52 protein-coding genes and 1 tRNA gene (1 of these 53 running past the window's edge) are annotated in these 56,509 nt (G+C 70.0%); 27 read left to right on the top strand and 26 right to left on the bottom strand.

The genetic code is table 11. The annotated features are described in order from the left end of the window. Positions 1-902, top strand: partial view of a translational GTPase TypA gene (typA, locus tag BGN98_RS07975; protein ID WP_005053703.1) — the final stretch only. The gene continues 1,009 nt to the left of window position 1, outside the view; the window shows 902 of its 1,911 coding nt (coding positions 1,010-1,911); the start codon falls outside the window, past its left edge; its stop codon occupies positions 900-902. Between the two features lie 120 nt (positions 903-1,022). Here the strand turns inward: typA and BGN98_RS07970 are convergent, their stop codons facing one another. Next, positions 1,023-1,571: a helix-turn-helix domain-containing protein gene (locus BGN98_RS07970; RefSeq protein ID WP_005053701.1), complete on the bottom strand. Its 549-nt coding sequence runs from the start codon at positions 1,569-1,571 to the stop codon at positions 1,023-1,025. Between the two features lie 66 nt (positions 1,572-1,637). Between BGN98_RS07970 and BGN98_RS07965 the strand changes: the two genes are divergently transcribed. The 7 genes from BGN98_RS07965 (at position 1,638) to ddaH (ending at position 6,730) form a co-directional block, all read left to right on the top strand. After that, the gene (locus BGN98_RS07965; RefSeq protein ID WP_005053699.1) at positions 1,638-2,336 is read left to right on the top strand and encodes an AzlC family ABC transporter permease; all 699 of its coding nucleotides are present in this window, start codon (positions 1,638-1,640) and stop codon (positions 2,334-2,336) included. Continuing rightward, positions 2,333-2,647 carry an AzlD domain-containing protein gene (locus BGN98_RS07960; protein ID WP_036284922.1) on the top strand — a complete coding sequence of 105 codons (315 nt, stop codon included), beginning with the start codon at positions 2,333-2,335 and terminating at the stop codon, positions 2,645-2,647. Before BGN98_RS07965 ends, BGN98_RS07960 begins: the two co-directional genes overlap by 4 nt. 9 nt (positions 2,648-2,656) lie before the next feature. Further along, on the top strand, positions 2,657-3,073 hold the full coding sequence (locus BGN98_RS07955) for a hypothetical protein (RefSeq protein WP_036284919.1): 417 nt from the start codon (positions 2,657-2,659) through the stop codon (positions 3,071-3,073). Positions 3,074-3,082: 9 nt separating this feature from the next. After that, positions 3,083-3,403, top strand: coding sequence for a ferredoxin (gene fdxA, locus BGN98_RS07950; RefSeq protein ID WP_005053693.1), 321 nt, complete (start codon positions 3,083-3,085; stop codon positions 3,401-3,403). Next, positions 3,403-4,512, top strand: coding sequence for a succinyldiaminopimelate transaminase (gene dapC / locus BGN98_RS07945; protein ID WP_036284917.1), 1,110 nt, complete (start codon positions 3,403-3,405; stop codon positions 4,510-4,512). The genes fdxA and dapC overlap by 1 nt, the downstream gene beginning before the upstream one ends. 98 nt (positions 4,513-4,610) lie before the next feature. Then, positions 4,611-5,906: a citrate synthase gene (locus BGN98_RS07940; RefSeq protein WP_005053689.1), complete on the top strand. Its 1,296-nt coding sequence runs from the start codon at positions 4,611-4,613 to the stop codon at positions 5,904-5,906. A gap of 62 nt (positions 5,907-5,968) precedes the next feature. Further along, positions 5,969-6,730 carry a dimethylargininase gene (gene ddaH, locus BGN98_RS07935; protein WP_036284915.1) on the top strand — a complete coding sequence of 254 codons (762 nt, stop codon included), beginning with the start codon at positions 5,969-5,971 and terminating at the stop codon, positions 6,728-6,730. A gap of 114 nt (positions 6,731-6,844) precedes the next feature. Here the strand turns inward: ddaH and ppk2 are convergent, their stop codons facing one another. Next, positions 6,845-7,630, bottom strand: coding sequence for a polyphosphate kinase 2 (gene ppk2, locus BGN98_RS07930; protein ID WP_005053685.1), 786 nt, complete (start codon positions 7,628-7,630; stop codon positions 6,845-6,847). Positions 7,631-7,676: 46 nt separating this feature from the next. Then, complete coding sequence (dapD, locus tag BGN98_RS07925; RefSeq protein ID WP_036284912.1) at positions 7,677-8,630, bottom strand: 2,3,4,5-tetrahydropyridine-2,6-dicarboxylate N-succinyltransferase; 954 nt, start codon at positions 8,628-8,630, stop codon at positions 7,677-7,679. Positions 8,631-8,674: 44 nt separating this feature from the next. Between dapD and dapE the strand changes: the two genes are divergently transcribed. The 3 genes from dapE (at position 8,675) to BGN98_RS07910 (ending at position 11,239) form a co-directional block, all read left to right on the top strand. Continuing rightward, positions 8,675-9,751, top strand: coding sequence for a succinyl-diaminopimelate desuccinylase (dapE, locus tag BGN98_RS07920; RefSeq protein WP_036284910.1), 1,077 nt, complete (start codon positions 8,675-8,677; stop codon positions 9,749-9,751). Further along, the gene (locus tag BGN98_RS07915) at positions 9,733-10,977 is read left to right on the top strand and encodes a hypothetical protein (protein WP_288120667.1); all 1,245 of its coding nucleotides are present in this window, start codon (positions 9,733-9,735) and stop codon (positions 10,975-10,977) included. Before dapE ends, BGN98_RS07915 begins: the two co-directional genes overlap by 19 nt. A gap of 88 nt (positions 10,978-11,065) precedes the next feature. Further along, positions 11,066-11,239 carry a DUF3117 domain-containing protein gene (locus tag BGN98_RS07910; RefSeq protein ID WP_005053677.1) on the top strand — a complete coding sequence of 58 codons (174 nt, stop codon included), beginning with the start codon at positions 11,066-11,068 and terminating at the stop codon, positions 11,237-11,239. Positions 11,240-11,324: 85 nt separating this feature from the next. Here the strand turns inward: BGN98_RS07910 and BGN98_RS07905 are convergent, their stop codons facing one another. Further along, complete coding sequence (locus tag BGN98_RS07905) at positions 11,325-11,966, bottom strand: O-methyltransferase (RefSeq protein WP_016464725.1); 642 nt, start codon at positions 11,964-11,966, stop codon at positions 11,325-11,327. A 74-nt stretch (positions 11,967-12,040) separates the two neighbouring features. On the opposite strand from BGN98_RS07905, the gene BGN98_RS07900 reads away from it, so the two are divergent. Beyond that, on the top strand, positions 12,041-12,418 hold the full coding sequence (locus BGN98_RS07900) for a twin-arginine translocase TatA/TatE family subunit (protein WP_288120664.1): 378 nt from the start codon (positions 12,041-12,043) through the stop codon (positions 12,416-12,418). Between the two features lie 10 nt (positions 12,419-12,428). On the opposite strand, the gene BGN98_RS07895 is transcribed toward BGN98_RS07900, so the two are convergent. From BGN98_RS07895 to BGN98_RS07885, 3 genes are read right to left on the bottom strand one after another with little or no spacing between them, the layout of a single operon-like run. Further along, complete coding sequence (locus BGN98_RS07895; RefSeq protein WP_005053669.1) at positions 12,429-13,619, bottom strand: P-loop NTPase; 1,191 nt, start codon at positions 13,617-13,619, stop codon at positions 12,429-12,431. Next, the gene (locus BGN98_RS07890; protein ID WP_288120662.1) at positions 13,616-14,155 is read right to left on the bottom strand and encodes a DUF1003 domain-containing protein; all 540 of its coding nucleotides are present in this window, start codon (positions 14,153-14,155) and stop codon (positions 13,616-13,618) included. The genes BGN98_RS07895 and BGN98_RS07890 overlap by 4 nt, the downstream gene beginning before the upstream one ends. Continuing rightward, positions 14,155-15,444, bottom strand: coding sequence for a magnesium transporter MgtE N-terminal domain-containing protein (locus BGN98_RS07885; protein ID WP_036283619.1), 1,290 nt, complete (start codon positions 15,442-15,444; stop codon positions 14,155-14,157). Before BGN98_RS07885 ends, BGN98_RS07890 begins: the two co-directional genes overlap by 1 nt. A gap of 98 nt (positions 15,445-15,542) precedes the next feature. Here BGN98_RS07885 and BGN98_RS07880 point away from each other — a divergent pair, with 98 nt between their 5' ends. After that, positions 15,543-16,214 carry a YflT domain-containing protein gene (locus BGN98_RS07880; RefSeq protein ID WP_036288554.1) on the top strand — a complete coding sequence of 224 codons (672 nt, stop codon included), beginning with the start codon at positions 15,543-15,545 and terminating at the stop codon, positions 16,212-16,214. Next, a complete protein-coding gene (locus BGN98_RS07875) occupies positions 16,214-16,867 on the top strand; it encodes an alpha/beta hydrolase family protein (protein ID WP_036288522.1) in 654 nt (217 codons plus the stop codon). Before BGN98_RS07880 ends, BGN98_RS07875 begins: the two co-directional genes overlap by 1 nt. A gap of 6 nt (positions 16,868-16,873) precedes the next feature. Here BGN98_RS07875 and BGN98_RS07870 read toward each other — a convergent pair whose 3' ends face one another. Beyond that, complete coding sequence (locus BGN98_RS07870) at positions 16,874-18,304, bottom strand: aminopeptidase P family protein (protein WP_036288520.1); 1,431 nt, start codon at positions 18,302-18,304, stop codon at positions 16,874-16,876. A 55-nt stretch (positions 18,305-18,359) separates the two neighbouring features. Then, on the bottom strand, positions 18,360-19,391 hold the full coding sequence (locus BGN98_RS07865) for an endonuclease/exonuclease/phosphatase family protein (RefSeq protein WP_288120658.1): 1,032 nt from the start codon (positions 19,389-19,391) through the stop codon (positions 18,360-18,362). Between the two features lie 91 nt (positions 19,392-19,482). On the opposite strand from BGN98_RS07865, the gene BGN98_RS07860 reads away from it, so the two are divergent. Next, positions 19,483-20,364, top strand: a complete 882-nt coding sequence (locus BGN98_RS07860; protein ID WP_288120656.1) for a PHP domain-containing protein — start codon at positions 19,483-19,485, stop codon at positions 20,362-20,364. 185 nt (positions 20,365-20,549) lie between these two features. On the opposite strand, the gene BGN98_RS07855 is transcribed toward BGN98_RS07860, so the two are convergent. Continuing rightward, positions 20,550-22,073, bottom strand: a complete 1,524-nt coding sequence (locus BGN98_RS07855; RefSeq protein WP_288120654.1) for a DEAD/DEAH box helicase — start codon at positions 22,071-22,073, stop codon at positions 20,550-20,552. Between the two features lie 161 nt (positions 22,074-22,234). Here BGN98_RS07855 and BGN98_RS07850 point away from each other — a divergent pair, with 161 nt between their 5' ends. Continuing rightward, a complete protein-coding gene (locus tag BGN98_RS07850) occupies positions 22,235-22,951 on the top strand; it encodes a ferritin-like fold-containing protein (protein ID WP_005053650.1) in 717 nt (238 codons plus the stop codon). A gap of 30 nt (positions 22,952-22,981) precedes the next feature. Here the strand turns inward: BGN98_RS07850 and BGN98_RS07845 are convergent, their stop codons facing one another. Both BGN98_RS07845 and BGN98_RS07840 read right to left on the bottom strand, forming a co-directional pair. Next, positions 22,982-23,272: a GlsB/YeaQ/YmgE family stress response membrane protein gene (locus BGN98_RS07845; protein ID WP_005053648.1), complete on the bottom strand. Its 291-nt coding sequence runs from the start codon at positions 23,270-23,272 to the stop codon at positions 22,982-22,984. 16 nt (positions 23,273-23,288) lie between these two features. Then, on the bottom strand, positions 23,289-23,513 hold the full coding sequence (locus tag BGN98_RS07840) for a DUF3107 domain-containing protein (protein ID WP_036283262.1): 225 nt from the start codon (positions 23,511-23,513) through the stop codon (positions 23,289-23,291). Between the two features lie 176 nt (positions 23,514-23,689). Between BGN98_RS07840 and BGN98_RS07835 the strand changes: the two genes are divergently transcribed. Then, a complete protein-coding gene (locus BGN98_RS07835) occupies positions 23,690-26,875 on the top strand; it encodes an ATP-dependent DNA helicase (RefSeq protein ID WP_288120650.1) in 3,186 nt (1,061 codons plus the stop codon). After that, positions 26,872-30,159 (top strand): ATP-dependent DNA helicase, encoded by a 3,288-nt coding sequence (locus BGN98_RS07830; protein ID WP_288120648.1) that lies wholly within the window; start codon positions 26,872-26,874, stop codon positions 30,157-30,159. Before BGN98_RS07835 ends, BGN98_RS07830 begins: the two co-directional genes overlap by 4 nt. A gap of 24 nt (positions 30,160-30,183) precedes the next feature. On the opposite strand, the gene BGN98_RS07825 is transcribed toward BGN98_RS07830, so the two are convergent. After that, positions 30,184-31,509: a protein kinase family protein gene (locus BGN98_RS07825; RefSeq protein WP_288120646.1), complete on the bottom strand. Its 1,326-nt coding sequence runs from the start codon at positions 31,507-31,509 to the stop codon at positions 30,184-30,186. A 65-nt stretch (positions 31,510-31,574) separates the two neighbouring features. On the opposite strand from BGN98_RS07825, the gene nudC reads away from it, so the two are divergent. Beyond that, a complete protein-coding gene (gene nudC / locus BGN98_RS07820) occupies positions 31,575-32,507 on the top strand; it encodes an NAD(+) diphosphatase (RefSeq protein ID WP_288120644.1) in 933 nt (310 codons plus the stop codon). Continuing rightward, complete coding sequence (locus tag BGN98_RS07815) at positions 32,504-34,219, top strand: ATP-dependent helicase (RefSeq protein WP_288120642.1); 1,716 nt, start codon at positions 32,504-32,506, stop codon at positions 34,217-34,219. The genes nudC and BGN98_RS07815 overlap by 4 nt, the downstream gene beginning before the upstream one ends. A gap of 830 nt (positions 34,220-35,049) precedes the next feature. Here BGN98_RS07815 and BGN98_RS07810 read toward each other — a convergent pair. Then, positions 35,050-36,459 carry a zinc-dependent metalloprotease gene (locus BGN98_RS07810; protein ID WP_288120640.1) on the bottom strand — a complete coding sequence of 470 codons (1,410 nt, stop codon included), beginning with the start codon at positions 36,457-36,459 and terminating at the stop codon, positions 35,050-35,052. A gap of 135 nt (positions 36,460-36,594) precedes the next feature. On the opposite strand from BGN98_RS07810, the gene BGN98_RS07805 reads away from it, so the two are divergent. Together BGN98_RS07805 and BGN98_RS07800 are read left to right on the top strand one after the other, a co-directional pair. After that, positions 36,595-37,713, top strand: a complete 1,119-nt coding sequence (locus tag BGN98_RS07805) for a YlbL family protein (RefSeq protein ID WP_005053626.1) — start codon at positions 36,595-36,597, stop codon at positions 37,711-37,713. A 63-nt stretch (positions 37,714-37,776) separates the two neighbouring features. After that, on the top strand, positions 37,777-40,689 hold the full coding sequence (locus tag BGN98_RS07800) for a UPF0182 family membrane protein (protein ID WP_288120638.1): 2,913 nt from the start codon (positions 37,777-37,779) through the stop codon (positions 40,687-40,689). Positions 40,690-40,773: 84 nt separating this feature from the next. On the opposite strand, the gene BGN98_RS07795 is transcribed toward BGN98_RS07800, so the two are convergent. Genes BGN98_RS07795 through idi form a run of 7 tightly spaced genes read right to left on the bottom strand, consistent with a single transcriptional unit; the run spans position 40,774 to position 46,400 of the window. Then, complete coding sequence (locus tag BGN98_RS07795) at positions 40,774-41,646, bottom strand: prenyltransferase (protein ID WP_288120636.1); 873 nt, start codon at positions 41,644-41,646, stop codon at positions 40,774-40,776. Beyond that, on the bottom strand, positions 41,643-41,987 hold the full coding sequence (locus tag BGN98_RS07790) for a lycopene cyclase domain-containing protein (protein ID WP_061683055.1): 345 nt from the start codon (positions 41,985-41,987) through the stop codon (positions 41,643-41,645). The genes BGN98_RS07795 and BGN98_RS07790 overlap by 4 nt, the downstream gene beginning before the upstream one ends. Then, positions 41,984-42,343, bottom strand: coding sequence for a lycopene cyclase domain-containing protein (locus BGN98_RS07785; protein WP_036288549.1), 360 nt, complete (start codon positions 42,341-42,343; stop codon positions 41,984-41,986). Before BGN98_RS07785 ends, BGN98_RS07790 begins: the two co-directional genes overlap by 4 nt. Position 42,344: 1 nt before the next feature. Further along, complete coding sequence (crtI, locus tag BGN98_RS07780; protein WP_061683054.1) at positions 42,345-43,940, bottom strand: phytoene desaturase family protein; 1,596 nt, start codon at positions 43,938-43,940, stop codon at positions 42,345-42,347. Beyond that, positions 43,937-44,791: a phytoene/squalene synthase family protein gene (locus tag BGN98_RS07775; RefSeq protein WP_005053613.1), complete on the bottom strand. Its 855-nt coding sequence runs from the start codon at positions 44,789-44,791 to the stop codon at positions 43,937-43,939. The genes crtI and BGN98_RS07775 overlap by 4 nt, the downstream gene beginning before the upstream one ends. Continuing rightward, entirely contained in the window at positions 44,788-45,855 is a 1,068-nt protein-coding gene (locus BGN98_RS07770; protein ID WP_005053610.1) for a polyprenyl synthetase family protein, read from the bottom strand. The genes BGN98_RS07775 and BGN98_RS07770 overlap by 4 nt, the downstream gene beginning before the upstream one ends. Then, positions 45,852-46,400, bottom strand: a complete 549-nt coding sequence (idi, locus tag BGN98_RS07765) for an isopentenyl-diphosphate Delta-isomerase (RefSeq protein WP_061683052.1) — start codon at positions 46,398-46,400, stop codon at positions 45,852-45,854. The genes BGN98_RS07770 and idi overlap by 4 nt, the downstream gene beginning before the upstream one ends. A gap of 73 nt (positions 46,401-46,473) precedes the next feature. On the opposite strand from idi, the gene BGN98_RS07760 reads away from it, so the two are divergent. After that, entirely contained in the window at positions 46,474-46,941 is a 468-nt protein-coding gene (locus BGN98_RS07760) for a MarR family winged helix-turn-helix transcriptional regulator (RefSeq protein WP_005053606.1), read from the top strand. Between the two features lie 81 nt (positions 46,942-47,022). On the opposite strand, the gene BGN98_RS07755 is transcribed toward BGN98_RS07760, so the two are convergent. After that, a tRNA-Met gene (locus tag BGN98_RS07755) sits at positions 47,023-47,099 on the bottom strand. A 131-nt stretch (positions 47,100-47,230) separates the two neighbouring features. Between BGN98_RS07755 and BGN98_RS07750 the strand changes: the two genes are divergently transcribed. Beyond that, complete coding sequence (locus BGN98_RS07750; RefSeq protein WP_005053604.1) at positions 47,231-48,034, top strand: carbon-nitrogen hydrolase family protein; 804 nt, start codon at positions 47,231-47,233, stop codon at positions 48,032-48,034. On the opposite strand, the gene BGN98_RS07745 is transcribed toward BGN98_RS07750, so the two are convergent. After that, on the bottom strand, positions 48,015-49,232 hold the full coding sequence (locus BGN98_RS07745; RefSeq protein ID WP_005053603.1) for an aminotransferase class I/II-fold pyridoxal phosphate-dependent enzyme: 1,218 nt from the start codon (positions 49,230-49,232) through the stop codon (positions 48,015-48,017). The genes BGN98_RS07750 and BGN98_RS07745 overlap by 20 nt on opposite strands. Before the next feature lie 100 nt (positions 49,233-49,332). On the opposite strand from BGN98_RS07745, the gene BGN98_RS07740 reads away from it, so the two are divergent. Then, positions 49,333-50,919 carry a trypsin-like peptidase domain-containing protein gene (locus BGN98_RS07740; protein ID WP_288120630.1) on the top strand — a complete coding sequence of 529 codons (1,587 nt, stop codon included), beginning with the start codon at positions 49,333-49,335 and terminating at the stop codon, positions 50,917-50,919. 96 nt (positions 50,920-51,015) lie between these two features. Here BGN98_RS07740 and BGN98_RS07735 read toward each other — a convergent pair whose 3' ends face one another. The 3 genes from BGN98_RS07735 to BGN98_RS07725 are packed head-to-tail and all read right to left on the bottom strand — an operon-like array spanning position 51,016 to position 53,549. After that, positions 51,016-52,305 carry a maltokinase N-terminal cap-like domain-containing protein gene (locus BGN98_RS07735; RefSeq protein WP_061681166.1) on the bottom strand — a complete coding sequence of 430 codons (1,290 nt, stop codon included), beginning with the start codon at positions 52,303-52,305 and terminating at the stop codon, positions 51,016-51,018. A 21-nt stretch (positions 52,306-52,326) separates the two neighbouring features. Then, on the bottom strand, positions 52,327-52,566 hold the full coding sequence (locus BGN98_RS07730; RefSeq protein WP_231860768.1) for a hypothetical protein: 240 nt from the start codon (positions 52,564-52,566) through the stop codon (positions 52,327-52,329). Positions 52,567-52,616: 50 nt separating this feature from the next. Beyond that, positions 52,617-53,549 carry a hypothetical protein gene (locus BGN98_RS07725; RefSeq protein WP_061681170.1) on the bottom strand — a complete coding sequence of 311 codons (933 nt, stop codon included), beginning with the start codon at positions 53,547-53,549 and terminating at the stop codon, positions 52,617-52,619. Positions 53,550-53,651: 102 nt separating this feature from the next. Between BGN98_RS07725 and BGN98_RS07720 the strand changes: the two genes are divergently transcribed. Continuing rightward, positions 53,652-55,097, top strand: coding sequence for an ABC transporter ATP-binding protein (locus BGN98_RS07720; protein ID WP_061681172.1), 1,446 nt, complete (start codon positions 53,652-53,654; stop codon positions 55,095-55,097). 47 nt (positions 55,098-55,144) lie between these two features. Further along, positions 55,145-56,509, top strand: a 1,365-nt coding sequence (locus BGN98_RS07715; RefSeq protein ID WP_288120626.1) for a hypothetical protein, incomplete at its 3' end; no start/stop codon positions are given.

The following is a 56,509-nucleotide window of genomic DNA, read 5'->3' as shown; positions in this document are numbered from 1 at the left end:
GCACCAACACCTCGCCCCTCATGGGCAAGGTGAAGGGTCACAAGCTGACCGCGCGCATGGTCAAGGATCGCCTCGACCGCGAGCTCATCGGCAATGTCTCGCTCAAGGTCGTCGACATCGGTCGCCCCGATGCGTGGGAGGTGCAGGGTCGCGGTGAGCTGGCTCTCGCGATCCTCGTCGAGAACATGCGCCGTGAGGGCTTCGAGCTGACCGTCGGCAAGCCCCAGGTCGTCACCAAGCGCGGTGAGGACGGCAAGCTGAAGGAGCCCTTCGAGCACCTCACGATCGACGCCCCGGAGGAGCACCTCGGCGCGATCACGCAGCTCATGGCGGCGCGCAAGGGCCGCATGGACAACATGACGAACCACGGCACCGGTTGGGTGCGCATGGAGTTCGTGGTGCCCTCGCGCGGCCTGATCGGCTTCCGCAGCGAGTTCCTCACGATCACCCGCGGCACCGGCATCGCCAACGCGATCTCGCACGGCTACGACGACTGGGCGGGCCAGATCACGACGCGCCAGAACGGCTCGATCGTCGCCGACCGGATGGGTGTCGTGACCCCGTTCGCGATGATCGCGCTCCAGGAGCGCATGAGCTTCTTCGTGCAGCCGACCGAAGAGGTCTACGAGGGCATGGTCATCGGCGAGAACTCGCGCGCCGATGACATGGACGTGAACATCACGAAGGAGAAGAAGCTCACGAACATGCGTTCGTCGACCTCCGACTCCTTCGAATCGATGACGCCGCCGCGCGTGCTCACGCTCGAGGAGTCGCTGGAGTTCGCCCGCGACGACGAATGCGTCGAGGTCACGCCCGAGAAGGTGCGCATCCGCAAGGTGGTGCTCGACGCGACCGAGCGCGGCCGTGCGGCGTCCCGGGCAAAGCGCCAGGACGGCAACTGACCGACACCCTCCCACGGTTCGTCGAGCCGCCACGCTTAGCCCAAGCCGCATCCGCGCGCAGGGCGGGGCCGTGGCGGTTCGTCGTCTGCGGGCTCGGGTTCGAGATAGTGGTGGGCGCGATCAGCGCACCTCGGAGACGAGGACGGCGCGAGTGCCGGCGCTGAGCGCGGCGAAGACGTGCGGCGCGTCCCCGCGGTAGCGCAGGTAGTCGCCCGGCGCCAGCTCGATCGGCGCATCGGCGGGCCCCACCAGCGCCGACCCACTGATCAGTACGACGTGCTCGACCGTGCCCACCGTGTGCGGCAGCGAGGATCGGGGCTCATCCGGCTCGACGCGCAGGAGGTAGAGGTCGCTGCGTGCGTGCGGAGCTCCGGCGGCGAGGAGCACCGCCTCGTAGGTCGCATCGGCCGCACGGATGCCGTCGGCAGCTCCGCTGCGGATCAGCGTTGGCGTGTCGTCGGGCTCGTCGACGAAGACGGAGAACGGCACGCCGAGCGCCGTCGCAACGGCCCACAGCGTTTCGACGCTGGGATTGGCCGTGCCCGACTCGAGCTGTGACACCGTCGCCTTGCTCACGCCCGCCCGCCGCGCGAGCTCAGCGGCGGTGAGTCCGGCGCGTTCACGCTCACGGCGCAGCACGCGGGAAATGCGTCGTCCCAGTTCTTCCATGGCGTTCAGTATGACAAACGTTCGTTCGGTTTGACGAACAGGTGGACGGTCGGGAGGATGGTGAGCATGGATGCCGCCGCTGAGCCCGCTGACGCGGTGCGTCGCGCGCGGCGCGAGGCTGTGGGCGTCGCCGTCGCGACGAGCGCCTACGGTGTCTCGTTCGGCGCTCTGGCCGTCGCCTCCGGTCTTGACGTGTGGCAGACGTGCGTGCTGAGCCTGCTGATGTTCACCGGGGGATCGCAGTTCGCGTTCGCGGGCGTTCTCGGCGCGGGAGGGCTCGCCGCCGCGCCCGCGGCGATCGCTTCGGCCGCGCTGCTCGGCGTGCGCAACGTCGCCTATGGACTGCGCATGGCCCCGGTGGTCGGGCACGGCTGGCGCCGCCTCGTGGCGCCCCAGGTCACGATCGACGAGTCCACGGCGGTCGCTCTGGCTCACGGAGACCCCGCGGCGCGCCGAACGGGCTTCTGGATCACGGGCGTCGGCATCTACGTCGGGTGGAACATCTCGACACTCGGCGGTGCGCTGCTCGGCGACGTCCTCGGTGATCCTCGCACCTACGGGCTGGACGCGGCTGCGGCTGCGGCCTTCCTGGCGCTGCTGTGGCCACGTCTGCGTCGCCGCCAAGCGGTCGCGGTCGGCGTCGCCGCAGCGGTTGTGGCCACCGCGCTCACACCCGTGCTCATGCCCGGCCTTCCCGTGCTGGTCGCCGCCGTGGTCGCCATCGCCGTCGGCTGGACCAATGCGTTCGCGGGTCGCGCATCATGACGACGTGGACGGCAGTGCTCGCGGCATCCTTCGCCTGCCTGGCGCTGAAGGTGTTGGGGTACGCGATTCCTGCGCGATGGTTCGGCTCGGCCCGCGCCGAGCGTTCGATCGACCTGCTGACGGTGGCGCTGCTGGCTGCGCTCGTCGCCGTGCAGACCCTGGGGGCCGGCCCGCAGATCGTCGCCGATGCGCGGGTGCCGGCGATCGTCGCCGCCGCCGGGCTGCTCATGCTGCGCGCCCCCTTCCTGATCGTCGTCATCGCGGCGGCGCTCGTGGCTGCGGTGCTCCGGGCGCTGGGGTGGGCCACGTAGAATCGCGGCGTGAGAATCGCACGGATCGGGAGCTGGGCCGTCGCCGCGGTGATCGGCCTCTTCTACGGGGCCGCCGGGACCATCGGTCAGTCCGCGCTGTGGGGCCCGGTGCCTCTGGGGCTCATCGTCGCCGTGATCGGCACCGGCGCACTGCTGCTGGCGGTGCGGGTGCTGACCGGTGACCGCTGGGCGGCATTGGCAACAGGTCTGGGCGTCATGCTGACGACGCTCGTGCTGTCCGGACGCGGCCCGGGCGGATCGGTCGTGGTTCCGGCGCCCGCCGACGGCCAACTCTCCACGGGAGTGATCTGGACGGTGGCCGTGCCCGTGATGGTGGCCGTCGTCGTGGCCTGGCCGCGCCTGTCCCCCCGCGCAACGACCCCGTCGGGGTCGGCTTTTCACGACCACGGTGCGAGCACGAACTAGACTCGACACGTGACATATGTGATCGCGTTGCCCTGCGTGGATGTGAAGGATCGTGCCTGCATCGACGAATGCCCCGTCGACTGCATCTACGAGGGCGAGCGCTCGCTCTACATCCACCCGGACGAGTGCGTGGACTGCGGCGCGTGTGAGCCGGTGTGCCCCGTCGAGGCGATCTACTACGAAGACGACCTGCCGGCCGAGTGGCAGGACTACTACACGGCCAACGTCGAGTTCTTCGACGACATCGGCTCGCCCGGCGGTGCCGCCAAGGTCGGTGTGATCGCCAAGGATCACCCGGTCATCTCGGCCCTCCCGCCACAGACGCACTGATGGCCGTCCGCGACCTCGACGATTACCCCTGGGATGCCGTCGCTCCCTTCGCCGCGCGGGCGCGCGTGCACCCGGGCGGCATCGTGGATCTTTCCATCGGTTCTCCCGTCGACCCCACGCCGGAGGTCGTCGCGGCGGCGTTGCGTGACGCCACGGATGCGCACGCCTATCCGCAGACCGTCGGCACCGCGGCCCTGCGCTCCGCCATCACGGCCTGGTATGGCCGGCGGCGCGCCGTGCCTGGCCTCAGCGTCGACGAGGTCCTCCCGACGGTCGGCTCGAAGGAACTCGTCGCGCTTCTGCCGTTGCTGATGGACCTCGGCGCCGGCGACATCGTCGTCCACCCCCGCGCCGCGTACCCCACCTACGAGGTCGGGGCGAAGCTGGTGGGGGCGACGCCCCTCGCCGCGGACGATCCCGCACAGTGGCCCGTGGGCACGCGCCTGGTGTGGCTCAACACCCCCGGCAATCCGGACGGACGTGTGCTCGGCGTCGACGAGTTGCGTGCCGCCGTCACGCGTGCGCGGGATCTGGGCGCCGTCATCGTCAGTGACGAGTGCTACGCGGAGCTCGGGTGGGACGGGCCCTGGGCAGACGCTCCGATCCCCAGCATCCTCGATCCGCGCGTCGTCGGACAAGACCGACGCGACGTGCTGTCGGTGTACTCGCTCAGCAAGCAGTCCAATCTCGCCGGATACCGTGCCGCCTTCCTCGCCGGCGACGCCGACCTCGTGTCGCGGCTGCTGACAGCACGCAAACACCTCGGTCTCATGCTCCCCGGGCCCGTTCAGAGCGCGATGACGGCTGCGCTGGCCGACGACACCCACGTGGCCGCGCAGCGCGAGCGCTATCGCGCGCGTCGGGAAGTGCTCCGCCCGGCTCTCGTGGCGGCGGGATTCCGCATCGATCATTCCGAGGGCGGCCTGTATCTCTGGGCCACCGAGGGCGTCGACGCATGGAAGACCATGGACCGCCTCGCCGATCTCGGCATCCTGGCCGGGCCGGGCCACTTCTACGGCGCACATTTCCCCGAGCACGTCCGCTTCTCGCTGACGGCGACCGACGAGCGGATCCGGGCAGCGGCGCAACGGCTGGCGCCGACGTCGTAGGTTTCCTCCTACGAACTGGCTGTTCCTTTGCGTGCGATCTGCGTTGGAGCGCGCGCCCAGTAGGCTGTAAAAGACCCCACCCACCGCAAGGAGGCTTCGTGAGCGACGCGGGACACCCCCAGAAGGCCACCGTCACCGTCGGTGACCGCACCGCCGAACTGCCGATTCTCTCCGGCACCGCCGGCGCACCCAGTGTCGACTTCTCGACCTTCACGAAGCAGACCGGCTACACGAGCTTGGACTATGGCTTCGTGAACACGGCGGCCACCAAGTCGGCGATCACGTTCATCGACGGCGACCAGGGCATCCTGCGATATCGCGGCTACCCGATCGAGCAGCTCGCGAAGAACAGCACGTACCTCGAGGTCGCCTGGCTGCTGCTGTACGGCGAGCTTCCGACGGCGGATGAGCTGGGGGAGTGGGACGACAAGATCCGTCACCACACGCTGCTGCACGAGGACCTCAAGCGCTTCTTCTCCTCCCTCCCGCACACCGCCCACCCGATGTCGGTGCTATCGGCGGCGACGGCGGCGCTGTCCACCTACTACGAGGGCCAGTCCGACCCCAACAATCCCGAGCACGTCGAGCTCAACACCATCCGCTTGCTGGCGAAGCTGCCGGTCATCGCGGCGTACGCCCACAAGAAGAGCATCGGTCAGGCGTTCCTCTACCCGGACAACTCACTGAGCTTCGTCGACAACTTCCTGCGGCTGAACTTCGGCAACCTCGCGGAGACGTACCAGGTGAACCCGGTGACCTCCCGGGCGCTCGAGCGTCTGCTGATCCTGCACGAGGACCACGAGCAGAACGCGTCGACCTCGACGGTGCGTTTGGTCGGATCGACCGGCGCCAACCAGTTCTCCTCGATCTCCGCGGGCATCAACGCTCTCTACGGCCCGTTGCACGGTGGCGCGAACGAAGCCGTGCTCGACATGCTCGCGCGCATTCAGGACTCCGGCGAAAGCGTCCAGCGCTTCGTCGAGCGCGTGAAGAACAAGGAGGACGGGGTCAAGCTGATGGGCTTCGGTCACCGCGTCTACAAGAACTACGACCCGCGCGCGAAGCTCGTCAAGGAGTCCGCCGACGAGATCCTCGCCGAGCTGGGCGTTCACGATCCGCTGCTGGATCTCGCCCAGGAGCTGGAGCAGGTCGCCCTCGAGGACGACTACTTCAAGGAGCGTCGCCTCTACCCCAATGTCGACTTCTACACGGGGGTCATCTACAAGGCGATGGGCTTTCCCACGCGCATGTTCACGCCGCTGTTCGCGATCGGGCGCCTGCCCGGCTGGCTGGCCCACTGGCGTGAGATGCAGTACGACCCGCAGACGAAGATCGGGCGTCCCCAGCAGCTCTACGTGGGCGCGGGCGAACGCAACTATCCCGGGGCTGTCTGACCGACGCGGCATCCGCGCGCCACGTGCGAAGCGTGCACCGGGCGATCCGCTAGGGTCGAGCCATGTCGCGTCTGCTCGTTCGTCGTCCGTCTCCGCGCCTCGCCGACGGCGAGGTGACGCATATCGGGCGGACCTCGGTCGACCCCGCGTTGGCGCAGCGCCAATGGGAGGCGTACGTCGACGTCTTCCGCTCGCGCGGATGGGAAGTCATCGAGATCGACCCGGCCGATGAGCAGCCCGACGGGGTGTTCGTCGAGGATGCCGTCGTCGTCTTCGGTGATCTCATCGTCCTCTGCCGCGCCGGCGCCGAGTCACGGCGCAGCGAAGCCCCCACGGTGCGCGATGCCGTGGCCGCCACCGGACTGGAGACGGCGGAGATCGTCGCGCCCGGCACCCTCGACGGCGGTGACGTCCTGAAGATCGGCTCGACCGTGTACGTCGGTGCATCTTCGCGCACCAACGCCGACGGCATCGCGCAGCTGACGGCGCTGCTGGCGCCGCGGGGATGGCAGATCGTCGCCGTTCCCGTCGAACGGGTCCTCCACCTCAAGAGCGGCGTGACCGCGCTGCCCGACGGGACCGTGGTCGGCTTCGAGCCCCTGGTCGACGACCCGGCCGCCTTCGCGACGTTCGAAGCCGTGCCCGAGGAGCACGGTACGGCTGTCGTCGTCCTCGGCCCCGACGAGGTGCTGATGTCCTCCGATGCTCCCGAGACCGCGGCCCGCTACGAGGCGCGTGGACTGCGGGTCGTTGCGACGCCCATCACCGAGTTCGAGAAGCTCGAGGGCTGCGTCACGTGCCTGTCGGTGCGTATCCGCGACTGAGCGGCGCGTCCGGCTCTCGGGCCGTCGCAGTGGCTTCGGATCTGCGCAACAGAATCGGATCGCGCGGGGCGCGGCATCCGATTCTGTCGCCGATCTCCGATTCTGTGCGCGTGATCAGCCGATGAGCGTCGCGGCGTAGTCGGGGACGTAGTTCTGCAGCTCGCGCGGAGGGCGTTCGTATCCGCCGGATGCCGGGCGAGCCGGGATCGCGATCGGCGCGCGCTCGACCTCCTCGTAGGGGATCTGCGAGAGCAGGTGATGGATCATGTTGATGCGGCCGCGACGCTTGTCCTCGTTGTCGACCTCGAACCACGGCGACTCCGGGATGTCGGTGTGCACGAACATGGTGTCCTTCGCGCGCGAATAGTCCTCCCACTTGGTGATCGACAGGACATCGTTGGGGGAGAGCTTCCAGCGTCTCATCGGGTCGTCGTTGCGGGAGCGGAATCGCTTCTCCTGTTCGACGTCCGAGACGCTGAACCAGTACTTCTTCAGCAGGATGCCGTCTTCCACCAGCATCCGCTCGAAGATCGGCACCTGGTGCAGAAACCGGTGGTACTCCGCGTTCGTGCAGTACCCCATCACGTGCTCGACACCGGCGCGGTTGTACCAGGACCGGTCCATCAGCACGATCTCGCCGGCCGCGGGGAGGTGGGCAATGTAGCGCTGAAAGTACCACTCGCTCTTCTCACGCTCGGTCGGCGTCGGAAGCGCCACGACGCGCGTGACCCGAGGATTGAGGTACTGCGAGACCCGGCTGATCGTCGATCCTTTGCCGGCGGCGTCGCGTCCTTCGAAGATCACCACGATGCGTGCTCCGGTGCTCTGCACCCACGCCTGCATGTCGACCAGCTGCGCCTGCAGTCGTTTCAGTTCGCGTTCATACGTCGCCTTCGGCATCCGGTCGCTCATGACCAGATGCTATCCGTCCCCGCCGCCGGCGTCCTCAGGCGTGCAGAGCCTCGTTCAGCGTCACCCCGACGCCCTCGCGGCGGACGGCCTCGACCGCACCCGTGAGCGAGTTGCGGCGGAAGAGCAGGCTGTTCTGGCCCGACAGCTGAGCGCCCTTGACGATCGGGCGCGATCCATCGTGCAGCGGGGGTTCGTTGGGGAGCACGATCTTGGATCCGGCGGTGACATAGAGTCCGGCCTCGACGATGCAGTCGTCGCCGAGCGAGATGCCGATGCCCGCGTTCGCGCCGAGGAGCGTGCGGGCGCCGATCGATACGCGGTGCGTGCCGCCACCCGACAGCGTGCCCATGATCGACGCGCCGCCGCCGATGTCCGAGCCGTCGCCGACGACGACGCCCTGGGAGATGCGCCCTTCGACCATCGAGGAGCCCAGCGTGCCGGCGTTGAAGTTCACGAAGCCCTCGTGCATGACTGTCGTGCCGGGGGAGAGGTAGGCGCCCAGCCGCACCCGCGAGGCGTCGGCGATGCGCACGCCCGGAGGGGTCACGAAGTCGAGCAGGCGGGGAAACTTGTCGAGGCTGTGCACCTGGATGCCGGCGCGCTGCAGTGCCGGGCGGAGGCGTTCGGCGTCGTCGGGGTGCATCGCGCCCGCCGTGGTCCACGCGACGATGGGAAGGTGCGCGAAGATGCCGTCGAGGTTCACGTCGTTGGGGCGGACGACCCGGTGAGACAGCGCGTGCAGACGGAGATAGGCGTCGGGAGTGGACGCCGGTGCGGCGTCGAGGTCGATCGAGACCGTGACGATCTCGACACGCACCGCGCGACGCGCGTCGGGTCCCGCATACTCGGCCCATGCCGCCGTGGCGGACGCCGTGTCGGCGTCGTCGCCGGTGCCGGCGTGGACCTCCGGGAACCAGGTGTCCAGGATCGTGCCGTTCTCGCTCGTCGTCGCGAGGCCGATGCCCCATACCGTCCGCTGTTCGCTCATGCCCTCCAGGCTATCGAAGCCGGACCCCTCGATAGACTCGCCCCATGCCCGTGCTCGACCTCACCGCCTCCTCCGTCGACCTGACCCGAGCGATCTGCGACATTCCCAGCGTGTCGGGCGACGAGGCGACCCTCGCCGACGCGATCTTCGCTGCGATCTCGCCGCTGGATCACCTCGACGTCTATCGCGACGGCGACACGATCGTCGCGCGCACCCACCTCGGGCGCGCGCAGCGCGTGGCGATCGCGGGGCACATCGACACCGTGCCGATCAACGCGAACCTGCCCACGCGCGACATCGAGATCGACGGCGAGCACTACCTCTGGGGTCGCGGGACCGTGGACATGAAGGGGGGCACGGCGGTGCAGCTGAAGCTCGCCGCCGAACTCGTCGATCCCCGCGTCGACATCACCTGGCTCTGGTACGACAACGAGGAGGTCGCGTCGGACCTCAACGGTCTCACGCGTCTGGCGCGCACGCGCCCCGACCTGTTCGCCGCCGACTTCGCGATTCTGGGGGAGCCCTCCAACGGGCAGGTGGAGGGCGGATGCAACGGCACCCTGCGCGCCGTCGCCCGCACCCGTGGGGTCCGCGCCCACAGCGCCCGCTCGTGGATGGGGGAGAACGCCATCCACGGTGCGGCGCCGATCCTGGCACGCCTGGCCGAGTATCGCCCGCGCGAGATCGACGTCGACGGGCTCGTCTACCGCGAAGGACTGAACGCCGTGCGCATCTCGGGCGGCGTCGCGGGCAACGTCATCCCCGACCTGTGCGAGGTGGAGGTCAACTTCCGTTTCGCGCCCAGCCGCAGCGTCGCCGACGCCGAGGCTCACGTGCGCCGCGTTCTGGACGGGTTCGACGTCGAGATCGTGGATGCCGCGGCGGGCGCACGTCCGGGACTGGACGCACCGCTCGCACAGGAGTTCCTCGCCGCCGTGGGTGCTGAGGCGCGCCCGAAATACGGCTGGACGGACGTCGCGCGGTTCTCCGCTCTGGGGGTACCCGCGGTCAACTACGGACCCGGCGACCCGATCTTGGCCCACCACGACGAAGAGCGGGTGCCGTTCGGCCAGATCGAGGACGTCGAGCGGAGCCTGCGGGCATGGCTGAACGGGCGCTGACCGCCGAGGCGGCGCCGCGGGGAGGGACCGGGCCGCTCGGACGGCTCCTCGTCCTGCGCCCCGCCGTTGCGGTCGCCGTCGTCTACCTCGCGGCCCGCCTGATCACCACGGCGTTCCTGCTCATCGCGGCCGAACTGTCCGGCCCGACGTCGCGTTTCGGCGCAGACGCCACGATCGGAACCCTCTCGATGGGCTGGGACGCGCAGTGGTACTGGGTCGTCGGCAGCGCGGGCTACCCCGCACACCTTCCCGTCGATGCGACCGGAGCGGTCACGCAGAACGCGTGGGCCTTCATGCCCGTCTATCCGGCGCTCACGCGGGCTCTGTCGGTCGTGTTCGCGGGAAACTACCCCCTCGCCGCCGTTGTCCTCGCCCTCGTCGCCGGGTACGGGGCCTGCCTCGTCTTCTTTCACCTCCTCCGTGAGAAGCTCACGGCGGACACGGCGCTGTGGGCGGTCGCGCTGCTGGCGGCATCCCCTCTCGCAGCGCTGTTCCAGATGGGCTACGCGGAGTCGCTCTTCCTGCTGTGGCTGTTCCTGGCCCTGTGGCTTCTCGTGCGGCGCCGGTTCGTGTGGCTGTACCCGTTGATCGTCGTCATGGGGTACACGAGACCCGGCGTGCTCGCATTTGCGCTCCTGCTCGGCGCCTACGGTGTCGTGCGGTGGCTGCGCCGACGCCGCGACCCGCTGCCGACCGTGCAGGTGGTGCACATCGTCGCGCTCGGCGTTCTCGCGGTGGCGGTGGGCTTCTCGTGGCAGGTGATCGCCGGCGCCGTGACGGGCGATCCGGCGGCGTACATGGAGACCGAGCTGTCGTGGCGGCGCGGGTGGATCGGCGAGGGCGCTTTCGTGCCCTTCGACGGGTTCGTGCAGGGAGCTGCGCTCTGGTTCCGCCTCTGGGGGCTCCTCGAGATCGTCGCATACCTCGCACTCGCGGCGGCCGTCGTGGCGATCGCCGCGGTGATCGCATTCGAGCCGCACGTGCGCCGGCTCGGGTCCGAGATGCGGCTCTGGTCGGCGAGCTACGTGCTGTACCTGCTGGTGGTGTTCTTTCCGCAGTCGAGCATCTTCCGCCTGCTCCTGCCTCTCGCGCCTCTCTACGGAGCCATCGCCGCCCCGCGGCATCCCCTCTGGCGGTGGGGGGCGCTCCTGGTCGGACTCATCGGCCAATGGTGGTGGATCTACCAGATGCTGGCGATCGGGAACTCGTACACCCAGATCCCCTGATCGCGACCCTCCGGCACGCCGCGTGCGGCCGGTGTCTCGGCATACCGATAAACTTGACAGGTAGTCCGACGACGAAAAGGAGCCCGCGATGGCAGCCATGAAGCCGCGAACCGGTGACGGACCGATGGAGGCCGTGAAGGAGGGGCGCCTCATCATCGTCCGTGTCCCCCTCGAGGGCGGCGGACGACTCGTCGTCTCGGTCAATGACGAAGAGGCCAAGGAACTTCACGGCGTGCTCGGCGACGTGGTCGGCGCAGCCTGACGATCTCCCACGGTGAAAAGGGTCGGTCTTCGGACCGACCCTTTTCCGTGTCCGGGGTGCGCCGATGGGCCCTCCCCGCGGAGGATCAGCGCAGTTCGGAGGCGACGGTCGTCAGCTGCAGGAGACCCTCGCCCACGATGGAGAGCGCACCGAGCACCGCCGGCGAGGCCTGGGTCTCCTTGATCAGCGTGCGAAAAGCCGTCGTCACGGGATCGCGCCGCACCGGGTCGGCGATCGCGCCGCCGGCGAGCACCCGAGGAATGAGCACGGTTCCGCCGGCGCGCACGAGGCGCAGGCCGTGTTCGACGTGGTCGATGACGCTCTCCGGATCGGCATCCACGAGGACGATGTCGTAAGACGCCTCGTTCATCCGGGGCAGCACGTCGCTGGCGAGGCCCGTGATGAAACGGGCGCGAGCGGGCAGTACTTTCGCGTCGGCGAATGCCGTGCGCGCCGCAGCCAGGTGCTCGGGCTCCTTGTCGATGGTGGTGAGAGTCGCGCGGGGTGCGCCGTGCAGCAGCCAGAGGCCGGACACCCCCGCACCCGTGCCGATCTCCACGACGTTCAAGGCCGCCGTCGCTGCGGCGATCACCGCGATCTGGGCTCCCACCGCCGGGCTGATCGGGGCCGCGCCGAGTTCGAGCGCATGCGCGCGGGCACGCTCGATCGCCTCGGGTTCGACGGTGACGTCGTCGACATACCTGCGGATCGCGTCCTGATCGGCCATGTGTTGTTCCTCCACTGCCCAGCGTACGGGGCGGTCGGCGTCGTATCCGACAGGCGCACGGGTAACCTGGAGGCATGTTCTTCGGCCTCGACCCGGACAAGCTCGTCCTGCTCCTGATCGTGGCCGCCCTCCTGGTCGGACCCGAGCGCCTCCCGCAGTACGCGGAGACCCTGGCGAAGTTCACGGTGCGCGCACGCGAGTGGCTGAGTGGTGCGAAGACGCGCGTGAAGGAGGAGCTCGGCGACGATTTCGACGACGTGGAGTGGCGTCGCCTCGACCCGCGTCAGTACGACCCGCGTCGCATCATCCGCGACGCCCTCCTCGATGACGCGCCGGTTCCCACGGTTCGTGCCGCAGCGGTCGGAACAGCGATCGCCGCCACAGCCACGGCGTCGCCGCTGTCGACGTTCGATCCGGACGGTGTGGTCCCGTTCGACGACGAGGCCACCTAAGCGCGGAGCGTCAGCGCGGCGTGACCGGCAGCGACCTGCCGGCAAGGCCGCGGGGTGTCGCCGCGATCCGCTCGGCCAGCGCGGCGATCGCCCGTGCGGCGGCATCCTCGGGTCGTGAAACGACCACCGGAGCTCCCTCGTCGCCGCCGCGCCGCAGATCGACGCTGAGCGGAACGGAGGCGAGCAGCGGAACGACATGATCTGCCGAGGACAGGGACGCCGCCACCGCGTCACCACCACCGGCCCCGAATAGATCCAGGGTGCTGCCGTCGGGAAGCGTCATCGCCCCCATGTTCTCGACGACGCCGATCACCCGCTGACCGGTCTGCGCCGCCACGAGCCCGCTGCGCACGGCGACGTCGGATGCCGCGGTCTGCGGTGTCGTGACGACGAGCACGTCGGCGTGCGGCAGGAGCTGCCCAACGGAGATCGCCACGTCGCCCGTTCCGGGGGGCATGTCGATGAGGAGCACGTCGAGGTCGCCGAAGAATACATCGGTCAGAAACTGCTGCACCGTGCGGTGCAGCATCGGGCCGCGCCAAGCCACGGCCGCGGAGACGGGCTGGTCTCGCGGGAGGAACATCCCGATCGAGATCGCCTTCACCCCGAACGCGACGGGCGGCAGCATGAGGTCGTCGATGCGGGTGGGTGCGGGTGGGCGGCCCTCGGCATCCACGAGACCGAGCAGTCCAGGGATCGAGAAGCCGTGCACGTCGGCGTCGATCAGCCCGACGGCGAGCCCACGCTGGGCCAGGGCGACGGCGAGGTTCGCGGTGATGCTGGACTTGCCGACACCGCCCTTGCCGCTCGTGACCGCGATGACGCGCGTCAGGGCATCGGGACCGAACGGCATGGTCCGCGCGGCACGGCCTCCGCGCAGCCGAGCGGTCAGCGCCTGGCGCTCTGGCGGCGACATCACCCCGACGACGACTTCGACATCGGAGATGCCCGGCGCGGTGGATGCCGCCGCGCGCACGTCCCGCTCAATGCGGTCGGCGGCGGGACATCCCACGATCGTCAGGGCGATCTCCACACGGGCGCGCGCGCCGCTCACACCGACGCTGCGGATCATGTCGAGTTCGGCGAGCGGACGGCGAAGCTCCGGGTCGATGACCGCGCCGACGGCCCGCCGGACGGCATCCGTCCGCGCATCACCCTCGGCACCGGTGGCGTCGCCGGCGCCTGCGAGAGCAGACGTCACGGCTGGTCGGCCTTTTCGCCGCGGTGGTCACGGTCCCGGGAGTCCTCCAATGACTCGAGCAGAGCCTTCAACTCCTGGCGCAGCACGTCGCGGGTGACGACGTGTTCGGAGACGTCCGTCATCGCCATGCGCAGCGCGACGACCTCGCGGGCGAGGTATTCGGTGTCGGCGAGGTTGCGCTCTGCGCGCTGACGATCCTGCTCGATCTGCACGCGGTCGCGGTCGTCCTGCCGGTTCTGGGCGAGAAGGATCAGCGGCGCGGCGTACGAAGCCTGCAGCGAGAGGATCAGGGTCAGCAGCGTGAAGTTGTTCTCCGCCGCGTCGAACTGCATCTCGCGCGGCATTGCGGTGTTCCACCAGAGCCACACCGCAACGAATACGGTCATGCCGATGAGGAAGCCGGAGGTCCCCATCGCGCGGGCGAAGGCTTCGGAGAAGCGGCCGAACCGGTCGCGAGATGGCTGCGGGCTGCGGCTGAGCATGCCCGCGCGCCCGCGCGGCGCGTCCAGCGAGAAGGTGCGGCGGTCCTTCGCCATCAGAGCCTCCTCGGGAGCGTCGCGGTGGTCGCGGGGGTGGTCAGCGCATCATCGTCGCCGTCGTGAGAGCGCCAGTCCTCGGGCAGCAGGTAGTCCAGCACGTCGTCGACGCTGACCGCTCCGACGAGGCGGTGCGCCGCGTCGACGACGGGGAGGGAGACGAGGTTGTAGCTCGCGAGCAGGCGTGCCACTTCGGCGGCGGATGCCGTGACGGGCACCGGGTCGAGCGTGTCATCGATGATCGCGCCGAGTCGCTCGTGCGGTGGATATCGCAGCATCCTTTGGAAGTGCACGGTGCCCAGCAGTCGCCCCGTCGGAGTCTCATACGGGGGGAGCGTCACGAAGACCGCCGCGGCCAGGGCGGGGTGCAGCTCGTGGCGGCGGATCAGCGCGAGCGCTTCGGCGACGGTCGCGTCGGCCGACAGGACGATCGGCTCGCTCGTCATCAGACCGCCCGCGGTGTCGGGGCCGTACTTGAGGAGAGCACGGACGTCTTCCGCCTCCTCGGGCTCCATCAGCTCGAGGAGCTCTTCACGCTGCTCCTCCGGCAACTGCGCCAGAACGTCGGCGGCGTCGTCGGGCTCCATCTGATCGAGGATGTCGGCGGCGCGCTCATCGCCGAGGGCTTCGAGGATATGCACCTGGTCGTCTTCGGGCATCTCCTCCAGTGCGTCGGCGAGACGGTCGTCGGAGAGCTCCTCCGCGACTTCGAGGAGGCGTTCGTCGGGCAGGTCGAGCAGGGTGTTGGCGAGGTCGGCCGGCTTGAGCTCGGAGAAGGTCGCCACCAGCTGCTCGGCCGACTGCGCCTGCCCGGGTACAGCCTGTTCGCGCACATCGCCCCAGCTCGCGAACGTCGTCGGTCCCTTCGCGAACGGGGAGGCGCTCGTCTTGGGCTTGCGGAGGAAGAGCTGACCGATGTCCCACTCGCCGAGACGGTTGCGCTCGATCGCGACGTCCTCGATCACGGCGTGTCCCGACGCGTCGGTGAAGTACACGCGACGACCGAGAAGCTCGCTCATGACGCGCACCTCGCCGCCGCGCTGCTGGAAGCGTCGAACGTTGATGAGTCCGGTCGTGATGACCTGGCCGGACTGGATCGAGGTGACGCGCCCGATCGACAGGAAGACGTGGCGACGCCCCGGGATCTCGACGACCAGGCCCACCACACGCGGCGGGTCGTCTTTTCGGTAGATGACGACCACGTCACGGACTTTGCCGAGCCGGTCGCCCGCGGGGTCGAAGACGGTGCAGCCCACCAGGCGCGCCACGAAAACCCTCTGCGTACTCACCTGACCAGCGTAGTCCGCGCCCATGGGGAACCGGGGCCACACGCACGATGCGCCGCGGCGGATGCACAGGGTGCGCATGCCAAGATGGTCGGGTGAGCATGTTGGGCGGAATACCCCAGGAACACGGCGAGAAGATCGCCGACTTCGCGACGTACCCGGCGGCGCAGAAGGCGGTGTCTCAGCTCGTGGAGGCGGATATCCCCGCCCGCGACATCGCGATCGTCGGCCATGGCCTGCGCTCCGTGGAGACCGTCACGGGGCGACTCGGGTACGCGGCGGCCGCGCGCTCGGGAGCAGTGAACGGCATCCTTCTGGGTCTGCTCTTCTCTGCCATCTTCGTGCTGGGTACGCCGAACGCGGCGATCCAGCTCTTCATCGGCGTCATGCTGGTGGGTATCGCACTGGGCATGCTGATGAGCATCATCACCTACTCGATCGTCCGCCGCCGGCGCGACTACACGTCGATCACGCAGGTGCTGGCCGACCGCTACGAGGTGACGGTTCTCCCGCGCAGCATCCACCGCGCCCGCGAAGTCGTCGGCAAGACGGTGACGCCTGCCGCCGCGCACCGCCCACCCGCGGCGCCGGTCCCCGCACCCACGCCCGACACGAGCACGCCTCCGCAGTACGGTGAGCGCGTCGATCCGCCGCAGTACGGCGAACGCCTGGCACCGCCCGCGACCACTCCGGCCGAACCGGCGACCCCTCCGACGGACGATGCCGCTGTCGGAGACGGCGGCGAACAGGGACCGACGCCGCCGGAGCGGTGATGGAGGTCGCGCTGCCGACAGGCGCCGTCGAGGTCTCGACGTCGCTGGACAAGGCGCTCGACCCGTGGGCCGTGATGGCGCTCGCTCACGGTGCGGGGGCCGGCATGGACCACCCGTTCTTGCTCGGCTTGGCCGCAGCCTGCGCACGCCAGGGCGTGAGCGTGATGCGCTTCGCGTTCCCGTACGCGCAAGCGGGCCGGAAGATGCCGGGCCCCGCCTCGCACGCGATCGCGACCTGGGCCGCCGTCGAGGCGGCAGCGCGCCAGGCGGTTGCCGGTGTGCCGTTCGTCGCGGCGGGCAAGTCCTACGGCGGACGCATGGCGTCGATGGCTGCCGCCGACGGAGCGATCGCGCCCGCGGCGCTGGTGTACCTCGGGTATCCGCTGCATCCGCCCGGCGCACCGGAGAAGCTCCGCGCCGACCACCTTCCGCAGATCACCGTCGCCCAGCTGTTCGTCGAAGGCACGAACGACCCGTTCATCCAGCCTCGGGCGCAGTACGATCAGGCCCTCAGCGGATGCCGAGACGCCAGCACCGTGTGGATCGACGGCGGCACCCACTCCTTCGAGGTCAAGGGCCGCCGCCGACCCGCCGACCAGATCGGTGCCGAGCTCGCGGACCTGATCGTCCCGTGGCTCCGTCAGCGCTTCTGAACGCCCTCAGCTGGTGACGGTACGCCCCGCGACCCAGGCCTCGACCTCGTCGGCGGTGCGCGGAATGCCCGCAGACAGGTTCACCGGGCCGTCGGCAGTCATGAGGATGTCGTCCTCGATGCGCACGCCGATACCGCGGAACTCTTCCGGAACGGTCAGATCGTCGATCTGGAAGTAGAGCCCCGGCTCGATCGTGAAGACCATTCCCGGCTCCAGAATCCCGTCGTAGTACATCTCGCGGCGCGCCTGGGCGCAATCGTGCACGTCGAGCCCCAGGTGATGACTCGTGCCGTGGACCATGTAGCGGCGGTGCTGACCGCCGTTGTCGGCATCGAGCGCTTCCTCTGCGGTGACGGGCAGCAGGCCCCACGCGGCCACGCGCTCCGCGATGACGCGCATGGCCGCTTCGTGAACCGAACGGAACGTCACCCCGGGCCGTGCCGCCGCGAAAGCGGCGTCGGCCGCCTCCCGAACGGTCTCGTAGATCATGCGCTGGACGGGGGAGAAGGTGCCGCTGACCGGAATCGTGCGGGTGATATCGGCGGTGTAGAGGCTGTCGACCTCGGCGCCGGCGTCGATGAGAATGAGGTCGCCAGGAAGGACGGCGCCGTCGTTGCGCGTCCAGTGCAGGTAGCAGGCGTGCGGACCGGATGCCGCGATCGTGTCGTACCCCTCGCCGTTGCCCTCGATACGGGCGCGATGGTGGAAGATGCCCTCCACCGCACGCTCGCCGCGCGGGGTCTGGATGATCCGCGGGAGATCGGCGACGATGTCGTCGAAGCCGCGAGCGGTGACCTCGACGGCGAGGCGCAGCTGGGCGATCTCGTAGTCGTCCTTGACGAGCCGCAGCTCGGAGACGACGCGCGTCAGTTCCGGGTCCTCGTCCAGAACGAGGTCACTCTCTGTCGCCGCGAAGTCTTCGAGCGGGGCGGTGGTCAGTCCCAGCTCGCCGGCGACGCCCGCCAGGGCGGGGCGCGGCCCGATCCAGAACTCGCCGATGGTCGCGTCGCTGTAGAACTCGGCCGTGGTCCGGTCGGCGCGCTCGCGCAGGTAGAGCGTCACGTCGTGGCCGTCGCCGCTCTCACGCGGATCGAAGACGAGGACCGAGTCGGGCACGCTGTCGCTCGCCCAGCCGGTGAGGTGGGCGAACGCCGAGTGCGCGCGGAACGGGTAGTCGGTGTCGTTGGATCGCTGCTTGTATGTTCCTGCCGGCAGCACGAGGCGCTGCCCGGGGAAGGCTGCCGAGACGGCCGCACGCCGCGCCGCCGTGTACGGGACCTGCGGTCGCGGCGAGGGTGTGAGTTCGGGCCGTTCGGCCCAGCCGGTCGAGATGGCGTCGAGGAAGCCGCGCGGGAACGGCTGCTTGCGGTTGGCGTTCTCAACGGGTGCGCCGGCGGTGTCGGTCGTGGCGATCGTGTCGCTCTCGCTCGTGCTCATGGGACAAGTCTCGCACCTCCTCCCTTCGTCGGAGGGCGGCCGGCGGCCCCGGGGTCTACCCTTCGGCCTCGTACTGCACGACGAGCGGACGGTGGTCGCTGCCACTCCCATCCAGCGAGCCGAGCACGACCGATCCGGTCGGCTTCCAGTTCGCCGTCGCCATGATGTGATCGATCGGGGTGCCGATCAGTGGGGGCAGCGACGTGGACCACGTTCCCACCGCGCCGGAACCGGTGCGTGCCGCGGCATCCGTGCATCGGCCCAGGTCGCCGCCGTCGACGCCGAAACGGGCCATGTTGTCGACCGTGGCGTTGAAGTCTCCTGCCATGATCACGTCATCGCTCGCGCACTGATTGGCGATCCAGGTCAGGTCGCTGCGCCAGTCCGACATGCGGTCCTGACGCGGCGCGACCGCGTGGACGGCGACGATCGTGGGTCCGCTGCCGTCGATGGGCATCGCGACGACGCTGGGGACGGCCGAGGTGTTGGTCGCGCCGTCGGAGGTGGACGCCACGACGGCGTAGTCGCCGAGGGTGGGGGAGATGAGCAGGGTCGTCGAGTTCGCGGCCCAGTCCGGATATCCAGGACGCTCACCGTAGTTCTCGTGATGCGCCCACATCGGTGCGCCCATCTCGCGCATCGCGATCGCCACGGCTTCACCAGTCTCGATGGTCGTCTCCGGTAGGGCGACGACGTCGGCCTTCATCGCCACAGCGGTTCGGGCGATGAGGTCGGCATCGGTGGCGGCGCCGGCGGTGTTCCAGGTCATCACACGGATGCTGGAATCCGTCGCCGGCGGCAGGCTTCCGGTCCCCACCCCGCGCACGAGGAGGACGCCGCCGTTCGCGAGGGCACCGAGCAGGGCGATGACCGCGATCGCGCCCGCGAACGCCCGGAGCGGGCGCACGAAGGCGAGCAGCAGACCGAGCACGAACACGACAGCGAGAACCACGACGACGACGGGGCGCAGGGAGACGATCTGTGCGAACGGGAAGGTCTGCTCGAGGCGGAAGAACTGGGGCCACGTGACGACCGCGGTGGCGATCGCGGCGGCCACCGTCACGAGGATTCCGAGCAGGCGCAGCACGTGGGGGACTCTACGCCAACGCTCCTGGGAGTTCCCGGACCGCGAATGCCGCAGGCGGGAGCCCCGCACGAGCCGGCGGTACGCTCGGGGGATGGTTGTGTCGTCGGTTCAGGAGCGGATGCCGCGGTTTCGCGGGCCCAGCGACCTGCACCTGCACTCCGACCATTCGGACGGTACTGAGCCTCCGGCGCGGGTGATGGCCGCCGCGCATGCGGTGGGTCTGCACACCGCCGCCCTGACCGACCACGACACCACGTCGGGCTGGTCGGAGGCCGCGGAGGCGGCCGCCTCGCTGGGCATGACGTTGATTCCGGGCATGGAGCTGTCGGCTCGTCACGAGTGGCGCAGCATCCACGTGCTCGCCTACCTGTTCGAACCGGAGCATGCGGGGTTGCGTGCGCTGACCGACCGGATCCGCCACTCGCGTCTGACGCGCGCCCAGACGATGGCCGAGCGGATCGGTCGTGACTACGACCTCACCTGGGACGACATCCTCGCGCAGACGACGGTCGGGGCGACCGTGGGGCGGCCGCACCTGGCCGACGCGCTCATCGCGCGCGGCTACGTCCGCGATCGGGGGGAGGCCTTCGCCGGCATCCTGCACCCCGGCAGCGACTACTACGTCGACCTGTATGCGCCGGATCCGGTGACCGCGGTGTCCGCTGTCGTGGATGCCGGAGGTGTGCCGATCATCGCTCATCCGGCCGGCCGCGGCGGGCTGCTCCCCGCCCAGCTGCTGGGTCGCATGCTCGACGCCGGGCTCGCGGGATTCGAACTCGGTCATCGGGAAAATCGCGAGCCGGCTCTCGGGGCGCTGCGCACGCTCGCGGCGGAGCGGGATCTCATCGTGACCGGCTCCAGCGACTATCACGGGTTGGGAAAGCCGAACCAGCCGGGCGAGTTCACGACCGCCGACGAGATGGTGCAGCGCATCATCGAGAGGGCGACGGGCAGCGCGCCCGTCTTCGCCTGACGACGCGATGCAGCACTCCACTCCGCTCGAGCGGCTGTGGTGGCGGCGCCGGGCCGGGACGCGCGAACTCCGCAGATGGTGACGAACTCCGCATCGGGTCGCCGATGTGGATGCGGAGGACGTGCGATTCTGCGGAGTTCGTGCGGCGTGAGCGTCCGGCGCGGTGGCCACCGCGGGCCGTGGGGTCAGGCGCCGGCGACGGGGGGAGCGGCCGGCGCGCCGCCAGCCGCGCCGCGGCGGCGCCGACGGCGACGCGCGGGGGCGGGCTTGCCGTCGTGGTGCTCGCTGCCGGTGCCGTCGTGCGTACCGGCGCCGTCGGCGGAGCGGGAAGCGTCATCGGACGTGGATGCGGCGGCATCCGCGCCCGCCGATGCACCCTCGGCGAACGGCGATCCGACCGCTGACGATCCGGAGCGACGGCGACGGCGACGACGCGTGCCGGCCTCACCGGTCCCGTCGGCCGCGGCATCCACCGCCCGCTCGGGTGCCGGGCGCTGCGTGCGCACCGACTCCGTCTTGGGTGCCTTGGCGATACGGCCCTTGGTGCCCGCCGGGATGTCCAGGTCGGTGAACAGGTGCGGGCTGGAGGAGTACGTCTCGACGGGTTCGGGCTGCCCGAACTCGAGGGCGCGGTTGATGAGCGCCCACTTGTGCAGGTCGTCCCAGTCGACGAACGTGACGGCGATACCCGTCTTGCCGGCACGGCCGGTGCGCCCGGCGCGGTGCAGGTAGGTCTTCTCGTCGTCCGGGATCGTGTGGTTGATGACGTGGGTCACATCGTCGACGTCGATTCCGCGCGCCGCGACGTCCGTCGCGATGAGCACGTCCTTCTTGCCGGCCTTGAACGCGGCCATCGACCGCTCGCGCGCCTCCTGGCTCATGTCGCCGTGCACCGCGCCCGCGTTGAACCCGCGGTCGTTCAGCTCGTCCACCAGCTTCTGAGCGGCGCGCTTGGTGCGGGTGAAGACGACCGTCTTGCCGCGACCCTCTGCCTGCAGGATGCGGGCGATCACCTCATCCTTGTCGAGCGAATGCGCCCGGTAGACGAGGTGCTTGATGTTGGCCTGCGTCAGACCCTCGTCGGGATCGGTCGCCCGGATGTGGATCGGGTTGCTCATGAACCGGCGCGCGAGAGCGACGATCGGGCCGGGCATCGTCGCGGAGAACAGCTGGGTGTGACGCACCGGCGCGACCTTCTGGAAGATCTTCTCGATGTCGGCGAGGAAGCCGAGATCGAGCATCTTGTCGGCCTCATCGAGCACGACCTCCACCGCGCCGCTCAGATCGAGCAGGCGCTGGTTGTTGAGGTCGATGAGGCGACCGGGGGTGCCGACGACGATCTGCGCGCCGGCCTTCAGCTGGTCGATCTGACCTTCGTACGCCTTGCCGCCGTAGATGGCGACCACGCTCGTCGAGCGGTTCTGGGTGAGCATGTCCATGTCTTCGTAGACCTGGACGGCCAGCTCACGGGTGGGCACGACGATGAGCGCCTTCACCCCGGGTGCTGGGTCGAGGCCGAGACGCTGGACCACGGGAATGCCGAAACCGAAGGTCTTGCCCGTGCCCGTCTTGGCCTGACCGATGATGTCCTGGCCGGGCAGCCCCAGAGGAATCGTCTGCTCCTGAATGGGGAAGGCGTCCACGATGCCCTTGGAGGCGAGGGCCTCCACGATGTCGGGATCGATTCCGAGTTCAGCGAATGTCGTCACAGTACGTGCCTGTCTGGCGGTGAGAAGCCGCCGGTGAGGAAGTCCACGCCTTCTACTCATCCGCAGGCGCGGGGGTCTCGATCCATCGCCGAGACCTGACCAGCCTACCGGAGGGTGTCGTGACTACCTCGGAAGCGGCGGGTCGCATCTAGGCTGGGGGCGTGGTGACCTGGCCCTGGCAGCGCGATCGCACCGTCGCACGTACGCTGCGCGTGCGCTCTCGCGGCGACTTCGGCGACGTTCGGCGCGTCGACTTCGAAGAGCTGGCTCCCGACATCGACACCTTCCTCGGGCAAGCTGCGTACCTGCAGCTCGGCTACTTCGAGACGCTCAGCGAGCTGATCGCACCGACCCCCGAGCTGACGCAGAAGGAGTCGATCTCGGTGGCGGCCGGGGCGGCGCTGCACAAGCACCGCGCGATCCTCGCGCTGATCCGCGAACGCGGCGACGATCCCCTCGACCTCATGCTGCCCTTCCGTGAGCCCCTCGACGCGTTTCGTCGGTCGACGCACGGTGCACGCTCGCTCGAGACGATGCTCTCGGTGCACATCACGGCGGGCATGCTCGACGACTTCTACCTCGCGCTGTCTTCCAGCTACGGCGTGACCGGGCGCCGGGTCGCGGACATCCTGCGCGGCGACGACGACCGGCAAGCCCTCGTCGACATCATCACCGACGCGATCGCCGCCGACGAGCAGTGGAAGTCGCTGCTCGCGCTGTGGGGTCGTCGCCTCGTGGGCGACACGCTCCTCATCGCGCGCGCCGCCCTTCGTCCTCAGACCCTGGATGCCGCGGAGGAGCGCAAGGTCGAGCCGGTGTTCACCGACCTGCTCGGCGCCCATTCACGCCGCATGTCGGCGATGGGCCTGGACGCCTGACGGTCAGCCGCGCGCGGCGCAGCAGCGAGCTCAGGAGATCTTCAGTCGTAGCCGCTCTCGCGCATCGTGGTTCGCACGCGCGCGCGTGAGGACGGCCAGAACCGCGGGTACGGCGATCGCGGGGACGGCGATCGAGAGGATCCACAGCCACGGGTCGAGTGTCGTCTGACCGGCCCAGGTGAGGGTCATCCAGACCAGGCCACCCAGGACAGCACCGAGCACCGGTGCCACGGCGCTACCGCGCGCGGTGCGTCCGGGCATCAGATAGTGCATCACTGCGCCGTAGGCGCCGCCGAAGATGAAGGCGAGGAGGATGTCCACGGTCGTCCTCCGGCGCTCAGGCGACGAAGCCGACGCGGCGGGACTCCTCCGTGCCGACCTCGATGAACGTGATGCCGGTCGTCGGGACGATGTAGGTGTTGCCCTTGACGTCGGTGAAGGTGACGAAGGACTCCGAGGCCTCGAGAGCCTTCTGGATCGTGCTCGTCACGGCATCCGCCGACTGGGCCGACTCGAAGCTGAGCTCTCGAGCGGTGTTCGCGATGCCGATGCGGATCTCCACGGTGACTGCCTCACTTCTGTTCATGACCCCGCCGCCGTCGGCGTGCGGAGCGGACCGGTAAGCCGGCCGCACCTCGACTCTACGACACCGGATCGGGAGCGGGATCGCGCCGGAGGCGCTGCGCCGCTCGCTGTGCGCGAACGCTCGTGTCGGCGCCTCCGGCTAGCGTGAGAGGCATGGATCGTGTGACGTGGGATGCCGCTCAGCGTGCCGTCATCGACCTTCCCGCCGACGCGTCGGGCGTCGTGGTCGGCGCGCCAGGATCGGGCAAGACCACGACCGCGATCGCACGGGTCGGCGCGCTCGTTCGGCCGTCGGCGGACGAAGCGCACGGCATCCTGCAGCCGGACGAGGTGCTCGTGCTGACGCCATCGCGCGCCTCCGCGACTGCGCTGCGAGACCGCCTCGCCCTCGCCGTCGGCGTCGCCACACCCGGCGCGTTGGCGCGCTCGATCGTGGCGTTCGGCTACCAGATCGTCCGCGCCGAGGCCGTCCATCGTGGCGAGCCGGTGCCCCAGTTGCTGACCGGTCCGGACGAGGACCAGGTGATCGCCGATCTGCTGGCCGGAGACGCCGAGGATGAGATCGACGGGATCGTGCGGTGGCCGCTCTCGCTGCCGGCGGCCGTGCGCTCCACGCGCACGTTCCGCGGCGAGTTGCGCGCTCTGCTCGCCGAGTGCGCGCAGCTCGGAGTCTCCGCCGATCACCTGGCGGATCTTGCGGCGCGGCACGGCGTCGCGGAGTGGGCGGCGGCGGCATCCTTCTCGCGGGAGTACCTGTATGCGCGCGACCGCATGCGCGGAGCCCATCGCGACGCCGCGGGCCTCGTCCGTGAGGCGCTGGGCCTCGTCCGCACGCTTCCGGCCGGCGCGCCGGGGCTCGCCGCGTTGGAGCGACTGCGGGCGATCGTCGTGGACGACGCCCAGGAGCTGACTCTCGGCGGTGTGGAACTGCTGGAGGCCTGCCGCGCGCGGGGCGTGGCGGTGCTCGCCTTCGGTGATCCGGATGTCGGTTCGGGAAGCTTCCGCGGCGCCAGCCCGGAGAACTTCTCGCGCCTGGCAGCCGCCGGGCCCGTGTACGTCCTCGACCACATGCACCGCGGCTCCGAGGCCCAGCGACGTCTGATCGCCGCGGTCACGGCCCGGATCGGTGCCGCCGGGGTCGTCGCGCACCGCCTGCGCCCTCTCGCCTCCGGTGATGCTCCGGAGGACGGTGGAGACGGCAGCGTCCGCGCCGTCACGGCTCGCTCCGCGTCGGAAGAGCACGACGTCATCGCGCGCCTGCTCCGAGAGCGCCACGTCCACGACGCGGTGCCCTGGTCGGCGTGCGCCGTCATCGCCCACGACAGTCGACAGGTTGCGGCACTCGAAGCCGAGCTCGCCGCCCGCGAGGTGCCCACGCGCACCCGCGGGCAGCGACCTCTGGCTCAGGCCCGGGCAGTGGCGGATCTGCTGCGCGTCGCGCTGCTGGCCGAGCTCGAGCCCACCGCCTGGACTCTCGAGGACGCCGTCGACGCCCTCCGCGCCGGAGGGATGGATCCGGTCGAGATCCGGCGACTGCGCGCCGCCCTGCGGCTGTCGGCGCTGGCCGGTGACCCGTCGGTGGGCGAGCGGGCCCCCGACGAGCCGGTCACCTCCAGCGCCGATCTGCTCGTGTCCGCACTGGGGCATCCCGTCGCGTTCGCGCTGCTCGACACGCGAGAGGGACGCCGCGCCGAACGGATCGCGCGCACCCTCGCCGACGTTCACGCCCAATGGGACCTCGTTCATGCCGGTGGCGCCGAGGCGCCCACCGCGCACGAGATTCTGTGGAGCGCGTGGCAAGGTCTGGGCGTTGAGCGGGCATGGGTCGCCGCCGCGGAGGGCTCCGGTCCGCTCGCCGCGCAATCCGGCCGCGAGCTGGATGCGCTTGTGGCCCTCTTCCAGGCCGCCAAACGTCACGGTGAGAGAGCGGACGGCACCTCACCCGGGGCGTTTCTGCGCGGCATCCTCGATTCCGACGTCGCCGAGGACCGGCTGGCCGACGATTCGACCGCGGATGCCGTCGACATTCTCACCCCGGCCGGCGCCGTCGGCGCCGAGTACGACACCGTCGTGGTCGCCGGCGTCCAGGAGGGCGTCTGGCCGAACCTCCGCGCGCGGGGGAGCCTGTTGCAGACCTGGCGGCTGGCAGCACTCGCCGCCGGCGCAGCGCCCGATGCCACCGAGACACTCGATCGGCGACGCGGCGTGCTGCACGACGAGTTGCGGCTGTTCGCCCGCGCCTGCTCCCGTGCGCGCCGACGACTCGTCGTGACCGCGGTCGACGATGACGATACGGGGCCGAGTCCGCTCTTCGAGCTTCTTCCGCCGGCTCAGCCGGCGGCGCGCTCCGCCGCGCATCCCCTGACCCTGCGAGGACTCGTGGCGCAGCACCGGCGCACGCTTTCGGAGCGTCGAGCCGACCCGTCCGCGCAGCGCGCCGCCGCCGAGCAGTTGCGGCTGCTCGCTGCGGCCGGCGTCCCGGGCGCCGCCCCCGAAGAGTGGTACGGCATCGCGCCCGTGACATCCACGGCACCGCTGCGCGATCTCACGCGGGAGGACGTGCGCGTCTCGCCGTCGCGGCTCCAGAGCGTGGAGGAGTGCCAGCTCAACTGGCTGCTCGCCGACCTGGGGGCCGATGACGGGGGAGCTGTGGCGGGCCTCGGCACGCTGGTGCATGCGGCGATGGAACGTGCGGAGAGTTCCGACGAAGATGCGCTGTGGGCGATCGTGGACGCGCGCTGGAGCGAACTGGAGTTCGAGTCCGCCTGGCGGGAGCGTGCGGAGCGCGCACGGGCACGCGAACTCGTCCGACGACTGTCGGTGTATCTGCGGCGGTTCGAGTCCGCGGGCGGAAGCGTCATCGGTTCGGAGCCGCATTTCGAGGTTCCGGTCGCCCTCGATCCGGTCGGCAGCCACGGCGCCATCGTCAGCGGGTACATCGATCGCGTGGAGCGCACCGCCTCGGGGGAGGTGGTGATCGTCGACTTGAAGACGGGTAAGCGCGAACCGCAGACCGACGCGAAGGTGGTCGACAATCCGCAGCTCGCCGCGTATCAGCTCGCGCTCGATGAGGGCGCCATCCCCGAGGCTGCCGGTCTCACCCCCGGCGGCGCGAAGCTGCTCGTCTTGCGCCCGTCGGCGGCCACGAAGGACTACGTGGAACCCCGCCAGCCGCCGCTGGATGATGCCGCCCGCGACGCGTTCCTCGCGCGGGTGCGTGAGGCGGCGACCGTCATGAGCGGCGCGGAGTTCTCGGCGCCGTATGAGGAGCACTGTCGTGACGATCACTCCTACGGCCTCTGTCGGATCCACACGATCAACGCGGTGAGCGCCTCATGAGCATCGTCTCGCCCGCCGCACTCGCGGCCGCACTCGGCCAGTTCCCGCCCACCGATGAACAGGCGCGCGTGATCGCCGCGCCCCTCTCGCCCGCGCTCGTCGTCGCCGGCGCCGGCAGCGGCAAGACCGAGACCATGGCGGGGCGGGTCGTCTGGCTCGTGGCGAACGGCCTCGTTCCGCGTGATGCGGTGCTCGGTCTGACGTTCACCCGCAAGGCCGCGGGCGAGCTGGCCGAGCGCGTGCATCGACGACTGCAGCGGCTCGCGGAGTTCGAACGCCGTGGGCTTGTTCCCCACCTCGAGACGCTCCATGCGCGGGGGCATCTCGACGTCCTCGGCGAGATCGAGCGCAGCGGTGCGCCGTCACCGTCCCGGTTCGCCGTCCTCGATCAGCTCGTCGCCGTCACTGGCGCCGCCGCGGTCGCGGACGACCTGTCGGCGGACGCACTGCTGGAGCGGCCGACCGTCTCCACGTACAACAGCTTCGCCGACAGCATCGTGCGTGAGCACGCCGTGAGACTCGGCCGTGACGCTGAGGCCGCGGTTCTCAGCGAGTCCGCAGCCTGGCTGCTGATGCGGCGCGTCGTGCTCGAGTCCGACGATCCGCGGCTGGAGGTGCGCGAGGAGGCGCTGCGCTCGATCATCGACGCCGCACTGCGGATCGCCCGCGACGCCGCCGACAACCGGGTCGACCTCGACGAGCTGGCGCGCTTCCCGGCGCGCTTCTCAGACGTCCTGGAACGCCCCTCGACGTCGGCCCGCGTCACCGTGTACGCCGATATCGCGAAAGCGCACGTCGCCGTGGGCGCACTCGACCTCCTCGCCGACCTGGCGCGGGAGTACGCCCGGCGAAAGCTCCGCCACGGCGTGATCGACTTCTCCGACCAGGTGGCCGGAGCCTGCGACATCATCGATGCGCACCCGGCGGTCGGCGAGGAGCTGAGGGACCGTTATCGCGTCGTGCTGCTGGACGAATACCAGGACACGTCCGTCGTGCAGACCCAGCTGCTCGCCTCCGCCTTCCGCGACGCGGCGGTGATGGCGGTCGGCGACCCCCATCAGTCCATCTACGGCTGGCGAGGGGCCAGCGCCGGCAACCTCGGCGACTTCGCGACGGCATTCAGCACCACCGGTGCGGCCGAGACCTTCGCTTTGATGACGAGCTGGCGCAACAGTGTCGACGTGTTGCGTGCGGCCGACGCCGTGCTGGCGCCCCTCGCCGAGAGCGTTCCGGTCGCCGTCGAAGGCCTGCGGCCGCGTCCGGGTGCGGGCTCGGGCGAGGTGGAGATCCACATCGACACCGACATCGACGCGGAGGCCGATGCGGTGGCGGACTGGTTCGCGCGCGTACGGCATGAGCGCGCGCGAGCGGGCGCCGCGACGACGGGGGCCGTGCTCTTTCGCAGCAAGAAGCACATGGTGCATTTCGCCGATGCCCTGGGCCGGCGCGGCATCCCGCATCGTATCCTCGGCCTCGGCGGGCTGTTGTCCACGCCGGAGGTGGTCGATGTCGTCGCGACGCTCCGGGTCATCAGCGACCCGCGTGCGGGGTCGTCGCTGATCAGGTTGCTCGCCGGTCCGCGCTGGGGGATCGGCGTGGCAGATCTGCGGGCGTTGAGTGAGCTGTCCCGGCGGATCAGCCGTCACGACGGCGCCCTCCAGCCGCTGCATCCCGACATCGTCGCGCGGATGCGGACGTCGGCGGGGGATGATCAGGGCTCGCTCGTCGACGCTCTCGACTTCTTCCTCCGTCACGGCGCCGACCACGGCTGGCTGAGCGACTTCACCGCGGCGGCACGAGAACGCCTCCGCGAGGCGGCGGCCGTCTTCGCCAGTCTGCGTCGGCACGCGACACTGCCGATTCCCGAGCTCGTGCGGATGATCGAGCTCGAACTCCGGCTGGATATCGAGCTGGCCGCGAACGAGGCACGCGGTCCGGCGCGGGTGGCCGGTGACCAGTTGCGCGCCTTCGTCGACGAGTTGCACGGCTTTCTGGCGACCGACGAGCGCGGGTCGCTGCCCAGCCTTCTCGCCTGGCTCGACCATGCCGAGCGTCTCGATGAGTTCGCGCCGCGCACCGAGCCGCCGGAGGACGATGTCGTGCAGTTGCTCACGATCCATGGATCGAAGGGCCTCGAATGGGATGCCGTGGCCGTCGTCCGACTGGTCGAGGATGAGCTGCCGACCCGGCCCAAAGACACACGCGGATGGCTCGGGTTCGGCGTTCTTCCGTACGAGTTCCGCGGCGATGCCGACTGGCTCCCCGCCTTTCGCTGGGGTGCTGACCAGTCCCCGACGCAGCAGGACCTCTCCCGTGCGCTGGACGACTTCGTCGCGGCCGGGCGCGCGCGCCAGCGGGAGGAGGAGCGTCGGCTCGCGTACGTCGCCGTGACCCGTGCGCGGGATCACCTGTTTCTGAGCGCTTCGCACTGGTCGGGGACGAAGTCGCCGCGTCGCCCGAGCGCCTTCCTGGAGGAGATGGCCGCTGCTCTGGGCCGGACGATCGTGCCCGACGTCGACCCGGGCGACAACCCCTTCGAGGGTCGCCGCCGCCTCCTGCAGTGGCCGCTCGATCCCCTCGGGGCCCGGCGCGGCACCGTCGCCGCCGCAGCCGAGGAGGTACGACAAGCTGCGCAGGCCGAGCCCACGGCTGAACTCGCCCTCCTGCTCGCCGAGCGTGCCGAGCGGGAACGCAAGGCGCGACCGGCGGCGCCGGTGCGCATCCCGGCATCCCGCTTCAAGGACTTCCTCGGCGACGCGCCGGCCCTGCGCCGTCCGCTGCCCGAGCGTCCCTATCGCCAGTCGCGGCTCGGGACTGCTTTCCACTCGTGGGTCGAGCAGCGCTCGGGTGTCGTGGGCGCCGGCACCTCGCTCGATGACGCGCTGTGGGATGAGGACGCATCCGATACCGCGGCCGTCTCCGACGGCGGTCCGGCATCGACAGAGCTCGCCGAGCTGCAGGAGCGTTTTCTGGCCTCCGAGTGGGCATCGTTGCGGCCGTTGGAAGTGGAGACGGAGATCGACGTCACGATCGAGGACGCTCTCGGAGACGGTCGACCGCACGTCGTGATCTGCAAGCTCGACGCCGTCTACCGGCGCGGCGAGCGCATCGAGATCGTCGACTGGAAGACGGGCCGTGCGCCGCGCACCGCCGCCGAGCGGGATGAGCGGATGATCCAGCTGCGCCTGTATCGCGAGGCGTACCACGCGAAGCACGGCATTGCGCGCGAGCAGATCGATGTGGTGCTCTTCTACGTCGCGGAAGGCCTCATCCTGCGCGATTGAGGTCGCGGCGGCGCGCGCCGGGTGTCAGGCCGTGCCGGTCCAGCGGCGCAGAGCGTTGCGCGCGGCAGTGTCGCGGTCGATGTCGTCGGCCGAGGGCTCGCCGGGGGCGTCCTGCGTGGCTGCCTCGCCCTGACCGGCCGCGGGCGCGGAGCCATCGTGAACAGGGATGTCGGAGGTGTGCACCGGAACCCGCGTCGTCGACGGATGCGCCGGCTGCGCCCACTCCGACATCTCGATCGCGACGGTGTCCAGGCGGCTCGTCTCGACCATCCCCGTCGCGTTCTCATCGGCGAGGAAGGTGGCGAGGGTCTCCGGGTCGAAGCTGTCGGTCTGCATCGAGGTGTCGGCGGCCTCGCCCGCACCGGCAGGGACACGCTGGGTCGCCGCAAGCGCCTGATCGAGCGTGACATCGTCGCGCGCCCGTACCGGTTCGTCGCGAACGTTGGCGTCGAGCGACTCCAACAGTGCCACGGCGTCGCGCACGACGTCCTGCTGCCCGGCTTCGTGACCGTGCACCAGCCACTTCGCGAACTCCAGCTCGGCATGCAGCCGGGCGCGCTCGGCGAGGAGGGCGTCGGGAGCACGGTGCGAACGGTGCGCGTACTCGTCGAGCACGTCGGCTTGAGCAGCCGGGGCCGACGCCGTCCAGCGCACGTCGATCGCCGGATCGCCGACGCCGAGTGCGCCCCAGCTCAGAAGACCGGTGACGGCGGGTGTGCCCTCGGCGTCGTCCTCGAAGACGAAGGATGCCGGGGCGACCCCGCCGAGAACGACGGTCGTCTCGAAGCGCCACAGCGGATCGGATCCGATAGCGGTGCTCCAGCGTCGCAGCAGCCCGAAGGGCAGGAGCCCGGTCGCTTCCGCCCGATCCAGGAGGCGCTCGGCGTCGTCGCGCACCTGCGCGGAGGTCCGCATGGGCAGTCCCGCGTCACGGATCACGGTCACCGGGAGATCGTGGACCGCCGCGATCGCGGCGGCCAGAGCGGTGGCGACGCCCCGCCCCGCGGGCACGTGGGCCGCATCGACCCGATAGCCCGGCAGCAGCGTCTGGACGAGGGCGCTGCGACCGTCGACCGTCGTCTGGCCCAGAACATCGGGGGCGCCGAACGGCAGCACACCCCGCACGCCGGCGGTCAGCGACGTCAGGGCACGCGCCTCGGACAGCAGATCCTGCTCCGCCTGGTCGTTGACGGGCACACGCACCACGACCCGCCGGCCGTCGTCGAGCGTGGCGATGGCGCTGTCGTAGCGGCCGGAGACGCCCTCGGTCAGCGGCGCCACACCGACCACCGCGACGCGGGGAAGGGCCGACGTGACCGACGCGGCTAGAGTGAGAGGTGAGCGTGCCATGCCCCCAGGGTAGGTGTGCCGCGCCCCGTCCCCGTGTGCGCCACGCCCGTCGAGGAAGGTCCCGGATGTCGCCATCGGCTGAGCCGCCTGTTCCCGTGCGTCCTCCCGCGCTTGCGCGCGGCGGTATCGACCGCTGCGCCGACGAACGCAGCGCACCGGATCTGCTCGCGCGTCTGCGGGGCGAGGCGCCGACGCGGGTTGTCGCGGTGCACGGCGATCGCGCGCCGCTCGACGGCGACGGCGCTCTGCTGACGGTACCCGTCGGACACATCCGCGAGGGGGTGTCGTGGGCGTTCCTCGGGCGGGATGCCGAGGGAGCGGCAGTGCTGCTCGCGGCATCCGGCGCCGACGAGGACATCCCCGTGGCCGCGCATCCCGCCGACGCGTGGGGGTCGTTGCGCGCGATCGGCGGCGAGATGTCGGCCACGGACGCCGGGCTGCTCGTCGAGGCGGTCGCCCTCGGGCGTTGGCTGGTCGAGGCGCCCTTCTGCTCCCGCTGCGGTGCGCGCACCGAGGAGCGCACGGGTGGGTGGGCGCGTCACTGTCCGGTGTGCGGGCGCGAGCACTTTCCGCGCACCGACCCCGCCGTCATCGTCGCCGTGATCTCTCCGGACGGCTCGTCGCTGCTGCTGGGCAAGAACGCGCTGTGGGCGGATCGCAATCTCTACTCGACGTTCGCGGGCTTCGTCGAGGCGGGGGAGTCGCTGGAATCGGCGATCGTCCGCGAGGTGCAGGAGGAAGCCGGCGTGCTCGTCGAGGCGCTGCAGTACCGGGGGTCTCAGTCCTGGCCCTACCCTCGGTCACTCATGCTCGGCTTCCATGCGACGGCGGCGGACATGTCCGCGGCTCGCGCCGACGGCGAGGAGATCGTCGACGTGCGGTGGATCTCGCGCGAGGAGATCCGTGCGGCGCTGCGCGGCGACGGCGATATCCTGCTTCCCGGCACGACGTCCATCGCGCACCGCCTGATCGCCGACTGGGCGGGGGACCCGGCGTGAGCGGACGTGCGCTTGAGGGCCTCGACGACGAGCAGCGGGTCGCGGCGGCGATGCTGCGTGGACCGGTCTGCGTGCTCGCGGGAGCCGGCACCGGCAAGACACGCGTGATCACCCACCGCATCGCCCACGGGGTCGACACCGGCGCCTACTCACCGTCGCGGGTGATGGCGGTGACCTTCACGGCGAAGGCGGCGGGGGAGATGCGCGGGCGTCTTCGGGCGCTCGGCGTCGAAGGGGTCGCGGCGCGCACGTTTCACGCGACCGCGCTGGCGCAACTGAACTTCTTCTGGCCGCAGCTCGCCCGCGATACGGCACCGTCGATCATCGACAACAAGGTGCGTGTGCTCGGGCAGGCCGCCGACAGCCTCGGCCTCCGTCTGGACGGCACCACCCTGCGCGACGTCGCCAGCCGCATCGAGTGGCGGAAGGTCGCGATGCGAACGATCGATCAGGATGCCGCTGCACACCCCGAGGGCCTCGGCAACACGCTGGATGCGCAGGTGCTGGCGGATCTGCAGCGGCGCTACGAGAAGGTCAAGGACGAGCGGCGTCAACTGGACTTCGAAGACGTGCTGCTGGCGTGCGCCGGGATGCTGGAATCGGAGCCGCGGGTCGCAGCCGCGGTGCATGAGCAGTATCGCCATCTGACGGTCGATGAGTTCCAAGACGTCTCGCCCGTGCAGCACCGCCTGCTGGAGCTCTGGCTCGGGGATCGGCGCGATATCTGCGTCGTCGGCGACGCGAGCCAGACCATCTACTCGTTCGCCGGGGCCGACCCGCGCTACCTGCTCGGATTCCCGGACCGCTACGAGGAGGCCACCGTGGTGCGCCTCGAACGCAACTATCGCTCCGACCCCGCGATTCTCGGGGTCGCGAACGCGCTCATGCGCGGCCGACCGGGCGCCCTCGCGCTGCGGTCGGATCGTTCTGCGGGCCCGGTCCCCTCGGTCACGACCTATGACGACGATCAGGCGGAGGCCGAAGGCGTGGCGACGGCGGTGGCCGCCCAGCTCGCGTCGGGCATCGAGCCGAACGAGATCGCCGTGCTGTATCGAGCCAACGCGCAATCGGCGCCCGTGCTCTCGGCCCTGGCCGCGCGCGGAATCGCCGCGACCGTTCTCGGCGGCAAGCGGTTCTTCGATCTGCCCGAAGTGCGTCAGGCGGTCTCGCTGCTGCGGGGCGCCTCCGTCGCGCCCACCCCGAACGGTCTGGTCGCGGCGGTGCGCGACGTGCTGCGCTCGGTCGGCCTGACCGATGATCCGCCTCCGGCCGGCGGAGCGCTGCGTGACGCCTGGGAGGCACGCGCAGCCGTCCTGCGTCTGGCCGAGCAGGCGCCGGAGGGCACCACTTTGCGGGCATTCACCGACGAGCTGATGGTGCGCGGACGTGGTCAGCATGAGCCCACTCTGCGCACCGTGACACTCGCCACGCTGCATGCGGCCAAAGGCCTGGAATGGGATCACGTCCATCTCCTCGGCCTCGCGGAAGGACTCCTGCCGATCTCCTACGCCACCGGTTTCGACGAGATCGACGAGGAACGACGACTCGCGTACGTCGGCGTCACGCGGGCTGCGCGTACCCTCTCGATGAGCTGGTCGCAACGGTCGGGATCGCGCTCACGTCAGCGCTCCCGCTTCCTTCAGGAGATCGGCACAGGCACTGTGCGTGCGGCCGGTGCGCATGCCACGTCCGCCGGACGTGGGCGAGGCTGAGCCCGACCGACATGCTCGTGTGTGCCTGCCCGGAGCGCTCCGTGGGCGCGTCCAGGGCGTCGCGCAGGAGCCGGCCGGTGAGGACTCCGGCTTCGATCAGCAGACCGGGATCCGTGCGCACCGGATCACGACCGAGTAACTGGGCGGCGATGAGCGGCCACTGCGGGTCCTCGGCGGTGCGGCGTGCGTGCTCGCACGCGGTGCACGCCGTCGCACCGGGGATGACCACGGGTCCGACGCGCACGCGGTCACCGGCGAGCTCGATGGGGATGTGGGTGACGTCGGCGCGCATGAGCCGCGCGGCGCGGCGCGGGCACATGAGCCGGTCGGCGACGACGATCACCGGCACCCCGCGCTGCGGCGCGTCGACGGCCCAGGTGCTGATCGAGACGCGCGCCAGGCCTGCGGCGTCCCACCCTGCCAGCAGCGCTTCACGCTCGGCGCTCGTCAGCGACTCGGGCACCTCCACCCGCACGGCACGCGGGGTCGGTGGTTCTCGGATGAGGGCCTGCTCGATTCGTCCCGTGAACTCCGCGGCCTCCGCGGCCGTGGCCCCGAAGCTGCGTGCCAGAGGTCCCAGTCCCGCATCGGCCACGCCGTCGGCAAGGGCGTCGAGGAGGCGCTCCTGCCAAGGGAGCACGCCGTCGACGCGGATCGCCGGATCCGTGCCGAGCTGGAGACTCGAGGGCGTGCGCCACAGCGGCGGGGACGAAGCGGCCAAGCGGAGCATGTCCCGATTCTGAGGCGAGACGGGCCCCCGTGCCGCGACTTTCCACAGCCGCGACACGTGCGGGTGTCCAGACCCGTGAGGGGGAGGAGGCCTCGTCGGATCACACCGGGCGCGGATCCTCCGGACCGTCGTCGTCGGAGGCTTGCGCGCCGGGTTCGCCGGTGGCGTGCTCCGCCTCCTCGGCCGCTTCGGCCAGCAGTGCGTCCAGCGCCTCGTCGAGGGCGTCCCGTTCGGGGTCCTCGCCGCGCTCGTGGGCCACCAGACGCGCCACGAGCGCCTGCGGGTCGTCGATGTCACTCGCCCCCGGCATGAGGTCGGGGTAGTCCCAGAGTCGGTCGCGGGCCTCGATGCCCACGGCATCCGTCACGGCGCGCCACATCGCCGCCGCTTCGCGCAGTCGTCGCGGGCGCAGCTCCAACCCGACGAGGGAGGCCATCGCCTGCTCGGCGGGACCGCCTACGGCTCGCCGGCGACGCACGGCCTCGGCGATCTTCGCCGCGGCGGGAAGGCGCGAGGTCGCGTCGGCGGTCACGACATCCACCCAGCCTTCGATGGTCGCCAGGAGGTTCTCGAGCCGAACAAGCGCGGCATCCTGCGCGGGCGTGCGTTGAGGAAGCAGCGCCCCGGACTCGAGGGCGGAGCGCAGCTCCTCCGGTGAGGACGGGTCGAAGCGCGACGCGAGGTCTTCGAGGGCGGTGGTGTCGACGTGGATGCCGCGGGCGAACTCGGTCACCTGGGTGATCACGTGCAGCCGCAGCCATCGGGCGTGGCGGAAGAGGCGAGCGTGCGCGAGCTCACGGGTTCCGAGATACAGCGCGAGCTGGTCGTCGGTCACGTCCAGGTCACGGCCGAAGTCGGCGAAGTTCTGCGGCAGGATCGCCGCGACGCCGTCGGGCATGACGGGAATGCCGACATCGCCGCCGGACACCACCTCCTGCGACAGGCGTCCGATGACGCCGCCGAGCTGAGCGGCGAACAGCGAACCGCCCACGCGTCGCATGAACGTGCCCGCTCCGGCGACGAGCTGTCGCATCTCCTCCGGGGTCTGCTCGTCGATCGCGGCCGTCAGGGCCCCCGCGATCGAGTCGGCGACGGGCTCGGCGAGCTCCTGCCAGACCGGAAGCGTCGTCTCGACCCACTGTCCGCGGGTCATCGCCTGCGCCGGGGCCGCAAGGTCCGAGATCGTCGTGGCCTCGCTCAGCCAGAGGGTTGCGAGGGCGAAGGCCTGATCGAAGTCGTGGCGAGCGCCCGTCGTGATACCGAGCCCGTCCTTGTTCGCCAGGTGCAGAGCCTGCGTCTTCGCCGCGCTCCAGTCGATGCCGTCATCGCTGCCGGTGGCGAAGGCGTGCTGCATCTGCGCCATCATCTGCTGCAGCATGGCGGGATCCACGCCCATGCGCGAGAGGCTCTCGAGCTGTTCGGGGTCAAGGCCTGCGCCTCCACCACCGAGCAGGTTCCGCAGCAGTTCTTGGAAGTCGTCTTCGGGGCGGTCGGGAGTCTCATCAGCCATATCAGGCGCCTTTCAGCAGGCGGATACCGTCGCGTTCTACGCTAATGGCTGGACTTCCCCGCACGGCCGCCTCGGCCCGCCACGGAGGATGTCCCGTGTACGCCGATCGCGAACGATCGGCCGGGAGGATCTGCTGTGGCACTGTTCGACGAGGGCACGACCGTCGTGCCCGCTCGCCGCCGTCCGGTGTCCCGCCCCCTGCGCGTCGGAGTCTGGGCTCTCGCTGTCGCCCTCGTGGCGTTGCTGACGCTCACACTGCTGCCGAGCACCTACGTCATTCAGCGTCCGGGCCCCGTCTTCAACACGCTGGGGTCGGCCCCGGACTCCTCGGGCGCCGATGTGCCGCTGATCACCGTGAAAGGCGCGCCGACCTTCCCCACCTCCGGTGCACTGGACCTGCTGACGGTGCAGGTCGTCGGCAATCGCGAACGCACCCCGTCGTGGTTCGAGCTCGCCCTCGCCTGGTTCGACCCCGCGAAGGCGGTGCTGCCGCTGGACGACGTCTTCCCGCAGGGGCAGACGACGCAGCAGCGCAACCAGGAGAGCGCGGTGATGATGGTCGACTCGCAGAAGGAGGCGACGGCTGCCGCTCTCACGCAGCTCGGCTACGACGTCAAGCCGATGGTGGAGGTTTACGCACTCACCGACGACTCCGCAGCGCAAGGCATCCTGCAGAAGGGTGACGTCATCCGCAGCGCGAACGGTCAGGCGATCACCGAGACCGATCAACTGCGCACCATCATCAACGCCGGTGCGGGCGCTCCCGTGCGACTCGCGATCGAGCGCTCCGGCGCGAGCGAGAACGTCGAGGTGACCCCCAAGCAGGCGACCGTCGACGGCAAGAGCACGTGGCTCGTCGGCATCTCGACGATGCACGACTACGACTTCCCGATCGACGTCACCCTCCAGCTCAACAACGTCGGCGGGCCCAGCGCCGGCATGATGTTCGCCCTGGGGATCATCGACACGCTCAGCGATGGGAACCTCAACGGCGGCGCGCAGGTCGCCGGCACCGGGACGATCGACGCCGCCGGCACCGTCGGGCCGATCGGTGGCATCCGCCAGAAGATGTACGGCGCGGTCGGCGCCGGAGCGACGTACTTCCTCGCCCCCAGAGATAACTGCGACGAAGTGGTCGGTCACGTTCCGTCCGGTCTTCGCGTCTTCTCGGTCGCCACGCTCAAGGACTCGCTGCAGGTGTTGTCGACGATCCGCGACAAGGGCGACCTCGACGCGCTGCCGACCTGCCGCTGAGCTCACGGCATCCTGGAAGGTTGGTCGGCGTCCCGCCAGAATCACCCCACCTAGGATGGTGGTGTGACCACGACCTCAGCGCCGAATCAGGCCACGCCGAACCCCGTCCGTCGCGCGATTGCCATCACGCTCGCGGTCATCGCGGTCGTCGTGGTGGGCTTCTTCGTCTTCGCGAGCCTCTACGCCGATTGGCTCTGGTACGACCAGCTCGGGTTCTCGAGCGTCCTGTGGACGCAGTGGACGGCGCGCGTGATCATGTTCGTCGTCGGCTTCCTGGCGATGGCCGTGCCCGTCTTCATCGCGATCCAGCTCGCCTACCGTCTGCGCCCGGTCTACGCGCGTCTGACCTCTCAGCTCGATCACTACCAGGAGGTCGTGGAGCCGCTGCGTCGCCTGGCGATGTGGGGCATCCCGGTCTTCTTCGGCTTCTTTGCGGGCTTCGCCGCCTCGGCGCAGTGGGAGACGGCCTGGCTGTGGTTCAACCGCGTCGACACCGGCGATCTCGATCCGCAGTTCCAGATGGACACGGGCTTCTACCTGTTCTCGCTGCCGTTCTTCAGTTCCGTGCTCGGGTTCGCGTCGGCCGTGCTGCTCGTCTCGCTGCTGCTCTCGGCACTCGTCGCCTATCTGTACGGATCGGTGCGCGTCGGGCAGCGTGAGCTGCGCATCTCCAAGGCCGCGCGCATCCAGCTTGCGGTGCTCGCGGGCCTCTACCTGCTGGTGCAGGGTGTGAGCATTTGGCTCGACCGCTACAAGACACTGACTCAGCAGAGCGATCGCATCACCGGCGCGAGCTACGTCGATGACCATGCGGTGATCCCCGGCCTGACGATCATCGCCATCGCGGCCGCGATCGTCGCCGTCCTCTTCTTCGTGACCGCGATCATCGGGCGGTGGCGGTTCCCGCTGATCGGTGTGGGCCTGCTCGTCGTCTCTGCCCTGGTCGTCGGCGTGGCGTACCCGTGGGTCGTGACCAACCTGCAGGTGCGTCCGAACCAGGAGACGCTGGAGAGCCCGTACTACCAGCGCAACATCGACGCCACGAAGAAGGCCTACGGCATCGACGGCCTCACCAAGAACGACTTCCAGGCGGTCACGAACGTCGCACCCGGCCAGCTCCGCTCCGATGCCCAGACGACGGCGTCGATCCGCATCATGGACCCCGCCATCATCTCGCCCACGGTGCGTCAGATCGAGCAGTACCGCGCGTACTACCAGTTCACCAACCCGCTCGATGTCGACCGCTATCAGATCGACGGCAAGTCCCAGGACACCGTCGTGTCGGTGCGTGAGCTGAACATGGCCCAGCTCGGTCAGGCCGCGTCGTGGTACAACTCGACCCTGGTCTACACGCACGGCTACGGGATGGTGGCGGCCAAGGGCAATGAGCGCACGGCCGACGGCAATCCCGTCTTCATCGAGCGCGGCATCCCGACCACCGGCGCACTCACCACGAGCGAGAAGTACGAGCCGCGCATCTACTTCGGCGAGAACTCGCCGCCGTACTCGATCGTGGGCGCTCCGGAGGGCACCCCCGACATCGAGCTGGACTACCCTCGCGGCACGGGCGATGCGGCGCAGACGAAGACGACCTTCGAAGGAAACGGAGGGCCGAACGTCGGCAACCCCTTCAACCGTCTGATCTACTCGCTGAAGTTCCAGTCGACCGACATCCTGCTTTCCGACGGCATCAACGCGGACTCGCAGATCCTCTACGACCGCGATCCGATCGACCGCGTCAACAAGGTCGCGCCGTATCTCGAGCTCGACAACGACCCGTACCCGTCGGTCGTCGACGGACGCATCGTCTGGATCGTGGACGGTTACACGCTGAGCGCGAACTACCCCTACTCGTCGATCGTGAGCCTGCGCGACGCGATCAGCGACACGACGAACACGACGCCGCGCGTGGCCCTCGACGACGTCAACTACATTCGCAACTCCGTCAAGGCCACCGTCGACGCGTATGACGGCAAGGTGACCCTGTACGCGTGGGATGACACCGATCCGCTGCTGAAGGCGTGGCAGAAGATCTACCCGTCGACGGTCAAGCCGCTGTCGGACATGAGCGCCGACCTCATGAGCCACGTGCGCTACCCGACCGACCTGTTCAAGGTGCAGCGCGCCATGCTCGGCACCTACCACGTGGACGATGCAGGGTCGTTCTACCAGCGTGACAACGCTTGGAAGACCCCCAACGATCCGACGCAGAAGAACCCGGTGCTGCAGCCGCCGTACTACCTGACGATGAAGATGCCGGGACAGGATGCCGCGAGCTACTCCATGTTCACGACGTTCATCCCGGGCGGTGACGACACCCGCAACGTGCTCATGGGGTACCTGTCGGTGGACTCGGATGCCGGGGCCACGGCGGGCGTGAAGAGTCCGAACTACGGCAAGCTGCGCATGCTGGAGATCAACGCCGAGACGCCGGTGCCCGGACCCGGACAGGTGCAGAACACGTTCGACGCCGATCCGAGCGTGTCTGCGTTCATCAACATTCTGAAACAGGGACAGTCGGATGTCATCAACGGCAACCTCTTGACGTTGCCGGTCGGCGGGGGACTGCTCTACGTCCAGCCGGTGTTCGTGCAGTCGTCCGGCTCGACGAAGCTTCCGACGCTGCAGAAGGTGCTCGTGGCCTTCGGTAACCAGGTCGCCTTCGAGAGCACGCTCCAAGATGCGCTCGACAAACTGTTCGGTGGCGACTCGGGCGCGAGCGCCGGGGACGGCGACGTCACCCCGTCGGCGACGCCGAGCCCCTCTGCGACCGCCGGCTCGGGGTCCGGCTCGGGTGCGACCGGCGGCGGCACCGGGACCAGCGTCGAGTTCCAGGCGGCGCTCAAGGACGCGCAGCAGGCGATGCTGGATCGGCAGAGCGCCCTGACGCAGGGCGACTGGACGAAGTACGGCGAAGCGGACGCACGGCTGACGGCGGCGCTGCAGAAGCTGATCCAGCTGGAGGGTCAGGGCTGAGTTCGCACGCAGGAGCGAAGGGCCGGGGGCGTGATGCCTCCGGCCCTTCTGCGTGGTCGCGTGAGGATGCGCGCGCCGGGGTCGTCAGCGGCCGAGCGCGTACCAGATCAGCAGCAGCGTGACCGCGAAGCCCGTGAACTGATTGAGCCAGAGGAAGCGATCCCACCCGCGTGTGGCGCGCTCGGCATCCTCATCGGCAACGTTGCGGTACGGCCACACGGTGACGATGTAGGGCAGCGCGAGCACCGCTGCCAGCGGGCCCGGCCATGCGGCGCCGAGCATCATGACGCCCGCGGCGGCGTAGCCGGCGATCGCGAGACGGACGGTGGCGCGGGCGCCGAAGACCGTGGCGATCGATGAGATGCCGGCCTGGCGATCCGCCACGACGTCCTGCACGGCCCCGAATGCGTGCGAAGCGATCCCCCAGAGGGCGAAGGCGCCGATCACCGCCTCCAGCTGCCACGTCCACGTCGCGCCTGCCAGCACGAGACCGTAGACCGCGGGGGAGAAGAAGTGGATGCTGCTGGTCACGGAGTCGGGGAGGGGACGCTCCTTCAAGCGGAGGGGAGGCGCCGAGTAGAAGACGACGAAGAAGAGGCTCACCGCCAGCACCAGCCAGGAGACAGGCGTACCGACCGCGACGAGGTACACCACGAACGGGAGGCACGACAGTGCGGCTGCCCACAGCGTGGTGCGGTGCAGACGGCGCTCCAGCACGGCGCCGTGAGCGCCGCCCTTGCGCGGATTGCGGAGGTCTGACTCGTAGTCGAAGACATCGTTGATCCCGTACATCGCCAGGTTGTAGGGGATCAGGAAGAAGAGGGTTCCGATGATCAGGGGCGCGTCGACCCTGCCGGTCGTGAGGAGCATGGCCGCTGCAAAGGGGTAGGCCGTGTTGACCCAGCTGACCGGTCGGGAAGAGACCAGGAGCTGGCGTGCGGTGGCGGTCGCGGTCATCGTGCGGGCTCCGTCTCGGTGTCGGTCGGGGCGGGAGGGACGCGTCGACGCGGGCGGAGAAGCTCAGCGATGGCCGGGACGGCGAAGGCGGCCACGATCGGGTAGGACAGGTCCTCGATGGGTGCCAGGCCCACACGGATGCCGCTGATGAGCGCGTCGGGGTAGGTGAACAGGCCCGCCGCGATCATCGCGTTGTCGAAGATCACGGTGAGTACGACGAGGATCACGGCCGTCACGACGCTTGCCGCCAGCCGCCTGCGCAGTGCCGGACGGCGAGCCGTCGCTGCGAACGCGAGCAGCCCGAGGACGGCGAACGGCGCGACGATCAGGGCGTACGTCATAGCGCCTTCCGCACCCGCCCGCCCCGTGCGGTCAGCACCCGGAGCACGGCAGCGTGGACGACCAGCGCCAGATAGCACAGGAAGGCGAGGAAGACCGGTTCTTCGATCGGAAGGTGCGGGGCCAGGTCGATCCCCAGAAGATAGGGGCTGTCGCCCTTGACGAACACACCGGTGGCGATGCCGACGGCATCCCAGGCGAGAAAGAACACGGTCCCGACGAGGACCGCGGCGATGGCGCGCCCCCTCGTCGGACCGACGTGCCCGGGCGCCGACCACAGCACGAGTCGCAAGCGCGCATCCAGCACGATGATCCCTCCCAGCGACACCAGGAGGATGAGCAGATAGGCGCCGGGCATCTCAGGCGTCGTCTCGGCCGGGGCCGACGCCCCGTCCTGCCCCGACACCGCTCGGTTCTGGCAGGCGGGCCGCGCCGTCGTCGCCGCGAAGCCGTTTGACCACCAGTTCGGCGGAGATCAGGCACATCGGAAGGCCGATGCCCGGCAGCACCGACGTGCCGGCGTAGAACAGTCCGCCGACCTTTCGCGATGCGTTGCGAGGTCGGAAGACGGCGCTCTGAGCAAGAGTGTGCGCGAGCCCCAGAGCACCGCCGCGCCACGCCCCCAGATCGGCTTCGAAGTCGGCCGGCGCGATCGTGCGTCGCACGCGGATGCGGGCCGCGAGGTCCGGGATGCCGGTCCATGCGGCGATCTGGGCGATGACGCGATCCGCGGCTTCCTCGATCAGGGGCGCTCCTTCTCCACCGATCCCACCGCGCCCGAGCGACGGGTCGGCGGGCATCGGAACGAGTACGAACAGGTTCTCGCTGCCGACCGGTGCCACCGTCGGGTCGGTGGCCGACGGGCGGCACACGTAGAGCGAGGCGGGGTCGGGGATCCGCGTGTCACGGCCGAACACGTCGCCGAAGTTCTTCTGCCAGTCGCGGGCGAACAGCAGCGTGTGGTGAGCCAGCTCCGGCAGTTCGCCCTCGACGCCGAGCAGCAGCAGGAGGGCGCCCGGGCCCGGATTGCGCCGTCGCCACCACCGTTGCGGGTAGGTCTGCAACGACGCGGGCAGCATCGTCGTCTCGGTCGCGTGCAGGTCCGCCGAGGAGACGACGATGTCGGCCTCGTGCACCGTTCCGTCGGCCAGGCGGATGCCGATCGCGCGCGCGTCCTGAGTGAGGATCTCCGCCACCGGCGACGACGTGTGCAGCGTGGCGCCCTGGGCCTCGGCGACACGGGCGACGGCCGCGATGACCTCCGTGAAGCCGCCCTGTGGGTAGAGGACCCCTTCGTCCAGATCGAGGTGGCTCATGAGGTGGTACAGGCTCGGTGCGTCGAAGGGTGACGACCCGAGGAAGACGGCCGGATAGCCCAGGATCTGGCGAAGGACGGGATCGGAGAAGCGGCGTGCGACGTGATCGTGGAGCGAGCGGGTGAGCAGGGGGGCGAGGCGGGGGAGCTGGCCGGCGACGGCCGGGGATCGCAGACCCTTGGTGGAGGCGTAGGTGTCGTACAGGAATCGCGACACGGCAAGCTCGTACGCATCGTGCGCCGAGTCGAGGTACTCGTCGAGGCGGGCTCCGGCCCCGGGCTCCCGGCTCTCGAAGAGCTCCCGCGCCTGAGCGCGACCCGACACGACATCGATCGGGGTGCTGGATGCGTCGCCGTCGGGCTCGGGGTAGACACGATAGGCGGGGGTCAGTGGGATGAGATCGAGCTGCTGGGCCGCCGTCGTGCCGCACAGGCGGAAGAAGTGATCGAAGACCTCCGGCATGAGATACCAGCTCGGTCCGGTGTCGAAGCGGAAGCCATCGCTCTCCCACGAGCCCGCGCGCCCGCCCACCTCATCCGCGGCCTCGTGGAGGTCGACCCTCCAGCCGTCGCGCGCGAGCAGGGCGGCGGTCGCGAGCCCGGATATGCCTCCGCCGATGACCAGGGCCGTGCGGCTCATGGGGTGCTCCGTTTCGGGGGGCGGCCGGCGAGGGCGCGAGCCGCGATGGTTGCTTTGACGGGAGTGGGCACCGAGACGCGCACGGTCTCGTCGTCGTCGCGCAGGCGGCGGGCCAGCTCGGCGAACAGCCCGTGTGCGGTCGTCACCGCGCGCCGGCAGTCGACGGGCAGGTCGGCGATCGCCCGGGCCGCGGCATCCAGGTCGGCGTCGATGCGGTCGAGGACGGCGATCCGGTCCCGGTGTCCGTCCTGGAGGCCGAGGTAGTCACGGCCCAGTCGGTTCTCGTCGTCCGCGCGGTCGCGGAGGAAGTTGACGTCCTGGAAGGCGGCGCCGAGGCGGCGGGCGCCCTCGACCAGCGTCGGGTCGGGGCTCAGCGGCGTGCTGCGACCGGCGTTGACGAAGATCTGCAGGCACATCAGACCGACCACCTCCGCCGACCCGTACACGTAGGCGTCGTGCGAGGCGTCGTCATGCTGCGTGCGCGTGAGGTCGGTGCGCATGGAGGCGAAGAAGGGGCGGATGAGATCATGGCCGATCCCGCATTCGCGCGCCGCCAGCGCGAACGCGTGAACGATGAGGTTGGTGCTGAAGCCGCGCGCGACCGCCGCCAGCGTCTCGGCTTCGAGCTCGTCCAGCAGCAGCCGCTGGGTGGGTGCCGGCAGGCCGGTCGCCTCGGCCGCGCCGTCGACGACCTCGTCCGCGACCCGTACGAGTGCGTAGACGCTGCGCACATGCGTGCGCACGCGCGGGCCGAGCAGGCGGCATGCCAGCGCGAACGACGTCGAGTAGGCCGTGATCACGGTCGCGGCCGCGTCCTGCGCGCACCGGTCGTACAGGGATCCACCGCTCACGGGATGCGCCCCTCGATCGTGTTCGCGACTTCGGCCAGCAGCGCGACGGCGGCAGGCGGCAGCGACGGCGACGCGGCCCGCGAGCGGGCTCGGCTGAGGCGATCGTGAATGAGGGCGACCAGGTCGTCGCGTGCGCCGCTGGCCTCGAGTTCGCGCTGTGCGCGCCGCACGGCGATCGGACCCGTATGCGCGACGGCGAGAGCCGAGCTGACCCGCGGCCAAGCAGCGGTGTCGCGCGCGAGCGCGATGAGAGGAGTGCGCTTGGCTTCGCGAAGGTCGGCCCCCGGGTCGCGGCCGGCCTGACGACGTGAGCCGAACGTCCCGATGAGGTCGTCGACCAGTTGGAAGGCGAGCCCGAGGTCGGCCGCGGCGAGCGAGAGCTGCGCGCGGGCGGCATCGGTCGCACCGGCCATCACCGCTCCGGCCAGCAGTGGTGCTTCGAACGAGTAGGCGGCCGTCTTGTCGTGCGCGGCGCCGAGCAGCGCGTCGGTTTCGGGATAGTCCGCGCGGGCAGCGTGCTCGACGTCGGCGAGCTCGCCGGATGCCGAGACGAGGATCGCGTCGTCGATGATCTGAAGCAGGGCGACGCGTGTCGGAGCATCCACGGAGGCGCACGCGACCAGTCGGCTCGCCTCGAACAGCAGGAGATCGCCGGCGAGCACGGCCGCGGCGTCGCCGACGGTCGCCGCCTGGTCGCCCGACGCTCCGAAGGCTTGCGCGCGAGTGCGGAAGCGACCCGCGACGTTCGGGATGCCGCGCCGCTCCAGATCGCGATCGATGAGGTCGTCGTGCACGACGAAGGCGGTGTGCAGAAGTTCGAGGGCGGCGGCGACGTCCCAGACGGCCGCATCGGCGGCGTCGGGCGACCCGCCGAACGCGCGGTACGCCGCGACGACGAGCGCCGGCCGCAGGCGTTTGCCATCCGCGGCGGCCGCGGATGTCGCGGCTGCCAGCGCCCGCGCGCCGTCGCCGAGGGGCGCGGCCCGGCGTTCGAGGCGCTTGAGCGCGCCGCCGATGGCGGCGTCGATACTCTGCCGCGCGTCGTCATCGAGGAGCGTGATCACGACGCTCTCCGCACGCTGGATTCTTCGAAGACGCCGAGCTGCTCGGCCTGGAGCACCAGCCACGGGCTGAAAGCCCAGGGGGTTGCCCGCAGCGAGACGGCGAGATCGGACGGATCGACCCAACGGGCCTCGGCGACCTCGAGCGGGTTCAGGCGCGGTTCGTCGTCGACGAGTGCGGTGTAGACCGGGCAGATCTCGTGCTCGACGATGCCGCTCGCATCGACCGCGCGGTAGCGGAAGAGCGGCAGGGCGATCTGCACGTCGCGCAGGGCGACACCGAGCTCCTGCTCCGCGCGGCGGTGCACCGCGTCGATCACCGGTTCTGCCGGTCGCGGGTGTCCACAGAAGGAGTTGCTCCACACTCCGGGCCACGTCTTCTTGTCGAGTGCCCGGCGTGTGACCAGCGTCTCGCCGCGCGAGTTGTACACGTGGCAGGAGAACGCGAGGTGAAGTGCGGTATCGGTGCCGTGGACGCTCGCCTTGGGCGCCGTGCCGATCTCATCCCCGTTGTCGTCGAGCAGGACCACGTATTCTGTCGGGGACACGAGCTTCTCCTTATTGCTAGTTTAGCTAGCTATTTTAAGGGATACTACCTTTCGAGTGAGGGGGGTGTCCAGCGTGACAGACCGATGGATCCCGACGACCGACCGCGACCAGCTTGTGCGCGACGCGCTCGTCGCCGTGCGCTCCTTCAGCGATTCTATGGACCGCATGCACGGCGTGCTGCGCAGCGACATGGACATGAACGGATCCGATCTGGCGGCGCTGCGCATGCTGATCGTGCGAGAGCAGCGGGGTGAGTGGGTGTCGCCCCATGAGATCGCGAGACACCTCGCGATCTCGACGGCCTCGACGACGAAGCTTCTCGATCGCCTCGCCGAGCGCGGGCATATCGAGCGCCGGCCTCACCCCGCCGACCGACGCGCTCGCATCGTCGTGCTCACCGACCGCGCCCGCAGTGACTTCTTTCATCACCTGGGCGCGCGCATGGTGAAGATGCGCGATGTGATGAACGCCTACACCGACGACGAGCTGCGTGTCGTCGCGCGCTTCCTCGACGACATGGACGACGCGATGGTCGACTGAGTCGCGCGTCGGGCTCACAAACGAAGAAGGCGTCCCGATCGGGACGCCTTCTTCGTTGACCGGATGACACATCCGATCGATTGGTTGCGGGGACAGGATTTGAACCTGCGACCTCTGGGTTATGAGCCCAGCGAGCTACCGAGCTGCTCCACCCCGCGGCACAAGGAATAGCCTAACACGGGTTTCGCGTGCCGGAGTACACGGGCGGGCACGGCCGGTCGTTGCTCCCGACGCGGTGGTCGGGGAGGATGGGACGAACGCCCGCCCGCCCTTCGAGAGGACACCACCGATGAGAACGGATGCCGTGGGTGTCGCCGTCGCCCAGTTCGCGCCCACGGCGGACAAAGCCGACAACCTCCGCGTCATCGACGAGCTGAGCGGCGTGGCCGCCGCTCGTGGCGCCGCGGTGGTGCTCTTCCCCGAGTACGCGAGCTACTTCGTCGATCCGTTCGATGCGACGCTCGCTGCCAACGCGGAGGACCTGGACGGAGCATTCGTCGCAGGGCTGACGGAGATCGCGGCACATCGCGGTGTCGTGGTGGTCGCAGGCCTCGTCGAACGCGGCGCGGCCGACCGCGTGCGAAACACGGTGGTTGCCGTGGACGCTGCGGGAGTGCGGGCCGTCTCGCGCAAGCTTCACCTCTACGACGCATTCGGACAGCGAGAGTCCGATTGGGTCGAACCGGCACCGGTCAGCGCTCCCGAGACCTTCGACGTGGGCGGTCTGACGATGGCGCTCATGACCTGCTACGACCTGCGCTTTCCGGAGGTGGGGCGCGTGCTCGCCGACGCGGGCGCCCACGTGATCCTGGTGGCTGCGGAATGGGTCAGGGGGCCGCTGAAGGAGCAGCACTGGCGGACGCTTCTGCACGCGCGCGCCATTGAGAACACCCTGTATGTCGCCGGCGCCGATCACCCGCCGCCGCTGGGCGTGGGCGCATCGGTGGTCGTGGACCCTCAGGGCGTCGAGATCGCCGGGATCGGAACGGCGACGGATGTCGCCGTCGGTTTTGCGGATGCCGGCACCATCGACCGTGTCCGGCGCGTCAACCCGGCTCTGCAGTTGCGCCGGTTCACGGTCGCGCCGCGCTGATCAGCGCGAGACGGCGGCTTGCCTCGGCGATGACCTCCATCCGCTTGCACGCGGCGAAGCGCACCAGCGTCGCGTAGTCGCGGCGGCGTTCAGGAGCGACGAAGGCCGTGAGCGGAATGGCCACGACACCCGCGCGTGCCGGCAGCTCGCGGCAGAACTGGGCCGCGTCGATTCCCGGTTCCATCAGCGCCGCGGCATCCGCCACCGTGAAGTACGAACCGGCTGGCGTCGACACCGTGAACCCGGCGGCGTTCAGCCCTTCGGCGAGTCGGTCGCGTTTTGCCCGCAGCGTGGCCGCAATGCCGGCGAACACCGCGTCGGGAAGCCCGAGCCCGACGGCGATGGCGTCCTGGAACGGGGTTGCACACACGTAGGTGAGGAACTGCTTGACCGCCAGGACGGCATCGATCAGATCGGCGGGACCGGTGATCCACCCGATCTTCCATCCCGTCGTGGAGAACGTCTTGCCCGCGGAGGAGATCGACAGGGTGCGTTCGGCGGCGGCCTGATACGTCGCGATCGGAACATGGGCGCCGTCGAAGACGAGGTGCTCGTACACCTCGTCCGTCACGATGAGAGCGTCGTGGCGCTCGGCGAGTCGGACGATCTCCGCCCGGACATCGGCGGAGAAGACGGCGCCGGTCGGATTATGCGGATCGTTCACCAGGATGATCCGTGTGCGGTCGGTCACGGCGGCCGCCAGATCGTCGAGGTCGGGCTGGAAGTCGGGCCAGTGCAGTGGCACGGTGACCAGTCGCGCGCCGGCCAGCGCCACGGCGGCGGCGTACGCGTCGTAGTAGGGCTCGAAAACGACGACCTCGTCGTCGGGCGAGTCGATCAGGGCGAGGAGTGTCGCGGCCAGGGCCTCGGTCGCTCCGGCGGTCGTCACGACCTCGCGGTCGGGATCAAGACTCACCCCGTAGAAGCGCTCCTGATGCGCCGCGATAGCCCGCAGCAGCGCCGGGACACCGCGACCGGGCGCGTACTGGTTGCGCCCGTCCGCGATGGCTGCACGGGCGGCATCGATCACCGCGGCGGGTCCGTCCTCATCGGGAAAGCCCTGGCCGAGGTTGATCGCCCCCGATTGTGCGGCCAGAGCACTCATCTCCGCGAAGATCGTCGGCGCAGCGGCACCTTCTGCCGACAGCAATCCCGCCCCCTGTGCCGTACGGCGCCACGCGCCGGGAATCTCTCGCATCGCGCTCAGGCTACATGCATAGGCTGGGCGAGGTGCCGGCATAAGCAACACACAGAATCGCGCGACATCCTGGTCAGGTCTTGGGAAGAAGGAAGCACACATGAGCGAGAACACCCCCACCAACAGCGAACCGCAGGATGACGCCGTGCAGGGCATCGACGCCGCACAGCAGGGCGAGACCGTGCCGGAGCGTCCGCCGCTGCCCGAGCAGTCGGCCACGCACGCGGCCCAGAGCTCACCGGAAGCAGCCCCGACGGCGCCTCCCGCGCCCGTCGGCGCGCCGGAGCACAACGCCGGTTACGCCGCGCAGGCGCCCTACACGGCCCCGACCGCGCCGTCCGCTCACGCGACGAGCCCTCAGGCTCCCCACACCGCGTACCCGGCCCCGTCCTACTCCGGCGCGGCATTCGGCACCTCCGCCTTCGGCGCGCAGCCCACCGCCGCGTACCCGGCTGCGACCACGAGGCCCGAACACGCGCCGTCCGCAAAGCTCGGCGCCGGAAAGATCGTCGGCATCATGGTCGCCGCGGCGCTCGTCGGCGGTGCGGCCGGCATCGGCGGCGCGGCGGCGGGGGCGTCGTTCCTGCCGCAGTCGCAGACGGTGGTCAACGGAGCCCCGTCCACGGTCACGGTGAACAACACGGCGTCGGTCAACCAGACGACGGCGATCGCCGCGAAGGTCGTCCCGAGCGTGGTCACGATCTCGGCGACGGCCGGTTCCTCGGGCGGCACCGGATCCGGCGTCGTGCTCACCTCCGACGGGTACGTGGTGACGAACACGCACGTCGTCACCCTCGACGGTCAGTCCGGCGATGCCAAGTTGTCGGTCACCGCATCCGACGGCAAGGTGTACGCGGCGACCATCGTCGGCACCGATCCGACCTACGATCTCGCGGTGATCAAGCTCACCGACGCATCGGGACTGACGCCGATCGAGTTCGGCGATTCGTCCAAGCTCAACGTCGGCGACGCGACGGTCGCCGTCGGTGCGCCACTGGGGCTGTCGAACACGGTGACCACCGGCATCGTCAGCGCGCTCAACCGATCCATCCAGATCGCCTCGTCGGCGGCGCCGAAGGGCGACACGCAGGACCAGACCCCGCAGCAGGGCGACGGCAACGGTTCGCCGTTCCAGTTCGACTTCGGTCAGGGGCGGCAGCAGGCCACTCCGCAGAGCTCCATTTCGATCGCGGTGATCCAGACGGATGCCGCGATCAACCCCGGCAACTCCGGCGGCGCTCTCGTGGACGGCAACGGCAAACTGATCGGCATCAACGTCGCCATCGCCTCGGCCGGCGGCTCGAGCTCGAGCGGCCAGTCCGGCTCGATCGGTGTCGGCTTCTCGATCGAGTCCGACATCGTCAAGCGCATCACCGACGACCTGATCAAGAACGGCATCGCCACTCATGGTCTGCTCGGCGCGGGGGTGCGTGATGCCGCCACGCAGGAGGGCGCGACGACCGCCGGAGCGTACATCGCGGAGGTGACCTCGGGCGGTGCCGCTGCCGCCGCGGGCCTGCGCAAGGGCGACGTCGTGACGTCCTTCAACGGCGTTCCGATCACCAACGCCACCGACCTCACGGCTCAGGTCCGCGCGCTCGCCGCCGGGTCGAAGGCGACCATCGTCTACGACCGTGGCGGAAAGACCGCCTCCGCCGAGGTCACGCTGGGCCAGCTTCAGCAGTAGCGATGCTCACCGCCCGCAGACACCGGGCGACACCGAAGGCCACCGTGCGAGTTCTTCGCGCGGTGGTCTTCGTCGTCGGATGCGAGGGCTGCGGAGTCAGTGGGCGAGCAGACGCTCGATCGCCGACAGCGGGATCGCGAGCCACGCGGGTCGGTGCCGCGCCTCGTAGATGGCCTCGTAGACCGCTTTGTCGAGTTCGAGCGCGTTGAGCAGAGTCACCGCGGGCGCGCCGCCGGTGTCGGCATAGCCGGCGAGGAAGGCGGCGCGCGCCGCGCGGGCCCAGGCCTCGGCATCCTCGTCGACGGCAGCGTCGTGCTGCTGCGGAGCACGCTGCAGACGCAGAGAGCCCGCGACGTAGTCGAACGACCGCAGCATCCCGGCGATGTCGCGAAGGGCGAGATCCGGCGCTCGGCGCTCGGCGATCGGCCGCATCGGTTCGCCCTCGAAGTCGAGCAGCATCCAGCCCCGTGTCGGCGAGTGCAGCACCTGGCCGAGGTGGTAATCGCCATGCACACGCTGCAAGGCCGGCCACGCGGAGGCCGCGGCGGCAGCGTAGATACGGGAGATGGCCGCCTCGTGCGCGGCGAGGGCGGGAACTTCCACCATCGCGATGGAGAGTCGCCGCCGCCACGCTGTGCTGATCGCGTGGCGGGCGGCGTCGTCGGCAGACGGGGTGGGGAACAGACGGGCGAGATCGCGATGGACGGCGGCGGTGACCTGGCCGAGGGAGGCGGCTTCGGATGTGAAGTCGGTGTTGACCGCCGCCGCAGCCAACGCCACCCGCCATGCGTCGTCGACGTCGGGCAGGAACTCCTGCGCGAACGCAAGCGAGCCTTGCTGCACGTCGCGACCCTGCGCCATCGTCCAGCGCCCGTCGAGATGGCCGACGACGGGCGGAACGTGGCGACTGCCCGCAGCGGCGAGGGCGGACTGCAGTTCGATGTCCGGGTTGATGCCCGGATGCAGTCGCCGGAACACCTTGCAGATCGTGGGGGCGGCCTGATGCGGACGGAAGATGATCGAGGTGTTCGACTGCTCGCCGACCAGCACCTGGGAGGGGCCATCCAGATCGCTGCGCCCGAGTTCGGCGAGCAGCGCAGAAGCGAACGCGTGATCGTGGGGTCCGTCGATGACCGCGCGACCGTCCTGGAGCGCGATCGTCCACGGCCCGGTGACCTCGGCGGGACGTGTCACGAGAGGGACCTGATAGACGACGGCATTCTCGTCGTCACCGTCGGCGACGATCACGACGCGCACGGCGACATCCGCGTCGCGGCTCGTCAGCTCGCGCTGGTCGAGAAGACGCAGGCGGGGGGAGCGGCCGGTGGGCGAGTACCACCGCTGCTGCGGCATCCACGTAGCCAGGTGCCCCAGCGTCGTCTGCATGCGTCGAGGCTAGTCAGCCGGTCACGGGCTGTCGAGGTCGACGGATTCGTCATCCCCGTCGCGGTCGGCGTCCGCGGACGGCGCCGCGTGAGGAAGGAAGGTCTCCACCGGAACCGAGATCGCGACGCCCGCCGCGCCGAACACGCCGAGATCGTCGACCGGCGGCGGCAGCACCTCCGCGGGCTGTGGCTGGTCCGGGGGGTCTGCGGGAAGCCCGCCCCACTGCGACGGATCCTCGGGCCGGCTCTGGAAGATACCCATGGGCCCATTGTGCGCGACGCGCCTCTGACGCGCTCCCGCCGCGCGCAGGATCACTCGGTCTCGTGGGTCGCGGCATCCTCGCCGGGCGCTGTGGGGGACCGATGCGTGTTGCGGCGCGGGATGAGACCGGCGACCGTGGTCGCCGCCGATCGCCCCCGGACGCCGATGGCGCTGCCGGTGCGTCGAACGAGGCCGAACGCGGTGCGCTCCACTCGCGTCGCGCCGGGTCGCGGCTCGAGTTCTGCGGGGTACTGCAGCGGTGCCACCCCGAAGGCGCGGCGGGATCCGACGACGACGCGTCGCCCGAGCAGGTGGTTTCCGGTGCCACCGACGGCGGCGCCGATGCCGAAGGGGAGCGCTTTGCCGATGACGGAGGCGCTGCCCTTAGCGGCGAACTGACGGATGAACGCCGACTTCAGCCGGTCGACGAGAGGACCCACCGCGGCTCGAGGCAGCGACTTCGTGACGAGCTCACCCCAGTACGCGGGCCGAGACGCGCCGGAGCCGGCGATCTGCCGGCCGAGCTGGGCGACGAGATCGACGCCCTCCTTGCCGAGCATGAGCGTCAGCACGAGAGCGCGTGCGCGGTCGGGGTTCTCCACGCGGATGCCGTGCAGCTCCGCCAGCGACTGCGCGAACAGCGCCGTGGCCTCGAGGAAGCCCACCGTCTCGACGCCGGACAGTGCGAGGGTCATGCCGGTGCCGATGCCGGGCACCACGGCGGTGGCCCCCACGGCTGCGCCGCCGGTGGTCACCGCGGCGAGGTAGCGGCGTTCGAGCATGCGGACGATGTCGCTGGTCGAAGCGTCGGGGTGACGCAGGCGGATGCTGCGCAGATGTGCGATCACGGCGGGACGCTGAACCTGAAGGACCCGGTCGAGTGCGCGAATGGTCCGGGGGTGCTCGGGGGACCCCTCCGGGGGCAGGCCGCCGGCCCACGGCGCGTCATCGGGGAGCGTGTGGATGCGGGGAATCTTGGCCATGACGGCACGATCCTATGGACGGCCGCTGAAGAGCGGCTGAGCGTTGACGCGGGTGTGTGGACGATCGGGGCGATCGTCGGGTCGGCTTGCTAGGTTTGACGGGTGAGCGCCCCCCATCCGACCCCCGCGGACGACGACGACGGCGTGCACGCACTGCCGCCGCTGCCTGTCGTGCCCGCCGCCGAGGCGGCAGCTCAGCTCGATCGCCGCGACGGCGGGCGCGAAGACGAACCGGTCGCGCCGCCGCGACCGCGCCGGCCCGCGGCCACGCCCGCCGCCAAACGCGCGCCCCGGCCTCGTAAGCCGAAGGCGACGCCGCCGCCGCCGGATGTGCCGCCGGCAGTGGCGGCCGCACGATTCGAGGCCGCCGCCCCGCTGTCATCGATCGAGCCGGATGAACTCCCGCCGAGGCCTGCCGCAGGGGACACCACCGCCGTGAGCGGTGCGGAGACGACGGCCGTGGAGATTTCGCCCGTCGAGCGAGAGCCCCAAACGGAGCAGCCGGAGCCCGCCGTCGAGGTCGAAGTCGACGTCGAGCACGAGGGCGATGCTGTCGCAGTGACCGAGGCGGCTGTGAGCGTCGAGGACGAGCCGGTGGGTGCGGACGACGTCCAGGCCGCACCTCAGGTTTCGCCCGAAGTCGAGGCTGACGTCGAGTCCCTCGTGGACCCGGAGCCTCTGCCCGATCCGGACGACGCGGCATCCCCGCTCGCGGAGATCCTCGCCGTCACGGCGTCGTCGACGGCGGACGACGAACGCCCAGTCGACGAGTCCGTCGCGGACGAGCAGGTCGACGCGGTCCGCCTCAGCGGCGTGACGAAGACCTTCGGTGCGACCGTCGCGGTCGACGCGATCGACCTCCGGATCGCCGCCGGTACGTTCTACGGGATCGTGGGGCCCAACGGGGCGGGCAAGACGACGACGCTGTCGATGATCGCGGGTCTGCTCCGCCCCGACAGTGGCGAGATTCGCATCGCAGGTGTCGACCTGGCCTCCGCGCCGCGTCAGGCGAAGCAGAAGATGGGCATCCTCCCCGATCGGCTGCGCACCTTCGACCGGCTGACCGGTCGACAGCTGCTCCACTATTACGGCGTGCTGCGAGGGCTGCGGTCGGCGGTCGTGGAGAGTCGCACGGCCGAGCTGGCGCGGGCGTTCGATCTCACCGATGCCCTGTCCCGACCTGTGTCGGACTATTCGGCCGGCATGACGAAGAAGATCATGCTCGCCGGCGCGATGATCCACTCACCGCGCGTCCTGGTGCTGGACGAACCGTTCGAGTCGGTCGACCCGGTCTCGTCCGCCGTCGTCCTCGACATCCTGTCCGCCTACGTCGCGCACGGCGGCACGGTGGTGCTCTCCAGTCACGGGATGGAGCTCGTGGAGCGCGTCTGCTCCGGACTCGCAGTGATCGTCGGAGGCCGCGTGCTCGCCGAGGGGACCGTCGACGAGGTGCGAGGGGAGCTCACTCTCGAACAGCGCTTCATCGAGCTGTCCGGCGGCATCAGCGATGCGGAGGGCCTCGAGTGGTTGCACACGTTCTCCGACTGAGGCTCGACCTCCTCCTCGGCGCTCTGCGCGGAGGTCGACGCCAGACCGTGCGCACCCTGGTCGGCGGCGCGGTGATCGCGGTGGTCGTGGTGGCGGTGTGCATCGCCGCATGGCGCCTGCACGCCTCCTCGGAGGATGCGGCTTTCGCGGTGACGATCGTCGCGGCATCCGCCCTCACTCTCGGGTTCTTCGTGACAGTGCTGGTGGGCGGCGTGGACGACCAGCTCGACCCGCGACGATTCGCCATGGTCGGAGCCTCGCCCCGCGAGATCGCCGGGGTGACGCTGCTGGCCAGCGCGATCAGCGTGCCGGCGCTCGCCCTGATCGTCGTCGCGGTGGCGTTGAGCGCGCTGTGGACCGATCGCGGAGCTCCGGTGTGGGCGTCCATCGTCTCCGCCGTGTTGGGTGTGCTCACCTGCCTGCTGCTCGCGAAGATCGGCCTCGCCCTGGCGAGCATGGTCCGCGATCGCCGCTCGAGAGAGCTGACGGGCGTGTTCCTCATCGCCCTGATCGTCGTCGTCGTTCCCGTCGTCGTCTTCCTTGCGTCCCTGCAGTGGACGCAAGGAGTCCCGTCCGCCCTCGTCGCGGCCGTCGACCTGCTCGCGCTCACGCCTCTGGGTGCCGCCTGGGCGCTTCCCGAACGCGCGCTGAGCGGCGGCGCCGCCGCCCCCGCCGTGATCGCGGTGCTGTCGGTCGCGGTGCTTGCAGCGCTGTGGTTCTGGCTCGTCGACCGGCTGATGACGACGACGGAGCGCCCGGGGGCCGCACGTCAGCGACGCGGGCTCGGCTGGTTCGATCTGACCGGCGGCACGGCTGCCGGCGGCATCGCGGCGCGCAGCATCATCTACTGGTTCCGCGATCCGCGATATCTGGTCAACATGATCATCGTGCCGATCGCGTCGGCCCTGACGATCATCCCGCTCCTGCTGGTCGGCGTGCCTTTCGAGTTCGCGGTGCTGCTACCGGCGCCGCTGATCGCACTCTTCCTGGGATGGCTGCCGCACAACGACCTCGCTTACGACTCCACGGCCTTGTGGATGCACATCGCGGGGGCCGTGCGCGGTGCGGCCGACCGGGCCGGACGTCTCGTGCCGATCGCGGTCGTCGGCGTGGTCCTGTTGGCGGTAGCGGTGCCGGTGACGATCTCCCTGCACGGCCGTTGGGCGATGCTCCCCGCGATGGCGGGCGTGTGCGCCAGCCTCTTCCTGGGCGGTCTCGGATTGTCCTCGCTCACCTCGGTCATCGCCCCCTACGCCGTCTCCCGGCCGGGCGACAGTCCGTTTCAGCAGCCGCAGCGCACGGGCGGCGGACTCTCGCAGGCGGTGGTCATGTTCGGTGCGGTGCTCCTCAGCGTTCCGGCGTTGTGGTGGGCCTGGCTCGCGTTGACGGTGGACGAGAGCTGGGCGTGGACC

Origin of the sequence: Microbacterium sp. 69-7 (assembly GCF_001897985.1) — a bacterium.
In the GTDB taxonomy this organism is placed as follows: Bacteria; Actinomycetota; Actinomycetes; order Actinomycetales; family Microbacteriaceae; genus Microbacterium; species Microbacterium laevaniformans.
The sequence above is the reverse complement of the archived record's forward strand: the minus strand, read 5'-3'. Positions and strand labels throughout refer to the sequence as shown.

What these genes read in the sequence shown, in the direction of transcription:
- BGN98_RS07970 (WP_005053701.1), bottom strand. Translation starts at nt 1,571, where the DNA reads ATGGAAGAACTGGGACGACGCATTTCCCGCGTGCTGCGCCGTGAGCGT.
- BGN98_RS07965 (WP_005053699.1), top strand. Translation starts at nt 1,638, where the DNA reads ATGGATGCCGCCGCTGAGCCCGCTGACGCGGTGCGTCGCGCGCGGCGC.
- BGN98_RS07960 (WP_036284922.1), top strand. Translation starts at nt 2,333, where the DNA reads ATGACGACGTGGACGGCAGTGCTCGCGGCATCCTTCGCCTGCCTGGCG.
- dapC (WP_036284917.1), top strand. Translation starts at nt 3,403, where the DNA reads ATGGCCGTCCGCGACCTCGACGATTACCCCTGGGATGCCGTCGCTCCC.
- ddaH (WP_036284915.1), top strand. Translation starts at nt 5,969, where the DNA reads ATGTCGCGTCTGCTCGTTCGTCGTCCGTCTCCGCGCCTCGCCGACGGC.
- ppk2 (WP_005053685.1), bottom strand. Translation starts at nt 7,630, where the DNA reads ATGCCGAAGGCGACGTATGAACGCGAACTGAAACGACTGCAGGCGCAG.
- dapD (WP_036284912.1), bottom strand. Translation starts at nt 8,630, where the DNA reads ATGAGCGAACAGCGGACGGTATGGGGCATCGGCCTCGCGACGACGAGC.
- dapE (WP_036284910.1), top strand. Translation starts at nt 8,675, where the DNA reads ATGCCCGTGCTCGACCTCACCGCCTCCTCCGTCGACCTGACCCGAGCG.
- BGN98_RS07915 (WP_288120667.1), top strand. Translation starts at nt 9,733, where the DNA reads ATGGCTGAACGGGCGCTGACCGCCGAGGCGGCGCCGCGGGGAGGGACC.
- BGN98_RS07910 (WP_005053677.1), top strand. Translation starts at nt 11,066, where the DNA reads ATGGCAGCCATGAAGCCGCGAACCGGTGACGGACCGATGGAGGCCGTG.
- BGN98_RS07905 (WP_016464725.1), bottom strand. Translation starts at nt 11,966, where the DNA reads ATGGCCGATCAGGACGCGATCCGCAGGTATGTCGACGACGTCACCGTC.
- BGN98_RS07900 (WP_288120664.1), top strand. Translation starts at nt 12,041, where the DNA reads ATGTTCTTCGGCCTCGACCCGGACAAGCTCGTCCTGCTCCTGATCGTG.
- BGN98_RS07890 (WP_288120662.1), bottom strand. Translation starts at nt 14,155, where the DNA reads ATGGCGAAGGACCGCCGCACCTTCTCGCTGGACGCGCCGCGCGGGCGC.
- BGN98_RS07880 (WP_036288554.1), top strand. Translation starts at nt 15,543, where the DNA reads ATGTTGGGCGGAATACCCCAGGAACACGGCGAGAAGATCGCCGACTTC.
- BGN98_RS07875 (WP_036288522.1), top strand. Translation starts at nt 16,214, where the DNA reads ATGGAGGTCGCGCTGCCGACAGGCGCCGTCGAGGTCTCGACGTCGCTG.
- BGN98_RS07870 (WP_036288520.1), bottom strand. Translation starts at nt 18,304, where the DNA reads ATGAGCACGAGCGAGAGCGACACGATCGCCACGACCGACACCGCCGGC.
- BGN98_RS07860 (WP_288120656.1), top strand. Translation starts at nt 19,483, where the DNA reads ATGGTTGTGTCGTCGGTTCAGGAGCGGATGCCGCGGTTTCGCGGGCCC.
- BGN98_RS07835 (WP_288120650.1), top strand. Translation starts at nt 23,690, where the DNA reads ATGGATCGTGTGACGTGGGATGCCGCTCAGCGTGCCGTCATCGACCTT.
- BGN98_RS07830 (WP_288120648.1), top strand. Translation starts at nt 26,872, where the DNA reads ATGAGCATCGTCTCGCCCGCCGCACTCGCGGCCGCACTCGGCCAGTTC.
- BGN98_RS07825 (WP_288120646.1), bottom strand. Translation starts at nt 31,509, where the DNA reads ATGGCACGCTCACCTCTCACTCTAGCCGCGTCGGTCACGTCGGCCCTT.
- nudC (WP_288120644.1), top strand. Translation starts at nt 31,575, where the DNA reads ATGTCGCCATCGGCTGAGCCGCCTGTTCCCGTGCGTCCTCCCGCGCTT.
- BGN98_RS07810 (WP_288120640.1), bottom strand. Translation starts at nt 36,459, where the DNA reads ATGGCTGATGAGACTCCCGACCGCCCCGAAGACGACTTCCAAGAACTG.
- BGN98_RS07795 (WP_288120636.1), bottom strand. Translation starts at nt 41,646, where the DNA reads ATGACCGCGACCGCCACCGCACGCCAGCTCCTGGTCTCTTCCCGACCG.
- BGN98_RS07790 (WP_061683055.1), bottom strand. Translation starts at nt 41,987, where the DNA reads ATGACGTACGCCCTGATCGTCGCGCCGTTCGCCGTCCTCGGGCTGCTC.
- BGN98_RS07785 (WP_036288549.1), bottom strand. Translation starts at nt 42,343, where the DNA reads ATGCCCGGCGCCTATCTGCTCATCCTCCTGGTGTCGCTGGGAGGGATC.
- crtI (WP_061683054.1), bottom strand. Translation starts at nt 43,940, where the DNA reads ATGAGCCGCACGGCCCTGGTCATCGGCGGAGGCATATCCGGGCTCGCG.
- BGN98_RS07750 (WP_005053604.1), top strand. Translation starts at nt 47,231, where the DNA reads ATGAGAACGGATGCCGTGGGTGTCGCCGTCGCCCAGTTCGCGCCCACG.
- BGN98_RS07745 (WP_005053603.1), bottom strand. Translation starts at nt 49,232, where the DNA reads ATGCGAGAGATTCCCGGCGCGTGGCGCCGTACGGCACAGGGGGCGGGA.
- BGN98_RS07740 (WP_288120630.1), top strand. Translation starts at nt 49,333, where the DNA reads ATGAGCGAGAACACCCCCACCAACAGCGAACCGCAGGATGACGCCGTG.
- BGN98_RS07735 (WP_061681166.1), bottom strand. Translation starts at nt 52,305, where the DNA reads ATGCAGACGACGCTGGGGCACCTGGCTACGTGGATGCCGCAGCAGCGG.
- BGN98_RS07730 (WP_231860768.1), bottom strand. Translation starts at nt 52,566, where the DNA reads ATGGGTATCTTCCAGAGCCGGCCCGAGGATCCGTCGCAGTGGGGCGGG.
- BGN98_RS07725 (WP_061681170.1), bottom strand. Translation starts at nt 53,549, where the DNA reads ATGGCCAAGATTCCCCGCATCCACACGCTCCCCGATGACGCGCCGTGG.